This is a genomic window from Pseudomonas sp. zbq_18 (assembly GCF_043102245.1).
In the GTDB taxonomy this organism is placed as follows: Bacteria; Pseudomonadota; Gammaproteobacteria; order Pseudomonadales; family Pseudomonadaceae; genus Aquipseudomonas.
On sequence record NZ_JBICIT010000018.1, the window covers coordinates 57672 to 113772 of the forward strand.

A 56101-nucleotide genomic window follows, 5' to 3' on the forward strand; every position below is an offset into this window, starting at 1 on the left:
GGGCGTGCCGCGCCTGGTGCTACTGAACAGCTACCGCGTTGAGAAAAGCTTCTGGCAAACCCCCTTCCTCAGCTCTGAGGCCATCCGCGAGCAGCTGATCCTGGGCCTGGAGCAGGCCCGCGACACGGTGCTGCCCGAAGTCCTGATCGAGAAGCGCTTCAAACCCTTCGTCGAGGATCATCTGCCAGCCATGGTCGGCGACACGCTCGGCCTGGTCGGCCACCCCGGCGACTTCCCCACCTGCCCGCGCAATGTCGCGCAGCCGGTGACCCTGGCCATCGGCCCGGAAGGCGGCTGGATACCCTATGAGGTCGAGAAGCTGCAGGAGGCCGGTCTGCAGCCAGTGCAACTCGGCGAGCGCATCCTGCGGGTGGAAACCGCGGTACCCGCACTGCTGGCGCGCTTGTTCTGAAACACGGCTCGGCATAGCCTGAGGACTCGCCAGCCGCTGCGGAGTTTGTCATGCGTCCCCTGACCATCGATCTCGATCACCTGGCCAGTGCCCTGACCAAGCAGCAGGGCGACTTTCGCCTCGACCTGCTCAGCGGCCGTCTGCTGGATATCCCTCCGGCCGGCGAAGACCCGGAGATCGAACGCCTGCTGGCGGAGGAGCCCGAGCGTCTGCTGGCGCTGGAGCCGTTGAGCAACGTCGAGCACCTTGCGTTGATGGAGGACTTCCTCTGCGAAGTGGTCGACCCCGACGCCTATGCCGCGCTGACCGCTGCCATGGCCGAGCGCCGCCAGCAGCGCGCCTTTCTCAATGCCCTGCACCGGTTCCCCAGGGTACGTGCAGCCTGGCAGCTGTATGAGCATGAGCGCCTGCGCGACCTGGCGCTGGACTGGCTGGCGGACAACCAGCTGGAACCGAAGTAGCCCGGATGCAACCCGGGAAGTGCCGCCCCGGATTGCATCCGGGCTACGGACTCAGACTTCAAGCAGAAAGGTCACCGGCCCATCGTTGACCAGATGCACCTGCATATCGGCGCCAAACCGCCCAGTGGCAACCTGCGGGTGCTGCTCGCGGGCCAGTTTCACCAGGTGCTCGAACAGCTCGGCGCCCTGGGCCGGCGGCGCCGCCGTGGAGAAACTTGGGCGCAGGCCACTGCGAGTATCGGCGGCCAGGGTGAACTGCGAGACCAGCAGCAAACCACCGTTCACGTCGCTGAGCGACAGGTTCATCTTGCCCTCGGCATCGCTGAATACCCGATAGGCCAGCATGCGTTTCAGGCCCTTGGCGATGCTCGCCGGCGTGTCCTGCGGCTCGATACCGACCAGCGCCAGCAAGCCCTGGTCGATGGCCCCAACAACTTCGCCAGCCACCTCTACGCGCGCGCGGCGCACCCGCTGGATCAGCAGCTTCATGCGTCTTCCGGCGGCAGTTCGAGCAGGCGTCGGGCCATCTGATCGGCGGCACGGACCAAGGCATCGGTGATACCCGGCTCGGCCGCGGCGTGACCGGCATCGCGAATGATCTGCAGCTCGCTATTGGGCCAGGCCCGGTGCAGTGCCCAGGCGTTGTCCAGCGGGCAGATCACGTCATAGCGACCGTGCACGATGACACCCGGCAGATGGGCGATCTTCGCCATGTCACGCAGCAACTGATCCTCTGCGAGGAAGGCGTTGTTGACGAAGTAATGGCACTCGATACGGGCAATCGACAGCGCCCGGTGCGGCTCGCTGAAACGGTCGACCACCTGGGGATTGGGACGCAGTGTGGCGGTGCGCCCCTCCCAGGTCGACCAGGCTTTGGCCGCGTGCATCTGGGCAATCTGGTCCGGCCCGGTGAGGCGCTTGTAGAAGGCCTGCACCAGGTCGCCACGCTCTTCGGCGGGAATCGGCGCGAGGTAGTCTTCCCAGTAGTCGGGAAACAGTCGACTGGCTCCTTCCTGGTAGAACCAACTGATCTCCTGCGGCCGGCAGAGGAAGATGCCGCGCAGGATCAGGCCAAGCACGCGCTCAGGGTGGGCCTGGGCATAGGCCAGGCTCAGGGTCGAGCCCCAGGAGCCGCCGAACAGTACCCACTTGTCGATGCCCAGATGCTCGCGAATGCGCTCCATGTCGGCGATCAGCGCCTGGGTCGTGTTGTTCTCCAAGCTGGCATGCGGCGTGGAGCGGCCACAACCCCGCTGGTCGAAGGTGACGATGCGATACAGATTGGGGTCGAAGTAGCGACGGCTCGCCGCATCACAGCCGGCACCGGGACCGCCATGCACGAAGACCACCGGCAGGCCATCCGCAGAGCCACTTTCATCCACATACAGGACATGCGGCTCCTGCACCGCCAGTTCGTGGCGGGCATAGGGTTTGATCTCCGGATACAAAGTCAGCATGGCGCACTCCCGAGTCTGTGCGTAAGTTCCTTTTGGGCGGCCGGGCCTCCGACCGTGCCCGGCATCATAACCATGAATGGAAGCTTGAGCATGCTTCGAATCGCCCTGACCGCCCTGCTCTGTATTGCACTGCTGGGTGGCTGCAGCAAAAGTGACCCGCAAGCCGAACTGGAGGCCGCCGTACAACGCCTGCAGGACAATCTCGAAGCCAAGCGCATCAGCGACGTGATGGAGCAGCTACACCCGCAGTTCAGCGCCAACGGCCAGTTCGACCGCGACTGGGCCAAACGCACCATGACCCTGATGTACCTGCGCCACAAACAGGTACGAATCTTGGCTATCAGCAAGAGCAGTGAGGTCGACTCGACCTACAGCAGCAAGGGCCACACCCGTGCCGAAGTCGCGCTGACCGGGGCCGAAGGGTTGATACCGGACAGCGCACGGCACTACAGCATCTCCCTGGAGTGGTGGCGTGAGGATGGCGAGTGGCAACTCGCCCGCCTCGACTGGGAGTGAGACTACTGGCCGATCGCTCGGTCAGGCTGACGCCAGATCAGGGCACTGGTGTCGTAGCCCCGGGCTTCGGCCTCCTGCAGCAGATGCAGGCGCCGCGTCTCGCTGACATCCGGCGTACGCGCCAGCAGCCACAGGTATTCGCGATTCGGGTTGCCGACCAGCGCCATACGGTAGTCATCGTCCAGGTACAGCACCCAGTAGTCGCCCTTGGCTACATCCGGAAAGAGATTGCTGAACCAGTTATCGAAGCGCACCCACAGCTTGTCCGTACGCCCGGCCACTTGAGCCTCGGCAACCCCGGAGGCCTCAATCCATTCGCCCTCCGCAGTGCGGCAGCGATTGAGCACGCCAACCCGGCCGTCTTCGCGCAACTGGTAGTGCGCCTCGGACTGGGCGCACTTGCGCTGGAAGAACATCGGCAGGCGGGCCAATTCGTACCAAGTGCCCTGGTAGCGCTGCAGATCGACGCTCCCCGCCGTCTTCGGCGGCGCCGCATCCGGCGTACTGGTACAACCGGCAAGCACCGCCAGCAACGCCACTGAAAGCCCGCGCCAGAACATCACTTCAGCCCCTGGCCGGAGAACATCATCACCTTGTCACCGGCGTACTGAACGCTAATGACAGTCTTGTCATCACCCCAGGTACAGCTGGTGAGGCCCACGGCGCCTGAGCATTCGGCGGGGCTGCCGAGCAGCTTCTCGACTTCAGCCTTGGTCATCCCGGCCTTGAGCTTGGAGTAGTTTTCCTGATTGATCTTGCTGCAGGCAGCAAGCAGGACACAGGCAGTGAGCACAACACATTTGCGCAGCATAAGACGACTCCGTAGATACGTGAAAAACCCTGAGAGCTTGGCACAGAGCGCAGATGAATGCGCCTCGCAGCGTTCAGAAGCGTGAGCCCGGTTGCTGCAGAAAAGCCTGCTCCTGGGCATTGGAGCTTCTGCCAAGCATTTCGTTGCGATGCGGAAAGCGACCGAAGCGCAGGATCACTTGGCGGTGCCGCTCAGCGTAGTCCAGATAACCGGCGAACAGCTGCCGCTCGCCCTCGGCACACCCTTGCAGCAACTGTTCGAAACGCTCTACGGCAAGATCCTGAGCAGCCAGTTCCTCGGCATGCTCCAGCACCAGATAGACAAACACCTGGCGAATGGCTGGCAGCTGTCGCTCCCGTCCCCGTTCGAGGCCTTGGGCGACCAGCGCCTGCGCACGTGCATCGCCGGCAAAGGCCCGCGCCGTGCCGCGATGGATCATGCGCGGCAACTGGTCCAGCAACAGGATCAGCGCCAGCCAGCCGTCCGCTTCCGCGCACCAGTCCTGCAGCCCACCGGCCAAGGCCTGCTCACATAGCTCGCCGAAGCGTTCGCGCGCCTCGCTATCCTGCTCGGCGCGGTAGCCGAACCACAAGCCACTGCGCTGGTCGGCCACTTCGCTAGCACTCCTGGCAGAGCCAAACCACCAGTCCAGCAGCGGTTGCCAGGCGCTCATCACTCAGCCCTGGTGGTAGCCGGTGACACGCTCGACTTCTTCCTTCGAGCCGAGGAACACCGCCACGCGCTGGTGCAGGGATTCCGGCTGAATGTCGAGAATGCGCTGGGTGCCGTTGGTGGCGGCGCCACCGGCCTGCTCGATCAGCATCGACATCGGGTTGGCCTCGTACATCAGGCGCAGCTTGCCCGGCTTTTCCGGCTCGCGCGCATCGCGCGGGTACATGAACAGGCCGCCGCGGGTGAGGATACGGTGCACATCGGCCACCATCGAGGCGATCCAGCGCATGTTGTAGTTCTTGCCCAGCGAGCCTTCCTTGCCGGCCAGCAACTCTTCCACGTAACGCTTGACCGGGGCTTCCCAGTGGCGCTGGTTGGACATGTTGATGGCGAACTCGGCGGTGCTTTCCGGTACACGAATATTGTCGTGAGTGAGCACGAAACTACCCATCTCGCGATCCAGGGTGAAGCCCATGACGCCATCGCCCAGGGTCAGCATCAGCATGGTCTGCGGCCCGTAGATGGCGTAGCCAGCGGCGACCTGCTGGGTACCCGGCTGCAGGAAGGCCTGCTCGTTGAGGCTGTCGTTCTGGCTCAGATACGCATCCGGGCAGCGCAATACGGAGAAGATGGTGCCGACCGAGACGTTGACGTCGATGTTGCTGGAGCCGTCCAGCGGGTCGAACACCAGTAGATACGCGCCTTTCGGGTACTTGCCGGGAATCTGGTAGGCGTTGTCCATTTCCTCGGAGGCCATGCCGGCCAGGTGGCCGCCCCACTCGTTGGCCTCGAGCAGGATCTCGTTGGAGATCACATCGAGCTTTTTCTGCACCTCGCCCTGCACGTTCTCGGTGCCCATGCTGCCGAGCACGCCGCCGAGGGCGCCCTTGGAGACTGCATGGCTGATTTCCTTGCAGGCCCGCGCGACCACTTCGATGAGAAAGCGCAGGTCGGCCGGGGTGTTATGACTGCGGGTCTGTTCGATCAGGTAGCGGCTGAGGGTTACGCGGGACATGGAGAGGCTCCGGGGAGGAAAGTAAAATCGCGCGCAGTTTAACCGCTCAGTGACTGCCGCGTCTCATCCCCTTGTCCCAAGAGCATTAGAGCCACAAACGACAAGGCCCCCGAAGGGGCCTTGTGCGACTCAAAGATCCCAGCTTAAGGCCAGGTTGATCCCTTGCTGGTCACTGTCATCGGCGTTGCGGTAGGTATAGCTGCCGCGCAGCGCCATACCCGGTGCCAGTTGGTGACTGACACCAACGCTGGCGCGCCAGGTCTTGTCATCCGGCGTGTAGCCATCCAGGGTATAGCCGAGGGTCGGCAGGCTGCGTTGCGACATGTCGATCTCGGCAGCGTCATCCTCGTACTCGCGCTCCATGGCCACTTCACCGAACAGGCGAGTCTGCTGGCTGAGGTCGAACAGGCCCTGCATACCAATGCCGAGGCGCCGCGACGTACGCTCCTGATCGTCGTAATTCAGCGCGCTGGAACTGTCGCCGTCTTCCGCGTAGCCATCCACGTTGACCCGCGCGTAGTCGGCGCTGAGGAAGGGGCTCAAGTGCCACTGGCTGTCCGGGCTCTGGGCGATGTCGTAGCCGATACGGCCACTCAGGCTCCACAGGTCGCCATCGGTATCCGCCTTCTCGCTACGCGTTGCAGGCCCCAGGTCGAACTTGCGCTTGAGATCGTGATAGTCCAGATAGCCGACGCTGGCCGCCAACTCGCCCCACCAGCGGTTCTGCTGATACTGGGCGAAGGCGGTACCCAGATAGCTGCGCAGATCGTAGTCGGAATCCGCCTCGCCGGCCTCCAGGCTCTGCTCGTAGAAGCCTGCCGCCAGGCCGATACGCCAGGCGTCGTCGAGACGATAGCTACCACCGAAGTTGAGACTGTAGCCGTTGCCATCAGCATCGGTCTCATACAGGTCATAGCTCTGGCGCTGGCCGCCGCCATTGACGAAGGCCCGCCACTGGCCAACCGTTTGCCAGGCTTCCCAGTCCGCCTGCCACTGGGCGCGCAGTTGATCCTGGTGGGCGCGCAGGGTGCCATGCGCCATCTCAGGCAACAGACTAGCCTCCCAGGGCGCGGCCAGCAGCGAATAGGCATAGTCGGCGATCAGGGTTTGACCGGCGATAGTCGGGTGCACGCCGTCGTTGAACAGCAGCTTAGTCGGGTCAGGATTGGTGCCGTTGATGCCGTAGACGGCATTCGGGCTGGAGCAGCCATCAAAACAGGTGCCGATCAGGTCCTGATCAGCCGACAGGCCGTACTGAGCGGGGTTGGCCAGTACTTCGGAGAGCATCAGCGGCACGTTGAGCGGAATGATCTCGGCATTGACGGTGGCCAATTGGCGAACCAGCTCATCATTGAATTCGCTGCCCAGCTGAGAGGCAGCGGTGCCCAACCCAGTGCCGGACAGTGCCGGCGTCTGGCCCACGTCGGGCAGCAACCAGACCATGATGTAGCGGGCGCCGGCAGCACGCAGCGTTTCAACGCTGTCGACCAGACGTCCGGCCGCCTGCTGGGCGGTGGTCACGCTGGTGATGCGCCCCTGCAGAAAGTCATTGCCGCCACCGGTGATGTAGTACAGCGCATTAGGGTCGGCGCGAAAGCCTGCCCCCGGCAGGTAATCGTTGTTTACCGAATCGAGGATCTGATCGGTGCGGTAACCGCCCACTGCCCAGTTGCTGCCACCAGCATTGGCTGCGGCAAGCCCTTCGGCGCTTAGCCCCAGTTGAGCGCCCAGCAGCATCGGCGCAACCGGCCCATAGGCTTCGCCGGCCTGATAGGTCGGCCCGACACGGTTGGTAAATCGGCGCGCGCCGTCGGCATCTGTGGTCCAGCCGGCATCGCTCAGGCTGTCGCCGAAAACGATAAGGGAAGAATAGGGCTCCGCATGCGACGCGAGGGTAGTGCCTGACAGCAGACAGGCCGCTGCAAGGGGGGTCAGAAAACGCTTCATCGAAATGTCCTTATCATTGTTATTGGACGGGTAACGCCGACCGACTTTAGCGTGATTCTCGCCGCAATTCACCAAGCGCTTGCTTCGGGAGAACTAGTGTTCACTGACCTGAGGTTTGCGCAGCAAGCTGAAGGCCATTGCGCCGAGCAGAACGACGCCGACCAGCAATACAGTCCACAGACCGACACGTTTCCAGTCAGCGCTCGACTGGCCAGCTGCGACCGTCTGCCGCGCATCCTCGGCAGGCATTGGTGGCGCGCTGGCACGCCCCAGCCGAGCCAGACGCTTGGGCTCGTAGCCAGGAATCAGAGTACCCAGCGGCAGCGCCGCGGAGCGTGCCGAGTTGTTGCCTACCGCCAGGCTATAAGGCTCGGCGCCGCGCGTAAGGAATACCACCTGGGTTGCGCGCACCGCTACCTGTAGCGTTGGCGCGGCGTCACCCAGGCCGCCGCCGCGCGCATCCACACGCAAGCGCAGTTGCTGTACCGGCGCGCCGTACAGTTCGATCTCGTCCTGCAGCACTTCCTTGCCATCCTGCGGCAGGCGATAAAGCAGGCCGCTGGCCAGGGCGCGCCACTCCAGCTTGCCGGCACCGCGCGAAGCAAGGCTGACCGGCGCCAGCACATTGCCCGCTGGCAGGGCAACGCGCACGCGCTGCAGCGGCAACGACAGCGGCAATTCCCAGTGGTACTCGCCGGCCCTGGTCGCAGTCGGTGCCAATGGCGCAGACCAGGCCAGCGGTGGCGCCAGCGGCAGTTGCTCGATGCTGACCAGGCGCGCGGCGAGCAGCGCCGGGGCCTGCTGCGGAGCCTGCCAGAGCAGGCGCAGGTAACGGGCCTTGGCACCGGGGAGCGCGACCTCGTTCTGCTCGATGCGCTCGGCGGCGAAGCTCAGGCGCGCGATCTGCCCGTCCTCCCAGCGCCGCCAATGCTGCAGGTCGTCGCTGGCCTCGATGGTGAAACGCTGGAAACCTTCCGCGTCGGCGCTCCAGTCCAATTGCAGGCGGTGCAAGGGTTGATCGAACGCGCTGGCGTCGAGTAGCCAGCCACGCAGGATCTGCTCGCCCTGCCCCGCCTGCTCCGGCGTCACCTCCACCAGGGTGCCGCTGGTGCTGCGCTGCACGCGGATGGCAGGGGCAGCTTCGACGTCAGCCGCGCCGCGCAGCGGGAACCACTTCACCGCGGCCTCCTGGCGTCGCTCGGCGGGCTGGGCACTGCCCAGGGTCATGGCATAGGCCAGCTCCTCACCTTCGGCGTTGAGCACCCGCAGGTCGCGTAGATCGGCGTGACTGGCGGCCAGCTGCAGGGCGAGCGGCACCTCCAGGCGATACCAGGGACCCTCGCCCTCCAGCGTCAGCGGCACCTGGGTCGAATAGTCCGCCTGCGCCCAGGGCGCAGCCAGCAGAGCAAACAGGCAGAGAAAGGACTTCATGTTCACGGGCTCACCTCGGCAGATTCGGCTTTGCGGGGCGGCAGGGGTGCGAAGTAGCCGACCACCAGCAGCAACACGCCGACACCGATAAAGGAAATGATGCGTTCCAGGCCACCACGGTTGCCCAGTTCGACGAAGAACAGCTTGGCCACCACCACGGCGATCAGCGCCGCGCCCAGCAGCCACAGCTCGCGGCGGCCGCGCAGGTAGCCGAGGATCATCAGCGGCAGGGCGATCAGGGTCCAGACGATGGACAGCCCGGCCTGCACCAGCATGGAGTCGAGCAGCACATCCAGCTCGTAGGGCACCCCACCCCAGTGATGGGCGGCGCGGAACACCGCTGCCGTGAGCACGGCGAACAGCGAGGCGCCGGCGATGATCTGCGCGATGCGCTCGCCGTGCGCCGCCAGCCCCAGCTGCGGCAGGCCGCTACGCAGCCAGGCATAGATCGCCAGCAGCACCAGCAGCATGCCCAGCTCCAGCGGATTGAGCAGCGGCAGGTACGGCAGCGGGTCGGCGCTGCCATCGCTGGCGATATTGGCCAGCCACAGCCAGCCGAGCATCAGCAGCACCAGTGGCGCAGCGGCCAGCACCCGGTACTCGCGCGGGTAGGCCGCCACCGGCCAGGGCCAGGCACGCGGCGCGGCCATGGCCAGGAGGAAGGCACTCGGCAGCACGGCCCAGCCCAGCCAGCGCCAGGCGTTGTAGTGCTCGGCCAGCAGCATCAGCCCGTAACGCAGCTCCAGCGCCAACACGCCAAGGATCAGCCAGCAGCCGAGCACATGGGCGGCGCTGCGCGCACCGGCCGGCAACAGCGCGGCCAGGCGCTTGAGCGACCACAGGTGCACGGCGAACAGCAGGCCCCAGCCCAGCCAGCCGAAAGCGGCCGCCGGGTGGTAATCGCGCGCGCCCAGGCGCAGCAGGATCACCATGCCCGCCGGCACCAGCAGCGTGCAGAGCAAGGCCAGAGAACGCCAGCGCAGACGTCCGGCCAGCCAGCTCCACAGCGCCACGCTGAGTGCCGCCAGCGCCAGCAGCGCAGCGCCCTGCAGCATGACCTCGACGAAACGCAGCACCTCGCTGGCCAGGGCCAGCACCCACCAGCCGGCGCCCCAGGCCAGTAACACCTGAGATAGACGCTGCAGGCTCAGGCTGCCCAGCTCGCCGGCCTGCTGATGCACCACGACGTGGCGCAGGCGCCAGGCACCGACCTGGGCGGCCAGCGCCAGCACCAGTGGCGCCCAGAATCCGGCATGGGCCAGCGGGCGCACCCCCTCGCTCGGCAAATGCCCAAGCAGCAGCGGGCTGGCGGCGAGGAAGGCGATACCGCCAACCACCTGCAGCACAAGGCCAAATAGAAAGCTGGCGCGCAGCTGCAGACGCAGACTGAGCCAGATGATCAGCAGGCCCGTACCAGCCCACACCGCCGCCGCGCTGTGCCAGGGCAGCACGAACAGCACCGCCAGGTTGACGAACAGCAGCCCCACCAGCAGCACCAACGACAGGCCGCGCATGAGCCGGCGATCCTCGCTGACCCGTTTGTCGCGTGCGGCAATCAGCATGCCGGCCACCAGCGCCAGACCGATCAGCGAGCAGACCAGCAGACCGCGCCAACCGGAACCGAGCACGCCCCCCTCGTCCAGCCCGCTACCGCGCAACTGGGTGAGGAACACCACGCCGCCCAGCAGCTGCACGGCAAAAGCGCTGAACAGGAAGCTGCGCGCCTGCAAACGCAGCCCGGCGAACAACGTGGCCAGACCAGCCAACGCCCAAGCGATGGCCGTACCCTCGGCACCCAGGCACAGCGGCGCGATCAGATAGAGGAACAGCAAGCCCGCCACCGCCAGCACCGGCAGCGCGCGCCGTTCCCAGGCACGCGTTGCCTCGATCGGTGCCTGGCGTAGGCGCCAGAAGCTGAACAGCAGCGCCGCACCGAGCATCAGTGCACCCAGCGGGGCGCCATCCAGCAAGTTGTCGTAGCCAAGGTCGAGCTGACCAAGGAAGGCCAGCGCCGCGCCAGCCTGCAGCAACAGGGCGAAAACCCTGGCCAGCGGCCGCCCCTGGCGCAGGCCCAGCCAGTAGATACCGGCGCCCTCCACCGCCCAAGCGGCCGAGGTCCAACGCGCATCCAGGCCCAGCGGAATGGCCAGGGTGCCGAACACCACGCCCAGCGCCAGGCAGGTTTCCATCAACAACAGCACATTGCGCCCACGTAGCAGGCGGGCCAGCCCCAGGTAGAACAGGCCGAGGGCCAGGGCGCTGAAGGCGGCCGCCAGTTCGAGGTGCTGGACGATGGCGTACTGCAGGCCGAAACCCACCAGCGGCGGGCCGAACAGTACGGTGCCGTCGACATAGTCGGCGCGCCCGCGAGCCCAGCGCAGCAGCTCGTCACGCTGCTCAGGGGCGCCCTCGGCCTCGCGCAGCTTGCGCCGGGCGAACAGCAGGCCGATGGCCACGTACATCAGGAAAAACACAATCAGGAACGGCTCGGTGCTCCACAGCAGCTCCGGTGTGTAGGCGCGCAGCCCCCAGGCCAGGCCGATGCCGAAGGTGCCGACGAAACCGACCAGGTTGAGCAGGCGCCAGGCCTTGAACCAGGCGATGGCGAGGATGCCGGCGTTGAGCAGGATGAAGTAGCTGAACAGCGCCACATGATTGCCGCTGCCGGTGGAGGTGAGGATCGGCGCGACGAAGCCGCCGAGCGCGGCCGCCACCGCCAGGCCCAGGGCGTTCTGCGCCACCGCGAGAATGGCCGAGAAGGCGGTGACCAGAACCAGCAAGCCAAGGGCCATTTGCGGATCGAGCAGCGGATGCAGGCGCATCGCGGCGAACACCGTCAGGTACAGCACGGCGATACCGGTGCCCTGCAGCATCAGGCCATAGTTCTCGTTACGCCTGCGTAGCCACCAGCCCAGCCCCAGCAACGCAATGGCACTGGCCGCCACCCCGGCGTAGCGCAACTCCACCGGCACCACCATGCCTTCGGTGGCGTAGCGCAGAAGGAAGGCCAGGCCGAGGAACAGCAGCACCACACCAACGCGCAGCACCGTATTGCCGCCCAGCAGCCAGGCCCTGGCCAGGGCGATGCCGCGCTCGATGAGCGAGGGTTCACGGGGTGGTGCCGGGCGCAGCGGCTCGCTTGCGTGCGGCTGGCTGACCGGTATTTCGCGGGCAGCGGCGGGGATTGGTCGCTGGGGTTCGGCCGAGGGTTCCGCGGCCTGCACAGGCAACTCCGGCAGCTCCCAGAGCAGTTCGTCGGCCACATCTGCGACCGGTGTCGACACGGGCTCAGGCTCTGTTGCGGCCACTTCCTCGACGGGCGCTGCAGATGGCGCTCTCGGCTGGCCGCTTTCCAGCTTGACCAGGCGCTCGACCACCGCGGTGGTACCACGCTCGAAGCGCTCGGCGAAGTCCTGCAGTTCCTTGCGCAGGCGCGTGTTGTCGGCTCCGAGTTGCTGCAGGCGCAGCGCCTGGCCAAAGCCCAGGCCGATCAGGCCACCCAGCAGGGCGGAAGTCACCGATTCCCCGGCCAGCGCACCGAGCACCAGGCCGACCAGCATGAAGATCCATTGCATGCGTTGTTATCCCTGAGCCATAACGGCGAAGCCCGCGAACGGTGCGGGGCGCGACGAGTATATCGACGCGCCCTGCTCACCACACAGAGACGTAGGCCAACTGGCGCACAGACACAATACATAGCCGGCTAGGCATTGGCGCATATCGCCGTTGCGTAGGAGGGGCCTTGGCCGCGACACAGACAGGGCAAGGGCTCCCGTCGCGGCCAAGGCCCCTCCTACAGTGAGCGCGTGCCGGCGAATAGGGATCATGCTGCTTCGAGTGGCTGGACTATCGCGGCTGAAGCCGCTCCCACAAAAGCCTTCAGCAGGAACGAAAAAGCCCCGCCGAGGCGGGGCTTTTTCACTTGCGGCTCAGGCTCAGAACTGAGCGGCGTCCAGCAGATACAGCGACTCGCTACCGGCCTTGACCGAAGCGGTCAGCGACTGGGTACGCGGCAGCAGGCGGGCGAAGAAGAAACGCGCGGTGCCCAGCTTGCTCACGTAGAACTCGTCGTCGCCCTGCTTGGCCAGTGCGGTGCGGGCCATCAGTGCCCACATGTAGGCATAGGCGGTGTAACCAAATACCTGCAGGTACTCGACCGAAGCGGCGCCGATTTCGTTCGGATTGGCCTTGGCCTGCTCGATGACCCAGGCAGTCAGCTCGTCGAGGTTGGCGATGGCGGCTTTCAGCGGCTGAGTGAACTCGGCCAGGCTGGCATCGGCGCTGCCGATGAAGGCCTTCACTTCGTCACTGAAGTGCTTGTAGAAGCTGCCACCGCTGCCGACGATCTTGCGACCCATCAGGTCCAGCGACTGGATGCCGTTGGTGCCTTCGTAGATCTGGGTGATGCGGCAGTCGCGGATCAGCTGCTCCTGGCCCCACTCACGGACGAAACCGTGGCCGCCGAAGATCTGCTGGCCATGCACGGTGGTTTCCAGGCCCATGTCGGTGAGGAAGGCCTTGGCTACCGGGGTCAGCAGGGCAACCAGCTCTTCCGCACGCTTGCGGGTGTCCTTGTCTTCACTGTACTTGGCGGTGTCCAGCTGCATGGCGACATAGCTGGAGAAGGCGCGACCGCCCTCGTTCAGCGCCTTCATGGTCAGCAGCATGCGACGCACGTCCGGATGCACGATGATCGGGTCGGCAGCCTTGTCCTTGTTCACCGGGCCGGTCGGCGCGCGGCTCTGGATACGGTCACGGGCGTACTCGATGGCGCTCTGGTAGGAACGCTCGCCCAGGGCCAGGCCCTGGATGCCCACGCCCAGGCGCTCGTAGTTCATCATGGTGAACATGGCGTTGAGGCCCTTGTTCGGCTCGTCGACGATCCAGCCGGTGGCGCCGTCGAAGTTCATTACGCAGGTGGCGGAAGCCTTGATGCCCATCTTGTGCTCGATCGAGCCACAGGACAGCGAGTTCTTCTCGCCCAGCGAACCGTCGGCATTGACCATGACCTTAGGCACCAGGAACAGCGAAATGCCTTTCGGGCCGGCCGGGGCGTCCGGCAGCTTGGCCAGCACCAGGTGGACGATGTTTTCGGTCAGGTCGTGCTCGCCGCCGGTGATGAAGATCTTGGTGCCGGTGATCTTGTAGCTGCCGTCGGCCTGCGGTTCGGCCTTGGTGCGGATGATGCCCAGGTCGGTACCGGCATGCGGCTCGGTCAGGCACATGGAGCCGGCCCAGACGCCGGAATACATGTTCGGCAGGTACTGCGCCTTCAGCTCTTCGCTGGCGTGGTTGAGGATCGACAGGCAGGCGCCGGCGGTCAGCATCGGGTACAGGCCGAAGGACAGGTTGGCCGAGTTGACCATTTCCTCGACCTGGGCGCCGATCACCTTGGGCATGCCCATGCCGCCGAACTCCGGCGCGCCGCCCACGCCGACCCAGCCGCCTTCGGCGTAGGTCTGGTAGGCCTCGGGGAAGCCGGCCGGGGTTTTCACCACACCGTCGGTCCAGGAGCAGCCTTCTTCGTCGCCGCTGCGGTTCAGCGGGGCGATCACGCCACCGGTGACCTTGCCGGCTTCCTCGAGAATCGCGGCAGCGGTGTCTTCATCCACCACTTCGGCCAGGCCGGGCAGCTCGGCCCACAGCTTGGAAACCTCGAATACTTCATTGAGTACGAAGCGCATATCGCGCAGGGGAGCTTTGTAATCGGCCATCTGACTATCCTCAAGCGAAGCTACGACGCGGCCGAAATGCGGCCGAATGATGCAGGAAATCGAGTCTAACCGAACACCTTTTCAGACACATAGGTTCACGTTATGACCGATAATTCACGCCCCAAGAGCCACCTTGACTAACGCAAAAGGCCCGCACGAGGCGGGCCTTTTGCGGCTATCGACCGACTGTCAGAAGAACTGTTCGGCGCTCAGGCGCATCAGGCAATCGCTACCGGCATCGGCCGCGGCCAGGTGTGCAGCAGCGCGCGGCAGCAGGCGACGGAAGTAGAACTCGCCGGTGGCCAGCTTGGCCTGGTAGAAGTCGGCATCGGCGCTGCCGGCCTCCAGTTGTGCCTGGGCGACCACGCCCATGCGCGCCCAGAAGTAGGCCAGCACCACGTAGCCCGAGTACATCAGGTAGTCGACCGAGGCGGCGCCGACTTCGTCCGGGTTCTTCATTGCCGCCATGCCGATTCGTTGGGTCAGCTCGCCCCACTGGCGGTTGAGCTTGGCCAGTTCGGCAATCTGCGCCTTGAGTTGCGGATGCTCGGCCTGAGCCTCGCAGAACTTGTGCACGATCTTGGTGAAACCGGCGAGCAGCTTGCCCTGGCTGCCGAGGACTTTGCGCCCGAGCAGGTCGAGGGCCTGGATGCCGTTGGTGCCCTCATAGATCGGCGCGATGCGGCAGTCGCGCATCAGCTGCTCCATGCCCCACTCGCGGATGTAGCCATGGCCGCCGAACACCTGCATGCCCAGGCTGGTGACCTCCAGGCCGGTGTCAGTCATGAAGGCCTTGCAGATTGGGGTCAGAAAGCCCAGCAGGTTTTCTGCCGCGGCCGCCTCGTCGGCGTCCGGACTGTGGCTCAGGTCGAGCAGCTGCGCGGTGAAGTAGGCCAGGGCGCGGTTGCCCTCGTTGAACGCCTTCATGGTCAGCAGCATGCGCCGCACATCCGGGTGCACGATGATCGGGTCGGCCGGCTTGTCCGGCGCCTTCGGACCGGTCAGCGCGCGCATCTGCAGGCGGTCGTGGGCATAGCGCACGGCGCCCTGGTAGCTGGCCTCGCCGTTGCACAGACCCTGCATGCCGGTACCCAGGCGGGCGTGGTTCATCATGGTGAACATGCAGTTGAGACCCTTGTTGGCCTCGCCAATCAGGAAGCCCTTGGCCTCGTCGAAGTTCATCACGCAGGTGGCCGAGGCCTTGATGCCCATCTTGTGCTCGATCGAGCCGCAACTCACGCCGTTGCGCTCGCCCAGCGAACCATCGGCGTTGACGTTGAACTTGGGCACGATGAACAGCGAGATGCCCTTGGTGCCGGCCGGCGCATCGGGCAGCTTGGCCAGCACCAGGTGGATGATGTTCTGGCTCATGTCGTGCTCACCGGCGGAGATGAAGATCTTGGTGCCGGAGATCGCATAGCTGCCGTCGGCCTGGGGTACGGCGCGGGTCTTGATGATGCCCAGGTCGGTGCCGCAATGCGGCTCGGTAAGGCACATGGTGCCGGTCCAGGTGCCCTCGGTGAGTCGGGTCAGGTAGGTCTGCTTCTGCTCTTCACTGCCGTGGGCATGAATGGCCGACATAGCGCCCTGGGTCAGACCCGGGTACATGCCCCAGGAAGTGTTGGCCGAGCCGACCATCTCCGAGATGATCAGGCCAAGCGAATGCGGCAGGCCCTGGCCGCCATAGTTGGTATCGGCCGACAAGCCGTTCCAGCCGCCCTCGACATACTGGGCAAAGGCTTCCTTGAAGCCCTTGGGCGTGGTCACCACGCCTTCGTTCCAGACCGCGCCTTCTTCGTCACCACTGCGGTTGAGCGGCGCCAATACCTGCTCGCAGAACTTCGCCCCCTCTTCGAGGATGGCACTGACCATATCCGGAGTGGCATCGCTGGCGCCGATCTGGCTGTAGGTCGAGGCGTAGTCGAACACTTCGTCGACAAGAAAGCGCATGTCGCGCAGCGGGGCTTTGTACTCGGGCATTGCAGACTCTCCACGGAGGCGCGCGCCGGGACGGCCGCGCTGATCCTGCCACGCTACTGCGCGGCCGGCGGCCCCGACAACGACGCTGCAAGCGCTGAATGCACGACCATAACTCGACTGTCTAGCCGGTCTGCGGCTTGACTCGTACCGCACCGCGCCGGCGCTGACCGTGGACAGAAACCCGATTGCGACCCGCGCTCTTGGCGGCATACAGCGCCTGGTCAGCGGCCTTGATCACCTCCGCCGGCGTGCGCTGCTCGACATCGCGCTCCGCCACACCGATGCTGATGGTCACCGAAACGCTCTGCGCCGCCTGACCAGCGCGTCGGTTACGGCCCCGCTGATCATCCTTCGGCCGGCTCTGCTTGTCGCGCAGTTGCAACTGGTAAGCCTCGATGGCCTGGCGCACCGCCTCCAGGTAGGGCAGGCAGTCCTCGATGCTCTTGCCGGGAAACACCAGGGTGAACTCCTCGCCGCCATAACGGTAGGCTCGCCCGCCGCCGCCGACCTTGCGCAGTTGGCTGGCCACCAGGCGCAGCACCTGATCGCCGACATCATGGCCGTGGGTGTCGTTGAATTTCTTGAAGTGGTCGACGTCAGTCATCGCCAGCACATAGTTGCGCCCCAGGCGCTCCAGCCGATCGTTCAGCGCACGACGGCCGGGCAACCCGGTGAGTTCGTCGCGAAAGGCCATCTGATAGGCCTCGTGCACCACGGCGGCCACCAGCATCAGCATCACCAGGCTGCTCATCACCTGCAGCGCATTGGGCAGGATGAAGGTGTTGGGCAGCATCCACAGCAAGCCAAACAGGCCGAGCAGCAGCGCCATGTGCAGAGGGCGGGGCTGCCGCAGGTACTGCACCGCGAGCAGCACTCCGGCGATCAGGAACAGCGGGTAGGCGAGCTGAATCAGGTTCATCCACTGGCCATGCCAGAGCGGCCAGTGGATGTGCACCAACCAGGCCTGCACAGCTTCCGGAAAACGCCGAGCCAGGGCCCAGGCCGTGCCGGTGATAGCCAGCAGCACGGCAGCACGTGCCAGCAGGTCCTGCAGCAGGTGACTGCGCTCGCGCCACGCACCGAACAAGCCATAAAGCAGCGGCAGCAGCAGGCAGCTCAGGTGAAAAACCAGCGCCGCATCTGCCCGCACCCGCCCCTGCTCGCGGAAGTGATCGACCTGGATATCCAGCAGAAAATAGGCCAGGTAGATAGTCGCCAGCACCGCCAGCTCACGCTGTCGACCATAGGCCGCGCAGAAAGCCCCACCGAGCAGCATCAGCAGCGTAGGTAGCACATTGAACAGCGACAGGAAGAACTCGCTGAGCTGATCCACGCGCGCCACCAGCACCCCGGCCAGCAACAGCGGCAGGGAAGTCAGCAAATGACTGGGGCGGTAGGCGGTAAAGCGCGGCACAGCGGATTCTCCAGCCGGCAAGAAAGGCGGCATTTTGCCTGCACGGGCCGCCGCAGGCATCTACCTTGCCGCCGGTTTCTGCCAGGCAGGCGACGAAACGTTTCCCCAAGGCAAAAAAAACCGCAGCGCGAGGGCTGCGGTTTTCTGACCTGAGGTCGGACCGGACTTAGTAGCCCAGAGCGAAGTGCTCTTCGTCCATTTCCATCAGGTTGTTGGCGCCGGACAGCATGGCTTCGACGTGGGCACGGGTACGCGGCAGGATGCGCTGGAAGTAGAAGCGCGCGGTCTGCAGCTTGGCCTTGTAGAACGCCTCGTCGTCGGTACCGGCAGCCAGTTTCTCGGCAGCCAGGCGCGCCATGTCGGCCCAGAAGTAGGCCAGGCAGGCGTAACCGGAGTACATCAGGTAGTCCACGGAAGCGGCGCCGACTTCTTCGCGATCTTTCATCGCAGCCATGCCGATCTTCATGGTGATGTCGCCCCACTCCTTGTTCAGCTGCGCCAGCGGTGCAACGAGGCCCTTGATGGCTTCGTTGCCTTCGTTGGCCTGGCAGAACTTGTGCACGATCTTGGTGAAGTTCTTCAGCGCGCCACCCTGGGTCATCAGGACCTTACGACCCAGCAGGTCGAGGGCCTGAACGCCGGTGGTGCCTTCGTACATCATCGAGATACGGCAGTCGCGCATGTTCTGCTCCATGCCCCACTCGGCGATGAAGCCGTGGCCGCCGTAGATCTGCATGCCGTGGGAGGAAGCTTCGAAACCGACTTCGGTCATGAAGGCCTTGGCGATCGGAGTCAGGAAAGCCAGCAGCTCGTCAGCGGCCTTCTTCTGCTCTTCGTCCTGGCTGTACTTGACCAGGTCAACCTGCTTGGCGGCGAAGTAGACCATGGCGCGGTTGCCTTCGGCGAAGGCCTTCATGGTCAGCAGCATACGACGCACATCCGGGTGGACGATGATCGGGTCGGCGGCCTTGTCCGGCGCTTTCGGGCCAGTCAGGGAACGCATCTGCAGACGCTCGCGAGCGTACTTCAGGCCGCCCTGGAAACCGATTTCGGCGTGGGCCAGGCCCTGCAGAGCGGTACCCAGACGCGCAGTGTTCATGAAGGTGAACATGCAGTTCAGGCCCTTGTTGGCCGGGCCGATCAGGTAGCCAGTGGCGCCGTCGAAGTTCATCACGCAGGTGGCGTTGCCGTGGATGCCCATCTTGTGCTCGATCGAGCCGCAGGAAACGCTGTTGCGCTCACCGGCGGAACCATCGGCGTTCGGCAGGAACTTCGGCACGATGAACAGGGAGATACCCTTGGTGCCCTGCGGGGCGTCGGGCAGGCGGGCCAGCACGATGTGGACAATGTTGCCCGACATGTCGTGCTCACCAGCGGAGATGAAGATCTTGGTGCCGGACACTTTGTACGAGCCGTCAGCCTGCGGCTCGGCCTTGGTGCGCAGCATGCCCAGGTCGGTACCGCAATGCGGCTCGGTCAGGCACATGGTGCCGGTCCACTCGCCGGATACCAGCTTGGTCAGGTAGGTGTGCTTCTGCTCGTCGGTGCCGTGCTCGGAGATGGTGTTCATGGCGCCGTGGGACAGGCCCGGGTACATACCCCAGGACCAGTTGGCTTCGCCAACCATTTCGCTGATGGCCAGACCGAGGGATTCCGGCAGACCCTGACCGCCGTGCTCGACGTCATGGGCCAGGCTCGGCCAGCCGCCTTCGACGAACTGCTGGTAGGCTTCCTTGAAGCCGGTCGGAGTCTTCACGCCTTCCGGAGTCCAGGTACAGCCCTCGGTGTCACCCACACGGTTCAGCGGAGCGATGACTTGCTCACAGAACTTGGCGCCTTCTTCGAGGATGGCGTTGACCATGTCCGGGGTAGCATCTTGGCAAGCCGGCAGGCTCTGATAGTGCGCTTCGTAGCCGAGCAGTTCGTCGCGAACGAAGCGGATATCACGCAAGGGGGCCTTGTACTCAGGCATAGCGGTAAACCTCTACGGTGGATTCCTTAGTGTTTAGGGTGACCGTCTGGAGCGGTCGTTCGCGGGATTTCTCCCGGCGCCCGGCAGGCACTTACCGGCCCGGCACTCAAACAGGCGTTTGAAACATACGTTTACGCCCTACCCTTGTCAAGCATCCGCCCGTCACTCTTTAGACGGACAGATCGACCACAGGCTCGGGGTTCTGCAACTGGGCAAGACGCAGATACAAATCCAGTCTAGGTGGCTCAGGCAGCCCTTGCTGCGAGGCGGCCGAATCGGTGGCGGTCTTGTCCGCTTTCTCCTCCTCCGCCTCGCGTTCAGCACGTTGGGCGGCGCGCTCCTCGGCGGCAGCGACCTGCTCTTCGCGCTGCAGCTGGGCAAGCTCGACCCTCGCCTCTGCCGCCTGCACACTGGCCTGCGCGGCGACCCGCCGATCCTGCGCCGACGGCTCGGCCGGAGCCAAGGCGGCACGGATCACTACCTCCATCTTGCGCAGGGTCGCTTCCGGGTCGTTGGGGATCGGGCTGGTATCGATGCTCACCTCGCCGCCGACGGCATAGCGCCGACCATCGGGGCCCGTCTTGAAACTGTAGGTCGGCGCACCAGCGTAGCTGCCGCCTACGGCGGCGTGAGCCTGTTCGTGGGCACGGACTTCGCGGTCGCGGCTGACGAGTTCAGCGATTTCCAGCTGTTCCTGACGCTGCTGCTGGGCTTCACGGGGGGGCGGCTTCTCTCCATCCGGCTGCGCGGATGAGGCGCGGGCTGGCTCCTCGCGCAGTGCAGTCGACTCGTCGGACTCGGCCGGCTGACTGATCGAAAGCGGCTGTTCACCAGAAGAGGGCAACGAAAGGCTGGACGAAACGGGGCGGGCCGCCTGGGGCAACGGCAAAGGCGCAACATAGGACGTGGCGCTGCCGATCAGCATGAAACTCCTCCTCGCCCGGCAGGGCGAGCCCTCGGGTTACTCCGCTCAGGCGCGAGTATCGATCAGGGTACCCAGCACTTCGTCGGCAGTCTCCACCACACGTGCGCTGGCCTGTACTTCATTACGCCCCTGGGTGAGCCCGACCAGGCTTTCGGCCAGGTCGGCCGAGCCATTGGCCTGGCTTTCGCGACCAGGATTGACCTGTTCTGGTCCCTGGGTCTGATTGGCGGGCGGCGCGGTAACGGCACTGCTGGCGATTTCGCCGGCGGCCTGTTCGACGCGACGCTGCCCGGCCTGAATGCCGCTGAGACCTGCGCTGAAGGCGTTACCGGAGATTTCCATACTGATGACTCCCTGACGGGGACAGACTCTTGCCAGCAATTGAAGCAGAAAACGCTCAAAAAACGTACAGCAAAAGCGCAATGAACGACTGCTGGCTTATAACTCAGGCAGTCGAAGGTGAGTGGCGATGGCCGCCGGGGCCGGCACCTCCAGGTGTGGCACCTGGCCCAGGCATGGGGCGTTCAGCCGTTCGGCCAAAGTCACCAGATTGTCCTGCAGGCGTGAGGTCTGCGGATCAACGATATTGGCCACCCAACCTGCCAGGTGTAACCCGTCACGGCGAATCGCCTCAGCCGTCAGCACGGCGTGGTTGATGCAGCCCAGCCGCACGCCGACTACCAGGATCACCGGCAGGCCGAGGGCGCGGGCCAGGTCGGAGAGGCTTTCTTGCCCCGCCAAAGGTACGCGCCAGCCACCGGCGCCCTCGACCAGGGTGAAGTCCGCACCTTTTGCCACGATGTGCCGCACGGCCGGCAGCAGGCCGGCCACATCCAGTTGCACACCCGCTTCACGCGCCGCCAGGTGCGGAGCGATGGCCGGCTCGAAGGCAAACGGATTGACCTCAGCATAGGTCAGCGGCAGCGAGCACTCGCCGAGCAGCGCCAGGGCGTCATCATTGCGCAGCCCTTCCGCTGTCTGCATACAGCCAGAGGCCACCGGCTTGGCCGCCGCCGTGCTCAGGCCGGCCTGCCGCGCCGCATGCAGCAACCCGGCGGCGATGGTGGTCTTGCCGATTTCCGTGTCGGTACCGGTAACGAAATATGCCTGACTCACGTACGAACTCCTCCTCGCGGCGCCCGGCGCGTCGCGGCAACCACCCGCAGGGGGCCGGTGCCAATGACGAAACAGGCCGGGGCCATATCAATGTTCCTTGCGCAGGACGCCGTACACCACCTGGTAGGTCGCGGGCAGCCCTGCCGGCTGACGGAAGCGCTCATAGGCATCGACCAATGCGCGGATGCGGGCGCGACCGGTTAGCCCACCGGGGCGCCCCGGATTGAGGTTGTGCGCTCCGAGCGCCTTCAATTCGTGGGTCAGCACGCGCAGATCGGGGAAGTGCAGCACCTTGGCCCTGCGCTCCAGGCTCACCCCCTGCAGGCTGCTCTCGGCACACAGTTGCTGATAGTCAGCGAAGCGGCGGAAGCGGTTGACGTGGACGAAGCCGTCCACCGCCTGCCAACTGTCGCGCAACTCCTGCAGGGTGCCGACACAGAGACTGCTGAAGGCCAGCACGCCACCGGGGCGCAGCACGCGGTGCGCCTCGTCGAGGACGGCCGTGAAGTCGGCGCACCATTGCACGGCCAGGCTGGTGTAGATCAGGTCCAGGCAACCGTCGCGCAGCGGCAGGCTCTCCGCATCACCGGCGACGAAGCGCTGTGCCCCACCCAGCGGGCGCGCGTGCTGCAGCATGCCTTCGGCCAGATCCAGGGCAATGCCCTCGGCCTGCGGGAAGCGCGTCGCCAGCACACGACTGAAGTGGCCGGTGCCGCAGCCCAGATCGAGCCAGCGCTGCGGCTGCAACTGCACCGGCAGTCGCGCCAGCAACTCGATGCCGACATCGCGCTGCAGGGCTGCCACGCTGTCGTAGCTGGCGGCAGCGCGGGAGAAGGAGGCCGCCACCCGGCGCTTGTCCGGCAGACCGCTCTGTTCGTGCCACTCAGTCATCGCGCGCCTCGCTGATGAAGGCCTCGATGGCCGCCGCCACTTCGTGCGGGCGCTCCAACGGGAAGGCATGGCTGACGCCCTCGATCAGGCCGACTTCGATGTCCGGCTGCAACAGCAGCAGCTCGCCGGCGACCTCGGCCGGCACCAGCGCATCGGCGCCGGCCAGCAGATGCAGTTGCGGCCCGGCGAAGCGCTGGATGGCGCTGCGGCCATCAAAACTGCCCAGCACTTCCAGCCCGGCCAGCAGCACCTCGGGTGACTGCTGCGGCGCCGCCACCTGCAGCTGCCGCGCCAGGCTGCGCGCCTCATCGGCGCCCTGGGTACAGAGCAGGGCGAAACGCTTGAGCGTGGCGTCCGGCTGCAACCGACAGCCGTCGACGAAAGCATCAAAGGTGGCTTCGGCCATGCCGAACGGCCAATCGGCGGCGGCAACAAAGCAAGGATTGCTGGCCAGGGTCAGCAGGCCGCGACAGCGCTCGCCACGCAGCGCGGCCAGCTCACTGGCGAGCATGCCGCCCAGCGACCAGCCACCGAGCCAGGTGTCGGCCGGCAGGCGTTCATCCAGCTCCAGCAGCCAGTCACGGGGCTCGCCACGGCTGAGCTCGGGCAGCGCCTCGATCTCGACCTTGAGCCCCGGATCGAGGCCGCGCAGGGCTTCGGCCAGCACTTCCAGCGGCAGGCTACCGAGGCCCCAGCCGGGCAACAGAATCAGTCGGTCACGCATCGCCATTCACCTGCGGCCAGCATTCGGCCAATGCTTCGAGCAGCTGTTCGAGCTGTGCCTCGGTATGGCTGGCGGAGAACGTCACGCGCAGGCGCGCACTGCCCGCCGGGACGGTCGGCGGGCGGATGGCGCCGACCAGCAGGCCGCGGTCTTTCAGCAGCGCCGAGAGTTTCAGCGCGCGCTCACTGTCGCCGACCAGGATCGGCTGGATCGGCGTCGGGCTGTCCATCAGGCGCAGGCCGATCTCGGCGGCACCGGCGCGGAAACGGGCGATCAGCCGGTTCAGGTGTTCGCGACGCCAGCTCTCGGTACGCAGCAGCTGCAGGCTCTTCAGCGTGGCGCAGGCCACCGCCGGCGGCTGACTGGTGGTGTAGATGTAGGGGCGGGCGAACTGGATCAGGGTTTCGATCAGCTCTTCGCTGCCGGCGACGAAGGCACCGGCAGTGCCAAACGCCTTGCCCAGGGTGCCGACCAGCACCTGCACATCGTCCCGGCCCAGGCCGAAGTGTTCGACGATGCCACCGCCCGTGGCGCCCAGCGGGCCGAAGCCATGGGCGTCATCGACCATCACCCAGGCGTCTTTGCTGCGCGCCTCGGCACAGAGTGCGGGCAGGTCGGCCAGGTCGCCGTCCATGCTGAACACGCCGTCGGTGACCACCAGAGTGTTGCCGCTGGCACCCTCCAGTCGCTTACCCAGGCTCTCGGCATCGTTATGCAGGTACCGCGAGAAACGCGCGCCGGACAGCAGCCCGGCATCCAGCAGCGAGGCGTGGTTGAGGCGATCCTCCAGCACCGTGTCCCCCTGCCCGACCAGCGCGGTGACGGCAGCGAGGTTGGCCATGTAGCCGGTGGAGAACAACAGCGCGCGCGGGCGGCCGGTGAACTCGGCCAGCGCCTCCTCCAGTTCGTGGTGCGGCGTGCTGTGGCCAATCACCAGGTGCGAGGCGCCGCCGCCGACCCCCCATTGCTCCGCGCCCTGCTGCAGGGCACGGATCACCTCGGGGTGATTGGCCAGGCCGAGGTAGTCGTTGGAGCAGAAGGCCAGCAGTTCGCGGCCGTCGACCCGCACCCGTGGCGCTTGCGGGCCTTCCAGCGACGGGCGCTGGCGATACAGGTGGGCGGCGCGGCGTTCAGCCAGGCGAGCGGAAAGATCGAATGTCATGGGCAACCTTGATGGCCGTGGGAGCGGCTTCAGCCGCGACTGTCCGTGCAATCAATCGCGGCTGAAGCCGCTCCCACGGAAAGAACTGGCCTCAGACCGCAGCGTCGTAGAACAGCTTGGAGTCGCGCTGCTCGACCAGCGCCTGTTCGATGGCGGCCTGGTGCACTTCGTCGGCGTGTTCCTCGCGCTCTTCCGGCTTGATGCCGAGGCGCTTGAACAGGGCCATGTCCTTGTCCGCCTGCGGGTTGGCGGTGGTCAGCAGCTTTTCGCCGTAGAAGATCGAATTGGCGCCGGCCATAAAGGCCAGGGCCTGCATCTGCTCGTTCATCTGCTCGCGGCCGGCGGACAGGCGTACGTGGGATTTCGGCATCATGATCCGCGCCACCGCCAGGGTGCGGATGAAGTCGAACGGATCGACGTCCTTCTCCTCGGCTAGCGGCGTGCCTTTGACCTTCACCAGCATGTTGATCGGCACGCTCTCCGGATGCTCCGGCAGGTTGGCCAGCTGAATCAGCAGGCCGGCGCGGTCGTCCACCGACTCGCCCATGCCGAGGATGCCGCCGGAACAGATCTTCATCCCCGCCTCGCGCACGTAGGCCAGGGTCTGCAGGCGCTCGCTGTAGGTACGGGTGGTGATGATGTTGCCGTAGAACTCCGGCGAGGTGTCGAGGTTGTGGTTGTAGTAGTCCAGGCCCGCTTCGGCGAGCGCCTTGGTCTGCTCCTGGTCGAGCTTGCCCAGGGTCATGCAGGTTTCCAGGCCGAGTTTCTTCACGCCTTTGACCATTTCCAGCACGTAGGGCATGTCCTTGGCTGACGGGTGCTTCCACGCCGCGCCCATGCAGAAGCGGGTGGAGCCGATGGCCTTGGCCTCTTCGGCGGCCTTGAGCACCTTCTGCACTTCCATCAGCTTTTCTTTGTCCAGGCCCGTGTTGTAGTGGCCGGACTGCGGGCAGTACTTGCAATCCTCGGGACAGGCACCGGTCTTGATCGACAGCAGCGTCGAGACCTGCACGCGATTGGGGTCGAAATGCGCGCGGTGCACGGTCTGCGCCTGGAACAGCAGGTCGTTGAAGGGTTGCTCGAACAGCGCCCTGACCTCGGCGAGAGACCAATCGTGACGGGTAACGGAAGCGGTATTGGCGCTCATGGGGTAATCCTTGTTCTAGGCTGTGCAACACGGCTGAGGCATCGTCAAGGGAAGGACCATGCGCTGTCAACCACGCGAAGACAAAGCGGTTTACATCTGGACAAAAAACAAACAGAAGTGCCTGATCTGCGACGAGCAGACCGACACCACCGAGCCGCTGTGCAGCGCCTGCGAGGCCGAGTTGCCCTGGCTTGGCGGACAGTGCAGCGTCTGCGCCCTGCCTTTGCCTGGTGAAGGCCTGATCTGTGGCCAGTGCCAGAAGCGCCCGCCCAGCTTTGCCCGGGTCGAAGCGCCATGGCGCTATACCTTCCCGGTGGACAGCCTGATCACCCGCTTCAAGCATCAGCAGCAGTGGCCGATGGGACGTCTGCTGGCGGCCTTGCTGTCACATCATCTGCAGCATGCCTTCGCCGAAGGCCTGCCCCGCCCCGACCTGCTGCTGCCGGTGCCCCTGGGGCGCAAGCGCCTGCGCCAGCGCGGCTTTAACCAGGCCGGCATGCTGGCCGACTGGCTCGGCCAAAGCCTACAGCTGCCGATACAAGCGCACTGGCTGCAACGCCATCAGGAGGGCGCTCACCAGCAGGAACTGGGGGCCGCCGCGCGCCAGCGCAACCTGCGCCGGGCTTTCGCCCTGCACCCGCAGGCCCAGGTCGCCGGGCGGCACCTCGCCCTGGTGGATGACGTACTGACCACCGGCGCCACCGCCGAAACCCTGGCTCGCCTGCTGATCAAGGCCGGCGCCCTGCGGGTGGACATCTACTGCCTGGCACGCACCCCTAAACCCGGCGATTGAGGGCTACACTGGGCGCCCCGACTGGAGCCGCCCATGAACCATCCCTTCGCCACCCTCACCCCAGACCTGGTCCTCGACGCCGTGGAGAGCCTCGGCTACCTCAGCGACGCCCGCGTGCTGGCGCTGAACAGCTACGAGAACCGCGTCTATCAGGTGGGCATCGAGGGCGAGCAGCCGCTGATCGCCAAGTTCTATCGCCCCGCGCGCTGGAGCGATGCGGCGATTCGCGAGGAACATGCCTTCAGCCAGGAGCTGGCCGACTGCGATGTGCCGGTGGTGGCGCCGCTGCAACGCGATGGTGAGAGCCTGTTCGAGCACGCCGGCTTCCGCTTTGCCTTGTTCCCCCGCCGCGGCGGCCGCGCGCCTGAGCCCGGCAACCTCGACCAGCTGTACCGCCTCGGCCAGCTGCTCGGCCGCCTGCATGGAGTCGGCGCCAGCCGCCCCTTCGTGCATCGCGAGACACTGGCGGTGGACAACTTCGGCCATGCCGCACTGGCGACGCTGCTGGAGGGCGACTACGTCCCACGCAGCCTGCTGCCGGCCTACGAGTCGGTGGCGCGAGACCTGCTCAAGCGCCTGGACGAACTGTTCGCCCGTGTGCGCTACACGCCGATCCGCCTGCACGGCGACTGCCACCCCGGCAACCTGCTGCACCGCGACGACGCCTTCCATATTGTCGACCTCGACGACTGCCGCATGGGCCCGGCCGTGCAGGACCTGTGGATGATGCTGGCCGGCGACCGCCAGGAGCGCCTTGGCCAGCTGTCCGAGCTGATGGACGGCTACCAGGAGTTCCACGACTTCGACAGCCGCGAACTGGCTCTGATCGAAGGCCTGCGCGCCCTGCGCCTGATGCACCACAGCGCCTGGATCGCCCGCCGCTGGGACGACCCAGCCTTCCCGCTGGCCTTCCCCTGGTTTGCCAACGAACGCTACTGGGGCGATCAGATTTTGATGCTGCGCGAGCAGCTGGCGGCGCTGGACGAGGAGCCGCTGCGACTGTTCTGATCCGCTGCATGCACAGCGCCCCCGATGCGACCGCATCGTGCCGCTGTCTGGGCCTCGCTGCCCGACATGGCCACCTGCAGGCCAGGCGGCAGGCCGCCTTATGCGGCCATCAAGGGCCAGAACCCGTGACATTGGCAGCTCCCGCCGGGCCCGCGACAGTCAACCCATGCCCATCCCCACGGCCCCGCTGACGGCAAATGTGTGCCACCGGCACGCCGAGTCGCTGGGCCGCGACACTTCTCCCGGGCAAGGTCTGACGGTACCTCGGCGAGACGCCGCTTAATTTCACCCAGCGAAATAGTCAAATCCAAGATGCGGGCATTCTTAATTCCAAGGGGGCTTGAGAGACTTTTCTCACCGCCGCAAACGGCTCCCAACCCCGAGGAACTCAGCATGCTTCACCTTCCACGCAAACACCGTCTCTACACCCTCGCCGTCCTCCTTGGCAGCTTCATCAGCCTCGGCAGCGGTCCGGTCAGCGCTGCCGATGGCAGCGACCGCCTCCAAGTCGGCGTCCATCCTGTCAAGGTCAGCAACCTCGAGCCACTGGCCGAAGGTGGCAGCGAACGCACTCGCCAGCACCGGCTCAAGCGGCAGGTGGATGTGGTCAGCGACGGTGCCGAGCGAGTACCGCAAGCCGGCAGAGCCTGAGTCCTGCCGATGCCAAGCAGCCCCTGCCCCGATACGGGTCAGGGGCTGCTTGGCATCGCCATCTCCGGCGCAGGAGACGATGGCAGCCGATTAATCCCGACAGATCATCCATCACAGGCGTGCCCCCGGCTGGGCCTCAGCGCCCAGCGCGCCAGGCGGGCAGAGCCTCGGCCGCTGCTCGTCCGGCAAGCCTGCGCCACGTCTGAGGCCCAGACGCCCGGCAGGTCAGGCGCGTCGATCGACAAACTGTCGGCCAAACACTCAGGCACACGCACACTCAAGCGGCGAACACCTGCCAATGCAGCAACTGAAGCAGGCGACCAAGCCATTGCGGCGACTGCCCGAGCGCAACCGAGAGCTTGGGCGGCTCCACAGCCAGGCGCAGCAGGTGGCCACTGACTTCATCTACCCGCTCCGCCCGCAGCACCAGCCCCTGACGCCAGATCAGCACGGTCTCCGCCGACCAACACTGGGCCGACGGTGCCGATGCCGTGCCCTGCTGACTGGCCCATAGTCGGTACAGCGGATGGGCCGACTCCAGCAGGGTCACCGAGGGATGCCACTGCAGTGGCTGCTCGAGTCGTTTTGAGAGACTCGCCAGGTCCATCTCGGCAATGCGCAGCACCGGGGTGTCGTCCGCGTGAAAAGCCCGCAGTCGCGCCCATTCGAGTCGTGCGATGTCGCCCAGATAGCCAAACGAACTCAGGGGCTGGAACTGATCGATAAAGTCGGCCAGCTCTGCACCGTATTCATGCAGCACGGCCGAACGTGGCGGGTGCTGCTGGATGAAGACCGCCGCCAAGGCCGTGAAGTAGTCCCGACCAAGCAGCCGATCCAGCGTCGGGAAACCCTGGCGCAGGGCCTCGGTACGGGAGGCGCGCACATTGTTGCGGTACGTGGCGAAACGCTGCGCGAACGAACCCTCCCCAGACTGCCCCAGGTGCTGCGGCAAGGTATCGGGCTGCAGCAGCGCCCGGGCAAACGCCTCGTAAGCGGAAGGTGTCATGCGACGCTCCCCTGGTGAGTAAAGGGCGGCATGTAGGGGCTGTGCTGCAGCGCCCGGGCGCAGTCGACCTCGGCAGCCAACACCCCCCAGGCGGGTAGTTCACGGTCCCACTCGATCAGGCAGGGACGCGGACCGGCCAGCACAAGCCACTGCACATACAGGTCCCAGGTGGCATCGCTGACCGCGCTGGCGTGATCATCGACCAGCAGCTCAAGCCCGCCCCCCTGTACGCGGCTGTGACCGGCCAGATGCAGCTCCCCGACCCGCTCGACCGGTAACGCCGCCAGGTAGCTGCCCGGGCTTGCGCCGCAGTTGTGGCAGCTGACCAGAAGATTATTGAGATCCAGCAACAGGCCACATCCGGTGATCCGACACAGCTGGCGGAGAAACTCCACCTCGCTCATCTCGGACCCTTCCAGGCGCAGATAGACGGCCGGATTCTCGACCAGAATCGGGCGCCCCAGCACCTCCTGCACCTGTTGAACACGACTGGCCACCCTGTTCAGAGTGGTCTCGGTGTAGGCCAGTGGCAATAGATCGCCCAGGTACTGGCCTGCGTGCCCCGACCAGGCCAGGTGCTCGGAGACCAGCGTCGGCGCATACCGCTCGCACAACCGCTGCAGGCGGCGCAGATGCCCGACATCCAGAGGATCGACGCCACCGAGCGACAGCCCTACGCCGTGGATGGACAACGGCAGGTGACGACGCAATTCGCCGAGTTGGGCATGCAACAGCCCGCCCTCGCCGAAATAGTTCTCCGCGTGAATCTCGATGAAGTCGAAGCGTCCGGGGTTGGCTAGCAGGGCCTCGAAATGCACCGGCTTGAACCCCACACCGGCACCGCCCCGGAGCGCGCGACTGCTCATGGCTCAGGGCCGCTGCACAGGCTCGAGCGAGCCCTTGCCGAACGGAGTCTCGATCTGCAGGCAGGTGCCTGCCGGGACCAGCGTCCAGGCGTTGCCCTGATAGTCGATCTTGGAGGTACCGGCGCAGGAGGTACCGGGCCCGGCAGCACAGTCGTTCTGCCCGGCCAGCGAAATGCCGTAGCACTTTTCCTTGCCGGCGTTGACCGGGGCATCGGCGGCACTGGCCGTGTGGGCGACCGCCAGCAGGGTACCGGCCAGAGACAGGGCAAGACAGGTGGTGTGTGTGTGCATGTGAAGCTCCTCAGATGAGTCAGTGTTGCAGCCGGGCCAGCGCCCGCTGCACGGGGGGTCGGGTACTGATGCGCGCTATCCAGGCTCCGACATGGGGAAACGTGTCCAGGTTGACGCCGGCGTAGTCGGCCATGCGCAACCAGCAGAAATGCATGATGTCGGCGATCGAGTAGGTCTCGCCGGCCAGCCAGGGCGACTGCGCCAGGCGCGCATCCAGCAGCCCGGTCAGACGCAACGACTCGTTGCGGTAGCGCTCAATGGCCAGCGGCACCGGTTCCGGCGCCGCGCGCAGGAACCACCCCGCCTGGCCGAACATCGGCCCGACGCTGGCTGCCTGCAGGAACAGGTACTCCATGGCGCGCTGGTACTCCCGCGGGTCCTGCGGCAGCAGGGCACCGTGCTTCTGCGCCAGGTACAGCAGGATGGCTCCGGACTCGGCGAGATTGAGCGGTAGTGCACCGGGACCGTCGAGGTCGACCAGCAGCGGGATCCGCCCGTTGGCATTGAGCGCCAGAAACGCCGGGCGCCTCTGCTCGCCCTTGCTCAGGTCGACCTTGATCAGCCGGTAGTCGACGCCCAACTCCTCGAGGGCGATCGGAACTTTCAGACCGTTGGGGGTATTGGCGCTATAGAGCTCTATCATTGCCCAGCCCTCAGGCATTGCTCCGGATCGGCATGTCCGGCACAGGGGTTCAGGCTGGCACCGCGACGGCGCTGCCACAGCTGTTGCAATCCGTGATCGAGAGACAGCCGCCCAGCACCCTGCCCGATCAGCAGCAGCAACGCCACGGCCCAGGTGCCGTGGGTAGGCCAGGCATCGGGATAGACCAGCAACTGGATCACCAGGGTCATGCCCAGCAGGCCGATGGCCGCCAGACGCGTGCCCAGCCCCAGGAACAGCAGCAGGGGCAGCAGGTGCTCGGCAAAGGCGGCCAGCCCCGCGGCCAATGCCGGATCGATCAACGGCAGGCGGTACTCTTCCTGAAACAGCCAGAGTGCCGAGTCCTTCAACTGCCAGCCATCGACCTTGGTCTGCCCGGATTGCCAGAACAACGCGCCGGGGGCCACGCGGGCCAGCAGCAGCAGGGCATCGCGACCAATGGCCTGCGCGCGCGCGGGAATCTTGAGTATGGACATGAGCCTTCCCTCTTGAGATGCACGGAGGAACCCTGCCGGTGGGGGCCACCGGCAGGTGGACGCGTTACAGGCTGCTGGGCGCCTTATCCTTGATGACCGGCCAGTTGGCGTTGGCCTTGGCAATGTTGCCCGGCACGTCCTCGGACCACTTCTTGAAGACGTCTGCGTTGACGTTCAGATAGAGCTTGCCGTCGACCACCTTGTACTGGTGCGGATCAACATCCAGCTTCTTGCCCAGCGCCGCGCCCATGGCGCAGAAACCGCCATACTGCGGCGCGTACTGAGCCGGATTGCTCTGGAAGGTCTTCATGTTCTCGGCCGAGGCGAAGTAGTAGGTGGCACCGTCGTGCTTCACGGCGAAACGCTTGTCACCCTCGGCCGGTTTGCCCTGAAAGTAGGCCACGGCATCGTAACCCTTGAGGATCACCTGGCCGGCTTCGACGTTGATCGCGGAGGTGGAGGCTTCGTCGTAGGCGAAGCTGCTGGTGGCGGTCAACATCGCGGCACCGCCGACAGCCAGGGTGACGGCCAGGGAGGACGCCATGAAGGATTTTTTCAGGTTCATGATGGTTTTCCTTGCTCGGTGAGTGAACGTCAGAACCCGTTAAGTTCGACGTGGACTCACTGTAGGAACGCAAGAAGCAAACAAGAACAGCCTCAACCGACAAAGCTCTATTGCAGGATTTGCAATTAAGCACGCAGACTGTGCCGTCACTTCAGGAGACGGGCATGGACCGCTTTCAGGAAATGCAGGTGTTTCTGGCCGTGGCGGAGGAACAGGGTTTTGCCGCTGCCGCCCGCCGCCTGAGCATGTCCCCGCCCAGCGTGACCCGCGCCGTGGCGGCACTCGAGGAACGCATCGGCACGCTGCTGCTGACACGCACCACCCGCAGTGTGCACATCACCGAGGCCGGCCTGCGCTATGCGGAGGACTGCCGGCGCATTCTCGCCGAGCTCGAAGAGGCCGAAGAGTCTGCCGCCGGCAGCCATGCCATGCCCCGTGGCCAACTGACGCTTACGGCGCCCGTGTTGTTTGGCGAGCTGTTCGTCACGCCTCTGATGGTCGACTTTCTCGACCGGCATCCGGCCGTGCAGATCCGTGCGCTGCTGGTAGACCGGGTGGTGAGCATGGTCGACGAAGGCATCGACGTGGCCGTGCGCATCGGCAACCTGCCCGACAGCGGCCTGAATGCCGTGCGGGTCGGTGAAGTGCGCCGCGTGATCTGCGCTGCCCCGGCCTTCCTCGATGCCCATGGTCGGCCGACGCATCCTGAACAATTGCAGCAGTTGCAGGTGGTGGCCTCGGCCAGCAGCCCGCTGCTCAGCGACTGGCAGTTCGAGGACAACGGCAGCCCGCTCAGCGTGCGCCTGCAGCCGCGGCTGGTGGTCACCGCCAACCAGGCGGCCATCAATGCCGCCGCGCTGGGCTGGGGACTGACCCGGGTACTCAGCTACCAGGTGGCGGCCAAAGTGGCCAGTGGCGAGCTGGAAATCGTCCTGCAGGACTTCGAGCAGCCACCGCTGCCCGTACACGTGGTGTATCAGGGCGGGCGCAAGGTGGCGGCCAAGGTACGTGCCTTCGTCGACTTCTGCGAACAGCGCCTGGGCCAGGACCCGGCGCTCAATCCACGCAGGCCGGGCTGAGCCATGGACCGCCAGCAGCAGATGCAGGTGTTCCTGGCCGTCAGCCAGACCCTGAGCCTTGCCGCTGCCGCGCGCCAGCTGGAACTGTCGGCACCGACCGTCACCCGCGCCATCGATGCCCTGGAGGCCCGACTGAATCTGCAGCTGCTGCAGCGCAGCACCCGTGGCGTGCTATTGACCGAAGCCGGTGAACGCTTTGCAGCCGACTGCCAGCGCATTCTGACCCAGGTCCAGGAGGCCGAAGCCTCGGCCAGCGGCCTGCACAGCCAAGCGCGCGGGCAGCTGACACTCAGCGTACCGCTGTTGTTCGGCCAGGAACTGATGCCGACCATCCTGCTCGATTACCTGCAGCGCTATCCCGAGGTGCAGCTGTATGTCCGCCATCTGGACCGGCAGCCGAACCTGCACGAGGAGGGCGTGGATGTGGCCATCCTCGCCGGCGCCCTGCCCGATTCCTCGCTCTTTGCCCTCCGGGCCGGGCAGATCCGCCGTGTGGTCTGTGCCAGCCCGCGTTACCTGACCAGGCATGGCGCGCCAGCGCACCCCGACCAGCTGAAGCAGCACCAGATTATTCATTCCAGTGCCGATGCGCGCCTGGCTGAATGGCGCTTTGAGGTAGAAGGCGCGGTCCGCCATTACCCGCTGCGCCCCCGGTTCAGCTGCACCACCAACCAGGGGGCGATCAGGGCCGCCTGCCAGGATGGGGGGCTGACCCGCTGCATGAGCTATCAGGTGCATGAACAGCTGCTGCGCGGCGAGCTGGTCGAGGTGCTGCAGGATTTCGGCTTGCCTGAGCTGCCGGTGCATGTGGTCTATCGCGAAGGCCGGCGCGCTGCAGCGCGGGTGCGCAGCTTCGTCGACTTTGCCGTCAGCCGTTTGCGCGAGCACCCGGCGCTGGCCTGACCCGCGCGCTCATTTCATTTAGCGCAACAATGGATTGCCAATTCTGGCAATTCTGCGACTACAAGCGATGACTCAGTATGGCGCCCACAGTACGGCACACCCGGTGCCGCTGTTTCACCCAGCCAACTGCGGAGTCCACCATGTCCAAGCCGATCAAACTCTTCCATCATCCCCTCTCCGGCCATGCTCATCGCGTGGAGCTGTTCCTCTCGCTGCTCAAGGTGCCCACCGATCTGGTGTTCGTCGACCTGGCCAAGGGCGCGCACAAATCGGCCGAATTCCTGGCCCTGAACCCCTTCGGGCAGGTGCCGGTGATCGATGACAACGGTGTGGTGCTGAGCGACTCCAACGCCATCCTGGTGTACCTGGCCAAGCTCTACGACACCCGCGGCCAGTGGCTCCCCGAGGACGCCCTGATGGCGGCCCAAGTGCAGCGCTGGCTGTCGGTTGCCGCCGGGCCGCTTGCCTCGGGCCCGGCCACCGCCCGCCTGATCACGGTGTTCGGCGCGCCCTACGACGCCGAGTCGACCATCGCCCGCTCCCACGCCCTGCTCAAGGTGGTCGAACAGGAACTGGCCAGCCGTCCTTACCTGACCGGTAACCTGCCGACCCTGGCCGATGTCGCCAGCTACACCTATATCGCCCACGCCCCCGAGGGCAATGTGTCGCTGGCCGACTACCCGCAGGTGCGCGCCTGGCTGGCGCGCGTCGAAGCACTGCCGGGCTTCGTGCCGATGCAGCGCACCGCCGTCGGCCTGCAAAGCGCCTGAGCCGGCCGGCGCCTTCTCGCTGCTCTGGTAGATCGCCGCTCATGGCCACGCCGACCCGAAGCGCTCCGTCCCTCTGGCATCCTGGCGAGAAGCAACTGCAGGAACGCGCGGGCGTGGCCGAACGCATGGAGACACTTGGCCAGCGGATGATCCGCGACCACATGCCCGACCAGCATCGCGACTTCTACCGGCAACTGCCGTTCGTGCTGCTGGGCTCGGTGGACGCCGAGGGGCGCCCCTGGGCCAGCATCCTCGAGGGCCCGCCGGGCTTTGCCCATTCGCCTGAGCCACGCCTGTTGCGGCTGGAGCGCGCGCTCGGCGCGGGCGACCCGGCGACGCAGGCGCTGCAGGAGGGCGCGGCCGTGGGCCTGCTCGGCATCGAGCTGCATACCCGCCGGCGCAATCGCCTGAACGGCCAGGTGGTCGGACGTGACGCGCAGGGCCTGGGCATCGCCGTGGATCAGGCCTTCGGCAACTGCCCGCAATACATCCAGCTGCGCCAGCACCTGCTGCCTGTCAGCCAGTCGCAGCCGGCGGTGGTGGCCGAGCGGCTGGACCATCTGGATGAGCCGGCACGGCAGATGATTGCCGGCGCCGACACCTTCTTCGTCGCCAGCTACGTCACCCTGGAGGATGGCCGGCCGGCGGTGGACGTTTCCCACCGCGGCGGTCAGACCGGTTTCGTGCGGGTGCAGGGCAACCGCCTGAGCATCCCGGACTTTGCCGGCAACCTGCACTTCAACACCCTCGGCAACCTGCTGCTCAACCCGCAGGCCGGCCTGCTGTTCATCGACTTCGCCACCGGCGATCTGCTGCAGCTCAGCGGGCGCACCGAGCTGACCCTGGAAGGTGAGGAAATCCGTGCCTTCCAGGGCGCCGAGCGGCTCTGGCACCTGGAGGTCGAGCAGGTGGTCCGCCGACGCGGCGCGCTGGCGCTGCGCTGGGATTTCCAGAGTTACTCGCCCAACAGCCTGATGACCGGTAGCTGGGCGCAGGCCGAGGCCCGACTGCAGGCGAAGGCCCAGCGCGATCAGTGGCGGCCCCTGCGGGTGACCCGTGTGGTCGAGGAAAGCGCCAGCATCCGCTCGTTCTATCTGGAGCCGGCCGATGCCGGCGGCTGGCCGACGTTCTCGGCGGGTCAGCATCTGCCCCTGCGCCTGACGATTCCCGGGCAGGCGCACCCGGTCATCCGCACCTACAGCCTGTCCAGCGCACCGTCCGATGGCTTTCTGCGCATCAGCGTGAAGCGTGACGGGCTGGCGTCCGGCTACCTGCATGAGCAGGTCAGGGTCGGCAGTCTGCTGGAGGCCAAGGCTGCGCAGGGCCAGTTCGTGCTCGACCCCGAGCAGCGCCGGCCGCTGGTGCTGCTGGCCGCCGGCGTCGGCATCACCCCGCTGCTGAGCATGCTGCGCGAGGTGGCCTACCAGAATCGTCGGCTGCGTCGGCACCGCATGGTCTGGCTGATCCAGAGCGCCCGCCAGCGGGCAGAGCTGGCCTTTGCCCGCGAACTGCAGGCGCTTGAGCAAGAGAACGGCGACACCTTGCACTGGCTGCGGGTCATCAGCCAGCCCGAGGCCGGGCTGCAGGAGGGCCTGGACTTCGACCTGCATGGGCGCATCGATGTCGAACTGCTCAAGGCCGTGCTGCCCTTCGACGACTATGACTTCGTTCTGTGCGGGCCTGCCGCGTTCACCCAGGCGCTGTACGACGGCCTGCGCGAGCTGAACATCAGCGACAGCCGCCTGCATGCCGAAACCTTCGGCCCCTCCAGCCTCAGGCGGCGGCCCGACCAGGCCGGGCCGGCGCAGGACTGGCCGCCGGCGGCCAGCACCCCGGTGCCCGTGCTGTTCGAGCACTCGGCCAAGGAAGCCCGCTGGCTGCCCGGCAGCGGCAGCCTGCTGGAGCTCGCCGAGAGCCGCGGCCTGAACCCGGCGTTCAGCTGCCGAGGCGGCACCTGCGGCACCTGCCGCACGCGCATCGTCAGCGGCCAGGTGACCTACCCGCAACCGCCGGCCAACCGACCGGCCGAGGGCGAGGCGCTGATCTGCTGCGCCGTGCCCGCCGCAGGACAGGGCGGTATGCAGCCGCTGGTCCTCGATCTCTAGGGCCCGCCGCGATGACCATGATCCCCCGCGAAGCACGCAACGCCACGCGCTCGCCAGCGCCGCTTTTCTGCCTGTCACGAGACCGCGACATCGCCCATCCCGTCGGGGTGGCGAATCACCGCCAGCACCATAACCTCTACTCTCACAAGGAGCCTTCCATGACCCCTGAAACACGCCCCCCACTGCCACCCTTTACCCATGAAACTGCCGTGCAGAAGGTACGCATGGCCGAGGATGGCTGGAACAGCCGCGACCCCGGGCGGGTGGCGCAGGCCTACAGCGTCGACAGCCAATGGCGCAACCGCAGCGCGTTTCCGCATGGCCGCGAGCAGATCCGCGACTTCCTGGCCGGCAAGTGGCAACGCGAGCAGCAGTACCGCCTGATCAAGGAACTCTGGGCGTACACGGGTGACCGCATCGCTGTGCGCTTCGCATACGAGTGGCATGATCAACACGGCCAGTGGTATCGCTCCTACGGCAACGAGAACTGGGAGTTCGATGAGCACGGCCTGATGCGGGCACGCCATGCCAGCATCAATGACCTGCCGATCCGCGAGGACCAGCGGCTGTTTCACTGGCCGCTGGGACGCCGTCCGGATGATCACCCTGGCTTGAGTGCGCTGGGCCTTTGAGTCCGCACCGGGCATTCTGCCGTGTCCTGCGAGCCCTTGCCGGCCGGCACCTGGTGGTTGTTTGCCAGCGAATATTCCGATTACTGAAACTAACAGCTGCGCTCTCTGGCCATTCTTGCCTGAAAGTTCCTCTGGAAGACTGTCTCCGTCGGCTTTCTGCCCTAACTGCATGACGGAGACTTCCCATGAAACAGATTCTGCTCATCCTCGCCCTTCTCAGTCCCCTGGCCCAGGCCGCGGAGATCGTAGGGACCACCGAAGAAAACCGCGTCGGCCAGGTGTTCGGCAGCGGTGTAGGCGTCCTGCTGGGTGGAGCTGCGGGCGGCCCGATCGGCGCGCTGGCCGGGACCGGGATCGGCTACTGGAGTGGCGAAAAGGTCCAGCAGGGGCTGGGCCAGAGCGGCACAGCCTACCTGATTGAAGATGCGTCGGGGCAGGTCCGCGAAGTACGTCGCCACCGCCTGGATGTCGAACTGCGCACGCGAGGTGCCCAGCACTGATGGCCTGCGTGCTCACGCAAGGCCTCCAGAGCGGGGCCTTGTGGCGAGGCAGGCACATGCCCGCTGACCGAGTTCGACTGATTGTCCGGAGGCCCTGTACAGTCCTGTAAAGCCGGGCTGATAAGGCGCATAAACTCCGCCTCGCCACCAAAGCTGATCACACAGACAACCTCATGCGCCCGCACTAGAATCATCAGTCTTTTGTTAGCCGCCTATCCATCAAGGACTGCCATGCCCTCTGCCCACCCCAGCCGCGGCTACGCCCTCGGCATCGCCGCCTATCTGATCTGGGGCCTGTTCCCGCTCTACTTCAAGGCCATCGAGGCCGTGCCTGCGCTGGAGATCATCGCCCACCGGGCGATCTGGTCGGCGCTGTTCGGCGCCCTGCTGCTGGCGCTGTGGAAACACCCCGGTTGGTGGCGCGAGCTGCGCGACAACCCCAAACGCCTGGCCGTGCTCACCGGCAGCGGCCTGCTGATCGCCAGCAACTGGCTGGTCTACGTCTGGGCGGTGAATAACGGGCGCATGCTGGAGGCCAGCCTGGGCTACTACATCAACCCGCTGATCAACGTGCTGCTCGGCATGCTCCTGCTTGGCGAACGCCTGCGCCGCCTGCAGTGGGTCGCGGTCGGTCTGGCCGCCGTTGGCGTGCTGCAGCAGCTGTGGCAGGTCGGCAGCCTGCCCTGGGTATCGCTGGTGCTGGCGCTGACCTTCGGCTTCTACGGCCTGATCCGCAAGCAGGCGCCGGTCGCCGCGTTGCCGGGGCTGGTGGTGGAAACCTGGCTGCTGCTGCCGGTGGCGATCGGCTGGCTGCTCCTGCATCCGGCAGCGGTCAGCGCCCAGCCCGACTTCTGGAGCAGCAGCGAGGCGCTCTGGCTGATCGCCGCCGGACCGATCACCCTGGTGCCGCTGCTGTGCTTCAACGCCGCCGCGCGCCACCTGCCCTACACCACGCTGGGTTTCCTGCAGTACCTCGCCCCGACCCTGGTGCTGTTGCAGGCGGTGCTGCTGTTCGGCGAGACGCTGGAGTCGAGCAAGCTGCTGTCCTTCGTCTGCATCTGGGCGGCGCTGTTTATCTACAGCCTGGATATCTGGCTGGGCATGCGCCGCCGCGGGCAGACCGCCTAGAAAACGAACAGTTCCGACAAAACCGCGCCGCTCCTGGGCTGGCGCGGTTGTTCCCAAGCTTTTCCACAGGCCGATCCCCAGGCTCTGTGCACAAGCCAGGCGGCGCTGGCCAGTTTCTGCTCAGATGGCTCCAGGCACCGCCTTCCGCGGCCTGCAGCCAGACGCCCCCACCTTGTGCACAGGGCTATCCCGAGAAACCGGGGATAGCCGGCAGCGGCAAGGGGGGGCTGGCGTTATCCACCGCGCAGTCGCCAACGCTGAGCAAAAACTGCGCAAAACCGGCGAAGCCTAGGCGCATCAGGCTCTCAACGGTGCATACCGGCCTTATCCACAGAGTCATCCACGCCCTCTGTGCACAAGCTCGGCGACCTGGCGATTTTTTGCACGAAAGCGCGCAGCCCACGCTGCCGCTGGGCTGGCGCCGCTGTCCCCCAGCTCGCCCACAGCTTCATCCACAGCTTTCGGGGATATCCCGCTCCCGCCCAACGCTGGACGAAATTCGCGCAACGGCCGGCGAGCCCCACCATGCCTGGCCCGGCGCCATCCATCCCCGCACTATCCACAGCGCCATCCCCGGCGTTTGTGCACAAGCCACTGACGATGCGGCTTTTTTGATCAGGCAATAGAAAGCCCCGGGGCACTAGGCAGTGCGCCGGGGCTCCCCAGACTATCCACAGCTTCACCCCCACAAAACGGGGATAGTTGTAGTCAATCCTCGCTGCGCAGGTTCAGCTCCACCATCAGGTCGTCGGCCAGGGTCTCCAAACGCTCGCGCAGTTGATCCAGCGACAGGGTCAGCGGCACCGCCAGCAGCGCCTCGGCATGGAACAGCAGTTCACTGCTCATCGGCGCCGGCGCGACTTCGGTATTCAGGCGCTCCAGGTTGACGCCATTCTCGGCCAGCAGCCGGGTGATATCGCGCACGATGCCGGGGCGGTCATTGCCCACCAGGTCGAGCAGGATCGGCTTCCACTCGCTGGCCGGCTCCACACCACTTTCGGCCACCAGCACGCGAATGCCCTGGCTGTTCAGGCCCTGCAGACCGGCCGTCAGTTCATCGCGGCTCTCGCTTGGCACGGCCACCCGCAGGATGCCGGCGAACTGTCCGGCCATGCGCGACATGCGGCTTTCCAGCCAGTTGCCGCCATGCGCGGCGATGCATTGGGCGATGCGTTCGACCAAGCCCGGCTGATCCGGGGCGATAACGGTGAGAACCAGATGATCCACGGGTAACTCCTTGCGGCAGTTCGGAAGAAGGCGCGCTCGCAGCGAATCAGAGCGCGAGCCAGTAGGTATAGAACACCTCATCGCGCACATAGCCAAGCTTTTCGTAGAGCGTCTGGCCGGCGAAATTGTCCTTGGCCGTCTCCAGTTGCAGACCGCAGGCACCCGTGGCCTCGGCATGGGCGCGGGCGCTGTCCATCAGTGCTTCGGCCAGCCCCTGGCGACGCGCCGTCGGCGCGACGAACAGGTCGCTGAGCAACCAGGCCGGCGCCAGCTGCAGCGAAGCGAAGAACGGATAGAGCTGGACGAAGCCCTGCGCGTCACCCTGGTCATCGCGGGCCAGGTACAGCACCGACTCGCCCCGCTCCAGACGCTGCGCGAGGAAGCGACGCACCTCGGCCTCGTCATGCTCGCGCTGATAGAACGCCAGATAGCCACAGAACAGCGGGACGAGGGCGTCAAGATCGGCAACTGAAGCACGGGTTATCGACATGGCGAATCTCCGGAAAACCACAGCATAGCCGGTGCGACGCGGCGCCACAGCAACGCCGCCAGATAAATTGTGTACTGTTTATAGATTTACCTAGAACAATTATTGAAATATTTGAGAACATATATGGCGCTACGTGACTAATATGCGCCTTTCGGTCTATCCGCGACGCAACTCCACTGATTTTTCCAGAAGCTTCATGTAGTATTCCGCGGCTCGAACTACATGGCGTCCCGCCTGGTTTTTGAGCTGGTCCTGAGCAGAGTGAGGCAAGCAATGACTGAACGCGTTCAAGTTGGTGGTCTGCAGGTCGCCAAAGCCCTTTACGACTTCATTAACAATGAAGCCATTCCCGGTACCGGCATTGCTGCCGACACGTTCTGGGCCGGCGCCGAAGCCGTGATCAACGATCTGGCCCCGAAGAACCGTGCCCTGCTGGCCAAGCGTGACGAGCTGCAAGCCCAGATCGACGCCTGGCACCAGGCGCGCAAAGGCCAGGCCCATGACGCCGCAGCCTACAAGGCCTTCCTCCAGGAAATCGGCTACCTGCTGCCGGAGCCGGCCGACTTCCAGGCCACCACGCAGAACGTCGACGAAGAGATCGCCCGCCTGGCCGGCCCGCAGCTGGTGGTGCCGGTGATGAACGCGCGCTTCGCCCTGAACGCCTCCAACGCCCGCTGGGGCTCGCTGTACGACGCCCTCTACGGCACCGACGTGATCAGCGAAGAAGGCGGCGCCGAGAAGGGCAAGGGCTACAACAAGGTCCGTGGCGACAAGGTCATCGCCTTCGCCCGTGCCTTCCTCGACGAAGCCGCGCCGCTGGCCGCCGGCTCCCACGTCGACTCCACCGCCTACAAGATCGTCGACGGCCGCCTGGTCGTCAGCCTCAAGGGCGGCAGCAACACCGGACTGCGCGACGATGCGCAGCTGATCGGCTTCCAGGGTGAAGCGAGTGCGCCGGTCGCCGTGCTGCTCAAGCACAACGGTCTGCACTTCGAAATCCAGATCGACGCCAGCAGCCCGATCGGCCAGACCGACGCCGCCGGCGTGAAGGACGTGCTGATGGAAGCCGCCCTGACCACCATCATGGACTGCGAAGACTCCGTGGCCGCCGTCGATGCCGACGACAAGGTCGTGGTCTACCGCAACTGGCTGGGCCTGATGAAAGGCGACCTGGCTGAAGAAGTCAGCAAGGGCGGCCAGACCTTCACCCGCACCATGAACCCGGACCGCGTCTACACCAAGGTCGACGGCTCCGAGCTGACCCTGCACGGCCGCAGCCTGCTGTTCGTGCGTAACGTCGGCCACCTGATGACCAACCCCGCCATCCTCGATGCCGCCGGCAACGAAGTTCCGGAAGGCATCCAGGACGGCCTGTTCACCAGCCTGATCGCCATCCACAACCTGAATGGCAACACCAGCCGCAAGAACACCCGTACCGGCTCCGTGTATATCGTGAAGCCGAAGATGCACGGCCCGGAAGAAGTCGCCTTCGCCGGCGAAATCTTCAGCCGCGTCGAAGACGTGCTGGGCCTGCCGCGCAACACCCTGAAAGTCGGCATCATGGACGAAGAGCGCCGCACCACCGTCAACCTCAAGGCGTGCATCAAGGCCGCCAGCGAGCGCGTGGTGTTCATCAACACCGGCTTCCTCGACCGCACCGGTGACGAGATCCACACCTCCATGGAAGCCGGCGCCGTGGTGCGCAAGGCCGCCATGAAGTCCGAGAAGTGGATCGGTGCCTACGAGAACAACAACGTCGACATCGGCCTGGCCACCGGCCTGCAGGGCCGCGCGCAGATCGGCAAGGGCATGTGGGCCATGCCTGACCTGATGGCGGCGATGGTCGAGCAGAAAGTCGCTCACCCGCTGTCCGGCGCCAACACCGCCTGGGTTCCGTCGCCGACCGCCGCCACCCTGCACGCCCTGCACTACCACAAGGTCGACGTGTTCGCCCGTCAGGCCGAACTGGCCAAGCGCACCCCGGCCTCGGTGGACGACATCCTGACCATCCCGCTGGCACCGAACACCAACTGGACGCCCGAGGAAATCCAGAACGAACTGGACAACAACTCGCAGGGCATCCTCGGCTACGTGGTGCGCTGGATCGACCAGGGCGTCGGCTGCTCCAAGGTGCCGGACATCAACGATGTCGGCCTGATGGAAGACCGCGCCACCCTGCGTATTTCCAGCCAATTGCTGGCCAACTGGCTGCGCCACGGCATCGTCAGCGAAGCGCAGATCGTCGAGAGCCTCAAGCGCATGGCCCCGGTCGTGGATCGCCAGAACGCCAACGACCCGCTGTACCGCCCGCTGGCGCCGAACTTCGACAGCAACATCGCCTTCCAGGCCGCCCTGGAACTGGTGGTCGAAGGCACCAAGCAGCCGAACGGCTACACCGAGCCGGTGCTGCACCGCCGCCGCCGCGAGTTCAAGGCCGCCAACGGCCTGTAACGCGCCGCTGCAGTGAAAAAACCGCCCTTGAGGGCGGTTTTTTATTGCCCGGCGGATGCCGACGGGCTTGGTAGTGCAGCGAAGCCCAACAGGCGCCGCCAGCCCCACCTGCAGGCGAGGACTGCCGGCGACCTACTCTGCCGGCTGCTCCGGAGGGCTGACCAACTCGACCACCTTGCTGCGCGACAGCCAGCCGACGAACTCGCCGTCATCGCCGGTCACCGCCAGCGGCTGGCGCGCCTGGAGCATCTGCGCCAGTACGCTGTCCAGGCCGGTGTCGGCGGGCACCGAGGCGACATCGTCGAGGTAACCGCCAATCGAGCGTGCGTTCTCGGCCAGGGCCCGCTGCGCCGCACTCAGGGTGAGCACCCCGCGCAAAGCCTTGCCATCCAGCACCGGCGCGTAATCCAGCCCCTGCTGCTGCAGACGCTGCAAGGCCGCAGCCGGCTCGGTACGGGTGGTCAGGGTCAGCTTGCCCGCGCGCGTGGCATGGGACACGGTGAGCACCTTGCCGCGGTTGACGTCCTGCAGGAAGGCCTGCACGTAGTCGTTGGCCGGGTGCAGCAGGATGTCCTCGGGCGTCCCTTCCTGCACCAACTCGCCGTCCTTGAGGATGGCGATGCGATTGCCCAGGCGCAGGGCTTCGTCGAGGTCGTGGGTAATGAACACGATGGTCTTGTTCAGCTTGGCCTGCAGCTCCAGCAGCTGGTCCTGCATCTCGCGGCGGATCAGCGGGTCGAGCGCGGAAAAGGCCTCGTCCATCAGCAGGATTTCGGCGTCGGTGGCCAGCGCACGGGCCAGGCCGACACGTTGCTGCATGCCGCCGGACAGCTGGTGCGGGAACTGCTGTTCGAAGCCGGCCAGGCCGACCTGCTCCAGCCAGTGACGCGCCTTGGCTTCGCGCTCGGCGCGGGCCACGCCTTGGATCTTCAGGCCGTAGGCGGCGTTGTCCAGCACGCTGTGATGCGGCAGCAGGCCGAAACGCTGGAACACCATGCTCATGGTGCGCTGGCGGAAGCGCTCCAGCTCGCGCGGCGCCAGCTGCATGACGTCCTGGCCATCGACCAGGATCTCGCCGGCGGTCGGCTCGATCAGGCGGTTGAAGTGGCGGATCAGGGTCGACTTGCCGGAACCGGACAGGCCCATGATCACGTAGATGCTGCCGGCCTCGATGCTCAGGCTGATATCGCGCAGGCCCAGCACATGCTTGCCCTCGGCCAGCATCTGCTCCTTACTCATGCCGGCGCGGGCCTTGTCCAGCCAGGCCTCGGGCTGCTTGCCGAACAGTTTGTAGATGCCACGGACTTCGATCTTGCTCATGGGCGCTCTCCACTCTGACGCTTGCCGTAGGCCTGGGTAATGCGGTCGAAGATGATCGCCAGCGCGACGATGGCAATACCGGCCAGCAGGCCACGGCCGACTTCCAGACGGTTGATGCCCAAGAGCACTTCCTGACCGAGGCCACGGGCGCCGATCATCGAGGCGATGACCACCATCGACAGGGCCATCATGGTGGTCTGGTTGATGCCGGCCATGATGTTCGGCAGGGCCAGTGGCAGCTGCACGCCGAACAGTTGCTGACGGGCATTGGCACCGAAGGCGCGCGAGGCCTCCAGCACTTCGGCATCGACCAGGCGGATGCCCAGGTCGGTGAGGCGGATCAGCGGCGGCACGGCGTAGATCACCGTGGCGATGATCGCCGGGATCTTGCCCAGGCCGAACAGCATCACCACCGGAATCAGGTAGACGAAGCCGGGCATGGTCTGCATGACGTCGAGTACCGGCAGCATCAGCTTGCGCAGCCAGTCCGAGCGCGACATCAGGATGCCGGTGGGAATGCCGATCACCACCGACAGACCGGTGGCCATGATCATCAGGGCCAGGGTCTGCATGCCGCGGTCCCACAGGCCGAGCAGCCCGACCACGCAGAGCAGCGCGGCCATCGCCACAGCCAGACCGATACGGCGACTGGCCAGCCAGGCCAGACCGGCGACGGCCAGCACCACCAGCCACCAGGGGGCGCCACGCAACAGCTGCTCAAGCCATACCAGCAGGTGCAGAAAAGGGGCAGACAGGCGTTCCAGGCTGTCCGCGTACTGGGTCACCAGCTGCTCGACGAACTGGTCGATAGCCTGGCGCATGTCCCGCGCGGGGAGCAATTCAGGGAAGGAATTCGACATAGGATTTCTCTAGCAGGAAGGGCAACAGACGCCAGCCTTAGGCTGGCGTCTGTCCAGCAGCTCAGAGAGCCTGTTTGACGCGCTCGGCCACATCCTCTGGCAGCCACTGGCTCCAGGACTGCGGGTACTCGCGCAGGTACTGGCGTGCGGTTTCGTCGCTCTCGGCACCTTCGGCATTGGCCCAGGCCAGCACCTTGTTCAGCTCGTCCGGCGCCACATTGACCTTGGCGAAGAACGCGGCAAGCTTCGGTGCCTGCTGGCTGAACTCGCTGTTAAGCGCGGTCAGCACAGGGTTCTGCGGGTAGGCGCTGGGCTTGGGATCGGCGCAGTCGGCCGAAGTGTTGCACTGGTGCGCGGCCTCGTCGTAGGGCGGCATGTCCAGCTTGACCAGGTCCAGCTCGCCCACCAGCGGGGTCGGCACCCAGTAGTAGAAGACGATGTCGCGCTTGCGCTTGTAGGCCGAGGTAATGGCCGCACGCTGAGCGGCGGCAGTGCCCGGCGAATAGTAGGTGAAGCTCTCGCCCAGCTCGAAGGCCTTGAACAGGTTGCGCGCGGTGGCATCGCAGCCCCAGCCGGCCGGGCAACCATAGAAGCGGCCTTTGCCCGGCTCTTCCGGGTCGGCGAACTTGTCCTTGAACTTGGGCAGATCACTGGCCGCCTTCAACTCGGGAAAACGCTCGGCGGTGTAGCGCGGCACGTACCAGGCCTCCTCACCCTGATAGGCCTCGCCGGCCGTTTTTACCTTGCCGGTCTTCAGGGCTTTTTCCCATGGCTCGCGCAGGCTGTTGCTCCAGACTTCGGACATCACGTCGACATCGCCACGCTGCAGGCCGGCGAGGATGGCAACCGACTCACCGGCCTGGACCTGGGTCTTGCAGCCGTAGCCGTTCTCCAGAATGAAGCGCTCGATATCGACCATGACCAGGTTCGAATCCCAGCTCATGCCGCCGAAATTGATGGTGCGATCGACCTCACACGCATCGGCGGCAAAGGCGCCGAAAGAGGAAGTGCCGAGGGCCAGGGCCAGACAGCCGGCCAGCTTGGAAGAGAGTTTCATATTGTTCTCCAGTTGCAGTGCTCAAGACGAGGCAGAGGAACCGCCGAAGCGGAAGTGGACAGTGCGGACAAGGCCGCACAGAAAGCAGGACGCCAAAGCGGGAGCGTCCGAAAACGAGATATGAGGAGGCTTTTGGAAAAGCTGAACATGCATACAGGATAACGAAAAATAGTTTCAACAGAAACCTTTTGATAAAAGCCGCGCCCCTGCAGAGCCCAGGATATGAGCTAAAAATACGTGAATAAGCGGTGAATACCGTTCAAATGAAAGCTGTATACCCCTCCCGACAGCCGCAGGCCTGCGGCCTGAGCGGCACAGCGCAATGCTTCGGGTACAAGCGCGACAGCAGGTAATTTCGCGGTATTGCGACTATAGAAAGAAGGGCATCGGCCGAAGCACTTAGAACAACCACGAAAACACCATTAGTCACAGAGTGACCGACTGACGGCATTTAGCCATCGCGGCTATTCCTGTAAACTTCGCGCCCCTCCTTGGGTACCTGCCATGCTGAAAAATCTGTCCCTGACCCTGAAGTTGTCGCTGCTGCCTGCTGTTGCCCTGCTCGGCCTGCTGCTGTTCGTGGTCTATACCTCGCTGCAACTGTCGGCCAACGACACTCGTCTGGTCGCCCTTGAAACCAACAGCTTTCCGACCCTGGAAAAAGCCGATGCCGTGAACTTCCAGTTCTCGCGCCTGCCCGGCCTGCTCAACAGCGCGGTCGCCGCCGGCGAGCTGGAAACCCTCGATGAGGCGCGCAAGGTGCTCGGCGAGATCGCGGGTCTGCAGCAGCAACTGCAGCCACTGGTGCGCACCAACCAGGAGCGCGCCGATGAGCTGGAAGGCTGGCGCCAGTCGATTGGGCGCTATGCCGACAACGCACTGTCTGCCTCCGAGCAGCTGATCAAAGGCAGCGCCGGCTTCGACGACCTGCGCCCCAGCCTGGATCGCATGGCCAGCGACCTGAGTAGCGCCCAGCAGCTTGGTGCGACCTTCCGTGCACATGCCTATGAGGACTTCCAGACCACGCTGGCCGAGGCCCGCACCGGCAATGCCGCCACGACCCGAACCGGCTATGTGCTCAGCGCGCTGCTGGTCATTCTCGTCGGGCTGGGGGCCTGGATGATCATTCGCGGGATCATGGCCAACGTGCATGGCGTGATCGATTCGCTGCAGGCGATCGCGCGGGGCGACGGCGACCTGACACGCCGGGTCAACGTCGACTCGCGCGATGAGATCGGCGAAATGATCCAGCTGTTCAACAGCTTCCTCGACAAACTGCAGGGCACCATCCGCCAGACCATCGACGCCGCCAGCCCGTTGGGCGGCATGTCCAAGGAGCTGTACCGGCTGACCCAGGACGCCACGCAGAATGCCCGCTCGCAGCAGGGGCATACCGACTCGATCAGCCGTGACATCCAGACCATGACCAGCAGCATCCAGGAAGTGGCGCAGCGTTCGCAGCAGGCTTCCGAGGGTGCCGGCGACGCCTCGCGCCAGGCCGACACGGCGCGCGCCAGCATCGGCAGCCTGTCCAGCAGCATCAGCGATCTGGGCAGCAGCGTGATGGGCGCCGTGCAGGCCATGGAGCAGCTGGAGGAAGAGACCCAGCAGGTCGGCTCGGTGCTCACCGTGATCCGCAGCATTGCCGAGCAGACCAACCTGCTGGCGCTGAATGCCGCCATCGAAGCGGCCCGTGCCGGTGAACAGGGCCGCGGCTTTGCCGTGGTCGCCGACGAAGTGCGCAACCTGGCGCAGAAAACGGCCGCCTCCACCGCCGAGATCCAGCAGATCATTCAGCGCCTGCAGAACAGCGCCAATGGCGTGCTCAACGTGATGACCGCCAACGGCGACAAGGCCCAGCACAGCATCGAGCGCTCGGTCGAGGCGACCCGCATGCTCGAATCCATCGCCGTGGCGGTGGGCCAGATCGACGAACTGAACGCCAGCATCGCCCAGCTCACCCAGGAGCAGATCGGCCTGTCCAGTTCCATCCAACAAGAAACCCAAGTGTTGCAGCAGGACGCACAAGCAACCGCCCATGGCGCCGACGCCACCGCACGCCTCGGCGAGCAGCTGGTCAGCACAGGAGATCACCTGCGCGCGGCTACGGCCCAATTCCGCGTTTAACCTATTCACTGGAGCATCACCGCATGACTACTGCCCGCGTCCTCGGCCTGGCGATCTGCCTGGCCAGCACCTCGGCATTCGCGCTGGAACAAGGCGAAGCTCGCATCAACGGCTTCGGCACTGTCGGCGTCACCCACCTGGGTGGCGAGGACGACGGCCGCAGCTATGGCCTGTCCGGCCAGACCAACGATTCCTGGCGCGGTGACCAGCTGAGCAAGTTCGGCGCCCAGCTGAGCTACGGCGTCACCGACACGGTGGGCCTGACCCTGCAGACCACCGCCAAGGCCTATGCCGACGAGTGGAAGGCCAACCTGGAGTGGGCCTACCTGTCCTGGCAGAGCACCGACAACCTGATGCTGCGCTTCGGCCGCCTGCGCACCCCGGTGTACATGTACTCCGAGAGCATCGACGTGGGCTTCGCCTACCCCTGGCTGCGCCTGCCCGACGAGGTCTACAGCCAGGTTCAGCTGTCCAACTATGAAGGCGCCGACCTGGTCTACAACCTGCCGCTGTCCTTCGCCACCGTCTCCTTCCAGCTGGCTGGCGGCGTGGCCAAGAACCGCGACTACTACCTGTACGACGAAGAGTTCGACATCGACTACGACAATGTCTTCGGTGCCAGCGTGAGCCTGGCCACCAATGACTACGGCACCCTGCGCATTGGCTATGCCGAGGCCGATATCGACACCGACATTTCCGGCAGCTTCATCGACCTCTCCGGCAATCCAAGCTCGGCCAGCCTGCTGGCCCTGGACAAGGACACTGGCAAATTCACCTCCATCGGCTACCAGTACGACAACGGTACCTGGCTGACCGCCAACGAGTGGACCAGCCGCGTGATCGAGAACGACGGTAGCGGCAGCACCGATTCGTTCTACCTGATGGGCGGGCGCCGCTTTGGTGACTTCCTCGCTCACGTCACCTACGCCCAGCTGGATGAAGACGATGGCCGCCAGAACTCCTGGACCCTTGGCCTGAACTACAACATCCTGCCGACCGTTGTACTCAAGGGCGAGTACAAGCGCGTGGATACCCAAGGCGGTTATGACGGCGTGTTCGTCCGTGGCGCCCAGGAGCTCTACGACAACACCGTGAACGACATCTTCGGCGGCGCAATCGGCGTGCCGTCGCGCAACTACGACGGCGACATCATCAGCGCCGGCGTCGACTTCGTCTTCTGAGGAGCATGCACATGAAGCAGTCCATCCGCATTCTCCTCGCTGCCACGGGCCTGGGCTTCGCAGCCCTGGCCCAGGCCGAGGTCGCCGTCATCGTTAACGCAGGCTCCGCCGCTGCGCCGTCGCAGGCCGACGTGGCCAACATCTTTCTGGGCAAGAACAAGTCGCTGAAAGGCGTCGACCAGAAAGACTGGAATCCGACCAAGGAGAAGTTCTACAGCGCGGTCACCAACAAGAACGAGTCGCAGCTGAAGTCCTACTGGTCCGGCCTGGTCTTCACCGGCAAGGGCCAGCCACTGCCAAGCGTGGCCGGTGATGCCGACGTGGTAGCCAAGGTCGCCGCCGAAGCCGACGCCATCGGCTATGTGGATAGCGCAGCCGTGACCGACCAGGTCAAGGTGCTGTTCACCCTGCCCTGATTCCGGGCGGAGGTAGATAAAGGCCAGCGGGGCAGCCCGCTGGCCTTTTTTCATGCCCGCTGCATTTCCTCGACCAGCAGCGCCAGCAGCTCGGCCGCGGGCAGCTCGCGCGCCAGCGGCGCACCCTGGCCAGCCCACTGCGCGGCGAAATCGTGGCAGCCCTGGGCACTGGCCACGGCATGCAGCGCCTTGGCCGCATCGTAGGCGATGGGATAGTCCGGCAGCCGCGCGCCAGCATCACCATACAGGCGGTTGACCAGTCCACGTGCCGGGCGGCCGGAGATATTGGCGGTGATCGCCGTGTCGTGGGCTCGCTCGCTCTTCAGTGCCTCGCGGTAGGCGGCATTGGCCGAGGACTCCGGACACAGCACGAAGGCCGTGCCCATCTGCACCCCGGCCGCGCCCAGGGTCAGCACGGCCTTGATGCCGGCGCCATCCATGATGCCGCCGGCGGCGATGATCGGCAGACGGCATTGGCGCGTCAGCACCCGCACCAGGGCCAGGGTGCCGATGGCCGCGTCGCCAGCGGCCGGCTCGAACACGCCCCGATGGCCACCAGCTTCGACGCCCTGCGCCACCAGCGCATCGACGCCCACTGCTTCGGCCAGGCGCGCCTCGGCCGAACAGGTGACACAGGCCAGCAGGCGAATACCGGCCGCCTTGAGCGCATCGACCCAGTCCTGCGGTGGCAGGCCGAAATGGAAGCTGACCACCGCCGGGCGCTGCTCCAGCAGCAGGTCGAGCATCGCCGGATCGGCGAGAAAGCTCCGGTAGGCCTCACGCAGTTGCTGCGGCGGCTCGGCGCCGAACTCGGCAAACAGCGGGCGCAGGCACTCCAGCCAATGCGACTCGCGCTGCGCATCGGCGCACGCCGGACGGTGGCAGAACAGGTTGATATTGAATGGCTTGTCAGTCAGCGCGCGGGTCTGTTCAATCAGTTCACGAGCTTGCGCCGGGCTGCTGGCACCGACGCCCAGCGACCCCAGGCCACCGGCATTGGAGACCGCCGCGGCCAGCTGCGGGGTAGACACACCGACCATGGGTGCCTGGACGATGGGGTGGCGAATGCCGAGCAGCTCGGCGATGGCGTGGGACATGGAAACCTCCGTGCATGACCTGAGCCGGCATTATCCGCCCATAACCTGCTGCGACCTAGGTCCTATGGCGCAGATCGCCAGCCCGACTAACATGGGGCAGAACTGATCAGCGGAAAGCGCCCATGGCGATCCAAGACGCAGGCAAGACGGCAGTGATGCAGAACATCCACGGCACCATGGAGTTCCTGCGCAAATACCCGCCGTTCAATCAGATGGAAAGTGCCCAGCTGGCGTTTCTGGTAGAGAACTGCCAGCTGCGTTTCTATGCCGCTGGCGAGACCATCATCGCCCCGCAAGACGGCGTGGTGCAGCACTTCTATATCGTTAAGCAGGGCCTGGTGGTCGGCGAGCGCCCGCACAGCGCCAAGGGCGGCAACGAGACCACCTTCGAGATCGCCAGCGGCGAGTGCTTCCCGCTGGCCGCGCTGCTCGGTGAACGGGCCACCCGCACCGCGCACCTCGCGGGCGAAGACACCTTCTGCCTGCTGCTGGGCAAGGCCGCTTTCGTCCGCCTGTTCGCCCAGTGCACGGTGTTCCGCGACTTCGCCCTGCGCGGCGTGTCCAGCCTGCTCGACCAGGTCAACCAGCAGGTGCAACTGCGCGCGGCCGAGAACCTCGGTGCCCAGTACTCACTGGACACCAGCCTGCGCGAACTGGCCATGCAGCAGCCGGTCGCCTGCCCACCGGACACCTCGCTGCGCGACGCCGTACGGCAGATGCACGAGCAGCATGTCGGTAGCATCGTCATCGTCGATGAGGCGCAGCACCCGCTGGGCATCTTTACCCTGCGCGACCTGCGCCGGGTGGTGGCCGCCGGGGACTCACTGGAGCAACCGATCAGCGCGCTGATGACCCAGCATCCGTTCCACCTGCTCCCCCAGGCCACGGCCTTCGACGCGGCGCTGGCGATGACCGAGCGACATATCGCCCACATCTGCCTGGTGGAGGACGAGCGCCTGGTCGGCGTGGTCTCCGAACGCGACCTGTTCTCCCTGCAACGCGTCGACCTGGTGCACCTGGCGCGAACCATCCGCCAGGCGCCGCGTATCGATACCCTGGTGGCGCTGCGCGGCGACATCCGCCTGCTGGTGCAACGCATGCTCGCCCACGGCGCCAGCTCGACACAGATCACCCAGCTGATCACCCTGCTCAACGACCACACCGTGAGCCGAGTGATCGAGCTGGTACTGGAGGAGCTCGGCGACCCCGGCGTGCCCTTTACCTGGCTGGTGTTCGGCAGCGAAGGCCGCCGCGAGCAGACCCTGCACACCGACCAGGACAACGGCATCCTGTTCGAAGCCGAAGGCGCCGCCGAGGCCGAGCGCATCCGCCAGCTGCTGCTGCCACGCGCACGGCGCATCAACCAGTTGCTGGCCGACTGCGGCTTCACCCTGTGCCAGGGCAACATCATGGCCGGCAACCCCGAGCTGTGCCTGTCGCGCCAGGAGTGGGCACGGCGCTTCGCCAGCTTCGTACGCGAGGCCACGCCGGAAAACCTGCTGGGCTCGAGCATCTACTTCGACCTGCGCGTGGTCTGGGGCCCCGAGGAGGGTTGCACCCAGCTGCGCCGGCAACTGTTCGCCGACATCGCCGGTAACAGCATCTTCCAGCGCATGCTGGCCGCCAACGCCCTGAGCCATCGCCCGCCCCTGGGGCGCTTCCGCGATTTCGTGGTGGCGCGCAAGGGTGTCGAGAAGGACACCCTGGACCTGAAGAAGGAAGGCCTGACGCCCTTTGTCGACGGCGCCCGCCTGCTGGCCCTGGCCCACGGTGTGGACGAGTGCAACACCCAGCGTCGCTTCGCCGAACTGGTGCGCCGCGAGGTGATCGAACCCCAGGACGGCGCGGCCTACGAAGAGGCCTACCACTTCATCCAGCAGACCCGCCTGCAACTGCACCAGCATCAGGCGGAGCATGGCCTGGAGCTCTCCAACCGTCTCGATCCGGACAGCCTCAACCACCTGGACCGGCGCATCCTGCGCGAGTCGTTCCGCCAGGCCCAGCGCCTGCAGGCCAGCCTGGCGCTGAGGTATCCGCTATGAAACGTGACACCGCGCAACGGAGGAGTGGCCTTGGCCGCGACGCCTCTGCACTGCCTCGGTCGCGGCCAAGGCCCCTCCTACAAGAGCATCAATCCATAAATAACGGAGCGGCTGGGGTACAGTCTGATGAAGCACGTCCTTAACTGGCTACGCCCCAGCAACGACCCACGCTGCAACGAGCTGATAAAGCCACGCCCGCTGGACGACCGCCCGCTGAGCGCGCAGCGCCTGGTGGTGGTGGACCTGGAAACCAGCGGCCTCAACCTGCAGCGCGACCACCTGCTGGCCATCGGTGCAGTGGTGATCGAGCATGGCGCCATCGACTTCTCCCAGCAGTTCGAATGCACCCTGTGCCAGCCCAATCACAAGGCCAGCGCCAGCACCCTGATCCACGGCATCGCGCCCAGCACCATTGCCGCCGGCCGCGAGCCGACCGAAGCCCTACTCGAATTCATGGACTTCGTCGGCGACAGTCCGCTGCTGGCCTTCCATGCCCCCTTCGACCAGCACATGCTGCAGCGGGCATTGAAACGCCTGCTCGGCTATCGCCTGCAACACCCCTTCATCGATGTCGCCGACCTGGCGCCTCTGCTCTGCCCCAGAGGGCCGCAGCGCCGTGTCGGGCTGGATGACTGGCTGGACTACTTCAAACTGCAGGCCGCCGAACGCCACAACGCCAGCGCCGATGCCCTGGCCACCGCCGAGCTGACACTGATCCTGTTCAGCCAGGCGCGCCGTCAGGGCCTCGATAGCCTGGCCGAACTGCAGCGCCGGGCGCAGTCATGGCGCAGACGACAGACCGTGCCCTCGCTGTAATAGAAGTTGCCGATGACTGCGGTAGATTTTTCCTGGTTCCAGCACCGTCAGCGGCTGATTAAACTGCGCGGCCCTGTAGTCCGGCCGCCAGCACCATGCGCTCAACCACCCTTCGTCGCTGGTCCTTCATCCACACCTGGACCAGCCTGATCTGCACCCTGTTCCTCTTCCTGCTTGCCCTGACCGGCCTGCCGCTGATCTTCCACCATGAGTTGGAACACCTGCTCGGCGAAGTCCCCGAGCTGCGCGAGATGGCCGCGGAGACGCCACGCCTGGAGCTGCAGCAACTGGTCGAGGCTGCCGAGCGCCATCGCCCCGGCGAAGTGCTGCAGTACTTCGGCTGGGAGGCCGACGAGCCCAACGGCGTGGTCGCCATCACCGCCGCCACGGCCGGCACCGAACCCAATGCCTCGCACACCTTCATGCTCGACGCGCGCACGGGCGAAGCCGTCGAGATGCCGGCGGCCAATGGCGGCTTCATGATGCTGATGTTGCGCCTGCATGTGGACCTGCTCGCCGGCCTGCCCGGCAAGTGGTTGCTGGCGTTCATGGGCGTGCTGTTCGTGCTCGCCATCATTTCCGGCGTGGTGCTCTACGCGCCGTTCATGCGCAAGCTGAAGTTCGCCGAGGTGCGCCGCGACAAATCCACCCGCCTGCGCTGGCTAGACCTGCACAACCTGCTCGGCATCGTCACCCTGGCCTGGGCGCTGACCGTGGGCGTCACCGGAGTGATCAGCGCCTGCGCCGACCTGCTGATCGAGGCCTGGCGCAATGACACCCTAGCGGCCATGGTCGAGCCTTATCGCGACGCCCCGCCACTGACCTCGCGCGCACCGGCCAATGAGCTGCTGCGTATCGCCGGCGAAGCAGCACCCGAGATGCGCCCGGATTTCATCGCCTTCCCCGGCACGCGCTTTTCCAGTGAACACCACTACGCCGTGTTCATGGTCGGCGACAGCCACCTGACCTCGCACCTGTGGACACCGGTACTGATCGACGCGCAGACCCTGGCCGTCACCGCCGTCGGTGAACGCCCCTGGTACATGGACGCACTGGCCATGTCGCAGCCGCTGCACTTCGGCGACTACGGCGGGCGGCCGATGCAGATCCTCTGGGCGGTACTCGACGTGCTGACCATCATCGTCCTCGGCAGTGGTCTGTACCTCTGGTGGGTACGCCGCCGCGCGCCGCGCGCGGCCCTGCGCGACGAGGTGGTGGCGTGAGGCAGTCGACCTTCCTGCTACCGGGTCTGCTGGCCCTGCTGGGCGCCGCAGGGCTGGTCATCGCCCTGCTCGGTGACGGCGCCTGGGACGCTCTGGCCTGGTTCGGCCTCGGCCTGCCGGCGCTGATCGGCTGCTGGGCGCTGCTGCCACGGCGCCGCTAGCAGGCACTGGCCATGGCCGCCCAGGGCACCTAAAGTCCTGACAGCCACACGCCAAGGACCGCCATGCCCAGCTCGCTTCCGCTTCCTCCCACCACGGCCCGCCTGCTGCCCTGGGTGGTGGCCATCGCCTTTTTCATGCAGACCCTGGACGGCACCATCCTCAACACCGCGCTGCCGGCCATGGCCGGCGACCTGCATGAAGACCCGCTGCGCATGCAGTCGGTGGTGATCGCCTACATGCTCACCGTGGCCATCCTGATTCCAGCGTCCGGCTGGCTGGCCGACCGCTTCGGCACTCAGCGCATTTTCTTCAGTGCGATTGTGCTGTTCAGCCTCGGTTCACTGTTCTGCGCGCTGTCGGCCAACCTTACCCAGTTGGTACTGGCGCGCATCGTCCAGGGGTTAGGCGGCGCGCTGATGCTGCCGGTAGGG

The 56101-nt window shown here is 65.7% G+C and carries 54 protein-coding genes (2 of these 54 only partly in view); 22 read left to right on the forward strand and 32 right to left on the reverse strand.

From position 1 onward, the window contains the following. Both ACF8C6_RS14845 and ACF8C6_RS14850 read left to right on the forward strand, forming a co-directional pair. Positions 1 to 412: the 3' portion of a 16S rRNA (uracil(1498)-N(3))-methyltransferase gene (locus tag ACF8C6_RS14845; protein ID WP_392499987.1), read on the forward strand. The gene continues 296 nt to the left of window position 1, outside the view; 412 of the gene's 708 nt are visible here — the last part of the coding sequence; the start codon falls outside the window, past its left edge; its stop codon occupies positions 410 to 412. A 50-nt stretch (positions 413 to 462) separates the two neighbouring features. Then, positions 463 to 873 carry a UPF0158 family protein gene (locus tag ACF8C6_RS14850; RefSeq protein WP_392499988.1) on the forward strand — a complete coding sequence of 137 codons (411 nt, stop codon included), beginning with the start codon at positions 463 to 465 and terminating at the stop codon, positions 871 to 873. A 51-nt stretch (positions 874 to 924) separates the two neighbouring features. Here ACF8C6_RS14850 and dtd read toward each other — a convergent pair whose 3' ends face one another. Next, on the reverse strand, positions 925 to 1362 hold the full coding sequence (dtd, locus tag ACF8C6_RS14855) for a D-aminoacyl-tRNA deacylase (RefSeq protein ID WP_392499989.1): 438 nt from the start codon (positions 1360 to 1362) through the stop codon (positions 925 to 927). After that, positions 1359 to 2330: a prolyl aminopeptidase gene (gene pip, locus ACF8C6_RS14860; RefSeq protein WP_392499990.1), complete on the reverse strand. Its 972-nt coding sequence runs from the start codon at positions 2328 to 2330 to the stop codon at positions 1359 to 1361. Before pip ends, dtd begins: the two co-directional genes overlap by 4 nt. A 90-nt stretch (positions 2331 to 2420) precedes the next feature. Here pip and ACF8C6_RS14865 point away from each other — a divergent pair, with 90 nt between their 5' ends. Next, positions 2421 to 2846, forward strand: coding sequence for a hypothetical protein (locus ACF8C6_RS14865; RefSeq protein ID WP_392499991.1), 426 nt, complete (start codon positions 2421 to 2423; stop codon positions 2844 to 2846). A 2-nt stretch (positions 2847 to 2848) separates the two neighbouring features. On the opposite strand, the gene ACF8C6_RS14870 is transcribed toward ACF8C6_RS14865, so the two are convergent. The 18 genes from ACF8C6_RS14870 to bioB all read right to left on the reverse strand — a co-directional run bounded on the left by ACF8C6_RS14870 (position 2849) and on the right by bioB (position 25767). Next, positions 2849 to 3406: a lipocalin family protein gene (locus ACF8C6_RS14870; protein WP_392499992.1), complete on the reverse strand. Its 558-nt coding sequence runs from the start codon at positions 3404 to 3406 to the stop codon at positions 2849 to 2851. After that, entirely contained in the window at positions 3406 to 3657 is a 252-nt protein-coding gene (gene bamE, locus ACF8C6_RS14875; protein ID WP_392499993.1) for an outer membrane protein assembly factor BamE, read from the reverse strand. Before bamE ends, ACF8C6_RS14870 begins: the two co-directional genes overlap by 1 nt. Positions 3658 to 3730: 73 nt before the next feature. Next, a complete protein-coding gene (locus ACF8C6_RS14880) occupies positions 3731 to 4330 on the reverse strand; it encodes a DUF924 family protein (RefSeq protein WP_392499994.1) in 600 nt (199 codons plus the stop codon). Between the two features lie 3 nt (positions 4331 to 4333). Then, entirely contained in the window at positions 4334 to 5344 is a 1011-nt protein-coding gene (locus ACF8C6_RS14885) for a class 1 fructose-bisphosphatase (protein ID WP_392499995.1), read from the reverse strand. 129 nt (positions 5345 to 5473) lie between these two features. Continuing rightward, the gene (locus ACF8C6_RS14890) at positions 5474 to 7291 is read right to left on the reverse strand and encodes an autotransporter domain-containing protein (protein ID WP_392499996.1); all 1818 of its coding nucleotides are present in this window, start codon (positions 7289 to 7291) and stop codon (positions 5474 to 5476) included. Positions 7292 to 7384: 93 nt separating this feature from the next. Next, positions 7385 to 8722 carry a DUF3999 domain-containing protein gene (locus tag ACF8C6_RS14895; RefSeq protein WP_392500081.1) on the reverse strand — a complete coding sequence of 446 codons (1338 nt, stop codon included), beginning with the start codon at positions 8720 to 8722 and terminating at the stop codon, positions 7385 to 7387. Positions 8723 to 8724: 2 nt separating this feature from the next. Beyond that, the gene (locus tag ACF8C6_RS14900; RefSeq protein WP_392499997.1) at positions 8725 to 12297 is read right to left on the reverse strand and encodes a DUF2339 domain-containing protein; all 3573 of its coding nucleotides are present in this window, start codon (positions 12295 to 12297) and stop codon (positions 8725 to 8727) included. Between the two features lie 360 nt (positions 12298 to 12657). Continuing rightward, positions 12658 to 14436: an acyl-CoA dehydrogenase C-terminal domain-containing protein gene (locus tag ACF8C6_RS14905; protein ID WP_392499998.1), complete on the reverse strand. Its 1779-nt coding sequence runs from the start codon at positions 14434 to 14436 to the stop codon at positions 12658 to 12660. Positions 14437 to 14625: 189 nt separating this feature from the next. Further along, positions 14626 to 16416: an acyl-CoA dehydrogenase C-terminal domain-containing protein gene (locus tag ACF8C6_RS14910; protein WP_392499999.1), complete on the reverse strand. Its 1791-nt coding sequence runs from the start codon at positions 16414 to 16416 to the stop codon at positions 14626 to 14628. Between the two features lie 121 nt (positions 16417 to 16537). Further along, a complete protein-coding gene (locus ACF8C6_RS14915) occupies positions 16538 to 17830 on the reverse strand; it encodes a diguanylate cyclase (RefSeq protein ID WP_392500000.1) in 1293 nt (430 codons plus the stop codon). A gap of 166 nt (positions 17831 to 17996) precedes the next feature. Further along, a complete protein-coding gene (locus ACF8C6_RS14920) occupies positions 17997 to 19802 on the reverse strand; it encodes a phenylacyl-CoA dehydrogenase (protein ID WP_392500001.1) in 1806 nt (601 codons plus the stop codon). Positions 19803 to 19971: 169 nt separating this feature from the next. Continuing rightward, entirely contained in the window at positions 19972 to 20727 is a 756-nt protein-coding gene (locus tag ACF8C6_RS14925) for a putative metalloprotease CJM1_0395 family protein (protein ID WP_392500002.1), read from the reverse strand. A 45-nt stretch (positions 20728 to 20772) separates the two neighbouring features. Further along, positions 20773 to 21069, reverse strand: coding sequence for a hypothetical protein (locus ACF8C6_RS14930; RefSeq protein WP_392500003.1), 297 nt, complete (start codon positions 21067 to 21069; stop codon positions 20773 to 20775). Between the two features lie 96 nt (positions 21070 to 21165). Next, complete coding sequence (gene bioD / locus ACF8C6_RS14935) at positions 21166 to 21843, reverse strand: dethiobiotin synthase (protein WP_392500004.1); 678 nt, start codon at positions 21841 to 21843, stop codon at positions 21166 to 21168. Positions 21844 to 21930: 87 nt separating this feature from the next. Beyond that, positions 21931 to 22734: a malonyl-ACP O-methyltransferase BioC gene (gene bioC / locus ACF8C6_RS14940; RefSeq protein ID WP_392500005.1), complete on the reverse strand. Its 804-nt coding sequence runs from the start codon at positions 22732 to 22734 to the stop codon at positions 21931 to 21933. Then, positions 22727 to 23458 carry an alpha/beta fold hydrolase gene (locus ACF8C6_RS14945; RefSeq protein WP_392500006.1) on the reverse strand — a complete coding sequence of 244 codons (732 nt, stop codon included), beginning with the start codon at positions 23456 to 23458 and terminating at the stop codon, positions 22727 to 22729. The genes bioC and ACF8C6_RS14945 overlap by 8 nt, the downstream gene beginning before the upstream one ends. Further along, positions 23451 to 24620, reverse strand: a complete 1170-nt coding sequence (bioF, locus tag ACF8C6_RS14950; protein ID WP_392500007.1) for an 8-amino-7-oxononanoate synthase — start codon at positions 24618 to 24620, stop codon at positions 23451 to 23453. Before bioF ends, ACF8C6_RS14945 begins: the two co-directional genes overlap by 8 nt. 91 nt (positions 24621 to 24711) lie before the next feature. Beyond that, complete coding sequence (gene bioB / locus ACF8C6_RS14955) at positions 24712 to 25767, reverse strand: biotin synthase BioB (protein WP_392500008.1); 1056 nt, start codon at positions 25765 to 25767, stop codon at positions 24712 to 24714. Positions 25768 to 25825: 58 nt separating this feature from the next. Here bioB and ACF8C6_RS14960 point away from each other — a divergent pair, with 58 nt between their 5' ends. The 3 genes from ACF8C6_RS14960 to ACF8C6_RS14970 all read left to right on the forward strand — a co-directional run bounded on the left by ACF8C6_RS14960 (position 25826) and on the right by ACF8C6_RS14970 (position 28219). Continuing rightward, a complete protein-coding gene (locus tag ACF8C6_RS14960) occupies positions 25826 to 26560 on the forward strand; it encodes a ComF family protein (RefSeq protein WP_392500009.1) in 735 nt (244 codons plus the stop codon). A gap of 33 nt (positions 26561 to 26593) precedes the next feature. Then, positions 26594 to 27568, forward strand: coding sequence for a serine/threonine protein kinase (locus ACF8C6_RS14965; RefSeq protein WP_392500010.1), 975 nt, complete (start codon positions 26594 to 26596; stop codon positions 27566 to 27568). A 393-nt stretch (positions 27569 to 27961) separates the two neighbouring features. Continuing rightward, positions 27962 to 28219, forward strand: a complete 258-nt coding sequence (locus ACF8C6_RS14970; protein WP_392500011.1) for a hypothetical protein — start codon at positions 27962 to 27964, stop codon at positions 28217 to 28219. A gap of 277 nt (positions 28220 to 28496) precedes the next feature. Here ACF8C6_RS14970 and ACF8C6_RS14975 read toward each other — a convergent pair whose 3' ends face one another. From ACF8C6_RS14975 to ACF8C6_RS15000, 6 genes are all read right to left on the reverse strand, one after another. After that, positions 28497 to 29225, reverse strand: coding sequence for a putative DNA-binding domain-containing protein (locus ACF8C6_RS14975; protein WP_392500012.1), 729 nt, complete (start codon positions 29223 to 29225; stop codon positions 28497 to 28499). Continuing rightward, positions 29222 to 30091 carry a DUF692 family multinuclear iron-containing protein gene (locus ACF8C6_RS14980; protein ID WP_392500013.1) on the reverse strand — a complete coding sequence of 290 codons (870 nt, stop codon included), beginning with the start codon at positions 30089 to 30091 and terminating at the stop codon, positions 29222 to 29224. The genes ACF8C6_RS14975 and ACF8C6_RS14980 overlap by 4 nt, the downstream gene beginning before the upstream one ends. A gap of 3 nt (positions 30092 to 30094) precedes the next feature. After that, positions 30095 to 30382 carry a DUF2282 domain-containing protein gene (locus ACF8C6_RS14985; protein WP_392500014.1) on the reverse strand — a complete coding sequence of 96 codons (288 nt, stop codon included), beginning with the start codon at positions 30380 to 30382 and terminating at the stop codon, positions 30095 to 30097. 19 nt (positions 30383 to 30401) lie between these two features. Beyond that, positions 30402 to 31025, reverse strand: coding sequence for a glutathione S-transferase family protein (locus tag ACF8C6_RS14990; RefSeq protein WP_392500015.1), 624 nt, complete (start codon positions 31023 to 31025; stop codon positions 30402 to 30404). Next, on the reverse strand, positions 31022 to 31519 hold the full coding sequence (locus tag ACF8C6_RS14995; RefSeq protein WP_392500016.1) for a DoxX family protein: 498 nt from the start codon (positions 31517 to 31519) through the stop codon (positions 31022 to 31024). Before ACF8C6_RS14995 ends, ACF8C6_RS14990 begins: the two co-directional genes overlap by 4 nt. A gap of 64 nt (positions 31520 to 31583) precedes the next feature. Next, positions 31584 to 32084, reverse strand: a complete 501-nt coding sequence (locus ACF8C6_RS15000; protein WP_392500017.1) for a YHS domain-containing (seleno)protein — start codon at positions 32082 to 32084, stop codon at positions 31584 to 31586. A gap of 164 nt (positions 32085 to 32248) precedes the next feature. Between ACF8C6_RS15000 and ACF8C6_RS15005 the strand changes: the two genes are divergently transcribed. The 7 genes from ACF8C6_RS15005 (at position 32249) to rarD (ending at position 39201) form a co-directional block, all read left to right on the forward strand. Further along, complete coding sequence (locus tag ACF8C6_RS15005) at positions 32249 to 33163, forward strand: LysR family transcriptional regulator (protein ID WP_392500018.1); 915 nt, start codon at positions 32249 to 32251, stop codon at positions 33161 to 33163. Between the two features lie 3 nt (positions 33164 to 33166). Further along, positions 33167 to 34066 (forward strand): LysR substrate-binding domain-containing protein, encoded by a 900-nt coding sequence (locus ACF8C6_RS15010; protein WP_392500019.1) that lies wholly within the window; start codon positions 33167 to 33169, stop codon positions 34064 to 34066. Positions 34067 to 34206: 140 nt separating this feature from the next. Beyond that, on the forward strand, positions 34207 to 34836 hold the full coding sequence (locus ACF8C6_RS15015; protein ID WP_392500020.1) for a glutathione S-transferase family protein: 630 nt from the start codon (positions 34207 to 34209) through the stop codon (positions 34834 to 34836). Positions 34837 to 34877: 41 nt separating this feature from the next. Continuing rightward, a complete protein-coding gene (locus ACF8C6_RS15020; protein ID WP_392500021.1) occupies positions 34878 to 36941 on the forward strand; it encodes a pyridoxamine 5'-phosphate oxidase family protein in 2064 nt (687 codons plus the stop codon). A 158-nt stretch (positions 36942 to 37099) separates the two neighbouring features. Further along, positions 37100 to 37573 carry a DUF1348 family protein gene (locus tag ACF8C6_RS15025; protein ID WP_392500022.1) on the forward strand — a complete coding sequence of 158 codons (474 nt, stop codon included), beginning with the start codon at positions 37100 to 37102 and terminating at the stop codon, positions 37571 to 37573. 185 nt (positions 37574 to 37758) lie between these two features. Next, positions 37759 to 38073: a hypothetical protein gene (locus ACF8C6_RS15030; RefSeq protein ID WP_392500023.1), complete on the forward strand. Its 315-nt coding sequence runs from the start codon at positions 37759 to 37761 to the stop codon at positions 38071 to 38073. A 231-nt stretch (positions 38074 to 38304) separates the two neighbouring features. Further along, positions 38305 to 39201 (forward strand): EamA family transporter RarD, encoded by an 897-nt coding sequence (rarD, locus tag ACF8C6_RS15035; protein WP_392500024.1) that lies wholly within the window; start codon positions 38305 to 38307, stop codon positions 39199 to 39201. Positions 39202 to 39909: 708 nt separating this feature from the next. Here the strand turns inward: rarD and ACF8C6_RS15040 are convergent. Next, a complete protein-coding gene (locus ACF8C6_RS15040; protein WP_277688287.1) occupies positions 39910 to 40428 on the reverse strand; it encodes a glycine cleavage system protein R in 519 nt (172 codons plus the stop codon). 46 nt (positions 40429 to 40474) lie between these two features. After that, entirely contained in the window at positions 40475 to 40918 is a 444-nt protein-coding gene (locus tag ACF8C6_RS15045; protein WP_392500025.1) for a GNAT family N-acetyltransferase, read from the reverse strand. Positions 40919 to 41191: 273 nt separating this feature from the next. Between ACF8C6_RS15045 and ACF8C6_RS15050 the strand changes: the two genes are divergently transcribed. After that, positions 41192 to 43369 carry a malate synthase G gene (locus tag ACF8C6_RS15050; RefSeq protein ID WP_392500026.1) on the forward strand — a complete coding sequence of 726 codons (2178 nt, stop codon included), beginning with the start codon at positions 41192 to 41194 and terminating at the stop codon, positions 43367 to 43369. Positions 43370 to 43501: 132 nt separating this feature from the next. On the opposite strand, the gene ACF8C6_RS15055 is transcribed toward ACF8C6_RS15050, so the two are convergent. The 3 genes from ACF8C6_RS15055 to ACF8C6_RS15065 all read right to left on the reverse strand — a co-directional run bounded on the left by ACF8C6_RS15055 (position 43502) and on the right by ACF8C6_RS15065 (position 46606). Further along, a complete protein-coding gene (locus ACF8C6_RS15055) occupies positions 43502 to 44689 on the reverse strand; it encodes a glycine betaine/L-proline ABC transporter ATP-binding protein (protein WP_392500027.1) in 1188 nt (395 codons plus the stop codon). Continuing rightward, positions 44686 to 45549, reverse strand: coding sequence for a proline/glycine betaine ABC transporter permease (locus ACF8C6_RS15060; protein ID WP_277688283.1), 864 nt, complete (start codon positions 45547 to 45549; stop codon positions 44686 to 44688). Before ACF8C6_RS15060 ends, ACF8C6_RS15055 begins: the two co-directional genes overlap by 4 nt. Before the next feature lie 61 nt (positions 45550 to 45610). Beyond that, positions 45611 to 46606 (reverse strand): ABC transporter substrate-binding protein, encoded by a 996-nt coding sequence (locus ACF8C6_RS15065; RefSeq protein WP_392500028.1) that lies wholly within the window; start codon positions 46604 to 46606, stop codon positions 45611 to 45613. A gap of 504 nt (positions 46607 to 47110) precedes the next feature. Here ACF8C6_RS15065 and ACF8C6_RS15070 point away from each other — a divergent pair. Genes ACF8C6_RS15070 through ACF8C6_RS15080 form a run of 3 tightly spaced genes read left to right on the forward strand, consistent with a single transcriptional unit; the run spans position 47111 to position 50330 of the window. Then, positions 47111 to 48733: a methyl-accepting chemotaxis protein gene (locus tag ACF8C6_RS15070; protein ID WP_392500029.1), complete on the forward strand. Its 1623-nt coding sequence runs from the start codon at positions 47111 to 47113 to the stop codon at positions 48731 to 48733. A 23-nt stretch (positions 48734 to 48756) separates the two neighbouring features. Further along, positions 48757 to 49914 (forward strand): hypothetical protein, encoded by a 1158-nt coding sequence (locus ACF8C6_RS15075; protein ID WP_392500030.1) that lies wholly within the window; start codon positions 48757 to 48759, stop codon positions 49912 to 49914. Positions 49915 to 49925: 11 nt separating this feature from the next. Beyond that, a complete protein-coding gene (locus ACF8C6_RS15080) occupies positions 49926 to 50330 on the forward strand; it encodes a phosphate ABC transporter substrate-binding protein (RefSeq protein ID WP_392500031.1) in 405 nt (134 codons plus the stop codon). Between the two features lie 50 nt (positions 50331 to 50380). On the opposite strand, the gene ACF8C6_RS15085 is transcribed toward ACF8C6_RS15080, so the two are convergent. After that, positions 50381 to 51427, reverse strand: a complete 1047-nt coding sequence (locus ACF8C6_RS15085) for an NAD(P)H-dependent flavin oxidoreductase (protein WP_392500032.1) — start codon at positions 51425 to 51427, stop codon at positions 50381 to 50383. A 122-nt stretch (positions 51428 to 51549) separates the two neighbouring features. Between ACF8C6_RS15085 and ACF8C6_RS15090 the strand changes: the two genes are divergently transcribed. From ACF8C6_RS15090 to mdtD, 5 genes are all read left to right on the forward strand, one after another. Then, positions 51550 to 53469 (forward strand): putative nucleotidyltransferase substrate binding domain-containing protein, encoded by a 1920-nt coding sequence (locus ACF8C6_RS15090; protein ID WP_392500033.1) that lies wholly within the window; start codon positions 51550 to 51552, stop codon positions 53467 to 53469. A 126-nt stretch (positions 53470 to 53595) separates the two neighbouring features. After that, the gene (locus tag ACF8C6_RS15095) at positions 53596 to 54285 is read left to right on the forward strand and encodes a PolC-type DNA polymerase III (protein ID WP_392500034.1); all 690 of its coding nucleotides are present in this window, start codon (positions 53596 to 53598) and stop codon (positions 54283 to 54285) included. Between the two features lie 95 nt (positions 54286 to 54380). Next, a complete protein-coding gene (locus tag ACF8C6_RS15100; RefSeq protein ID WP_392500035.1) occupies positions 54381 to 55508 on the forward strand; it encodes a PepSY-associated TM helix domain-containing protein in 1128 nt (375 codons plus the stop codon). Then, positions 55505 to 55669, forward strand: coding sequence for a hypothetical protein (locus tag ACF8C6_RS15105; protein ID WP_392500036.1), 165 nt, complete (start codon positions 55505 to 55507; stop codon positions 55667 to 55669). Before ACF8C6_RS15100 ends, ACF8C6_RS15105 begins: the two co-directional genes overlap by 4 nt. Positions 55670 to 55732: 63 nt before the next feature. Next, on the forward strand, positions 55733 to 56101 hold the 5' end (the start) of the coding sequence (gene mdtD / locus ACF8C6_RS15110) for a multidrug transporter subunit MdtD (protein ID WP_392500037.1). The gene runs 1056 nt beyond the window's last position; 369 of the gene's 1425 nt are visible here — the first part of the coding sequence; its start codon is at positions 55733 to 55735; its stop codon lies off the right edge, out of view.

Bases quoted from the DNA above. Each gene is read 5' to 3' on its own strand.
- rarD (WP_392500024.1), top strand. From the start codon at position 38,305: ATGCCCTCTGCCCACCCCAGCCGCGGCTACGCCCTCGGCATCGCCGCC.
- ACF8C6_RS14885 (WP_392499995.1), bottom strand. From the start codon at position 5,344: ATGTCCCGCGTAACCCTCAGCCGCTACCTGATCGAACAGACCCGCAGT.
- ACF8C6_RS14960 (WP_392500009.1), top strand. From the start codon at position 25,826: ATGCGCTGTCAACCACGCGAAGACAAAGCGGTTTACATCTGGACAAAA.
- dtd (WP_392499989.1), bottom strand. From the start codon at position 1,362: ATGAAGCTGCTGATCCAGCGGGTGCGCCGCGCGCGCGTAGAGGTGGCT.
- ACF8C6_RS14850 (WP_392499988.1), top strand. From the start codon at position 463: ATGCGTCCCCTGACCATCGATCTCGATCACCTGGCCAGTGCCCTGACC.
- ACF8C6_RS15075 (WP_392500030.1), top strand. From the start codon at position 48,757: ATGACTACTGCCCGCGTCCTCGGCCTGGCGATCTGCCTGGCCAGCACC.
- bioF (WP_392500007.1), bottom strand. From the start codon at position 24,620: ATGACATTCGATCTTTCCGCTCGCCTGGCTGAACGCCGCGCCGCCCAC.
- ACF8C6_RS15060 (WP_277688283.1), bottom strand. From the start codon at position 45,549: ATGTCGAATTCCTTCCCTGAATTGCTCCCCGCGCGGGACATGCGCCAG.
- bioB (WP_392500008.1), bottom strand. From the start codon at position 25,767: ATGAGCGCCAATACCGCTTCCGTTACCCGTCACGATTGGTCTCTCGCC.
- ACF8C6_RS14880 (WP_392499994.1), bottom strand. From the start codon at position 4,330: ATGAGCGCCTGGCAACCGCTGCTGGACTGGTGGTTTGGCTCTGCCAGG.
- ACF8C6_RS15015 (WP_392500020.1), top strand. From the start codon at position 34,207: ATGTCCAAGCCGATCAAACTCTTCCATCATCCCCTCTCCGGCCATGCT.
- ACF8C6_RS14905 (WP_392499998.1), bottom strand. From the start codon at position 14,436: ATGGCCGATTACAAAGCTCCCCTGCGCGATATGCGCTTCGTACTCAAT.
- ACF8C6_RS14870 (WP_392499992.1), bottom strand. From the start codon at position 3,406: ATGTTCTGGCGCGGGCTTTCAGTGGCGTTGCTGGCGGTGCTTGCCGGT.
- ACF8C6_RS14990 (WP_392500015.1), bottom strand. From the start codon at position 31,025: ATGATAGAGCTCTATAGCGCCAATACCCCCAACGGTCTGAAAGTTCCG.
- ACF8C6_RS14865 (WP_392499991.1), top strand. From the start codon at position 2,421: ATGCTTCGAATCGCCCTGACCGCCCTGCTCTGTATTGCACTGCTGGGT.
- ACF8C6_RS15065 (WP_392500028.1), bottom strand. From the start codon at position 46,606: ATGAAACTCTCTTCCAAGCTGGCCGGCTGTCTGGCCCTGGCCCTCGGC.
- ACF8C6_RS14900 (WP_392499997.1), bottom strand. From the start codon at position 12,297: ATGCAATGGATCTTCATGCTGGTCGGCCTGGTGCTCGGTGCGCTGGCC.
- ACF8C6_RS14945 (WP_392500006.1), bottom strand. From the start codon at position 23,458: ATGCGTGACCGACTGATTCTGTTGCCCGGCTGGGGCCTCGGTAGCCTG.
- ACF8C6_RS15000 (WP_392500017.1), bottom strand. From the start codon at position 32,084: ATGAACCTGAAAAAATCCTTCATGGCGTCCTCCCTGGCCGTCACCCTG.
- bamE (WP_392499993.1), bottom strand. From the start codon at position 3,657: ATGCTGCGCAAATGTGTTGTGCTCACTGCCTGTGTCCTGCTTGCTGCC.
- ACF8C6_RS15085 (WP_392500032.1), bottom strand. From the start codon at position 51,427: ATGTCCCACGCCATCGCCGAGCTGCTCGGCATTCGCCACCCCATCGTC.
- ACF8C6_RS14970 (WP_392500011.1), top strand. From the start codon at position 27,962: ATGCTTCACCTTCCACGCAAACACCGTCTCTACACCCTCGCCGTCCTC.
- ACF8C6_RS15025 (WP_392500022.1), top strand. From the start codon at position 37,100: ATGACCCCTGAAACACGCCCCCCACTGCCACCCTTTACCCATGAAACT.
- ACF8C6_RS14890 (WP_392499996.1), bottom strand. From the start codon at position 7,291: ATGAAGCGTTTTCTGACCCCCCTTGCAGCGGCCTGTCTGCTGTCAGGC.
- ACF8C6_RS15055 (WP_392500027.1), bottom strand. From the start codon at position 44,689: ATGAGCAAGATCGAAGTCCGTGGCATCTACAAACTGTTCGGCAAGCAG.
- ACF8C6_RS15070 (WP_392500029.1), top strand. From the start codon at position 47,111: ATGCTGAAAAATCTGTCCCTGACCCTGAAGTTGTCGCTGCTGCCTGCT.
- ACF8C6_RS15050 (WP_392500026.1), top strand. From the start codon at position 41,192: ATGACTGAACGCGTTCAAGTTGGTGGTCTGCAGGTCGCCAAAGCCCTT.
- ACF8C6_RS15030 (WP_392500023.1), top strand. From the start codon at position 37,759: ATGAAACAGATTCTGCTCATCCTCGCCCTTCTCAGTCCCCTGGCCCAG.
- ACF8C6_RS15080 (WP_392500031.1), top strand. From the start codon at position 49,926: ATGAAGCAGTCCATCCGCATTCTCCTCGCTGCCACGGGCCTGGGCTTC.
- ACF8C6_RS14925 (WP_392500002.1), bottom strand. From the start codon at position 20,727: ATGCTGATCGGCAGCGCCACGTCCTATGTTGCGCCTTTGCCGTTGCCC.
- ACF8C6_RS14980 (WP_392500013.1), bottom strand. From the start codon at position 30,091: ATGAGCAGTCGCGCGCTCCGGGGCGGTGCCGGTGTGGGGTTCAAGCCG.
- ACF8C6_RS15095 (WP_392500034.1), top strand. From the start codon at position 53,596: ATGAAGCACGTCCTTAACTGGCTACGCCCCAGCAACGACCCACGCTGC.
- ACF8C6_RS14995 (WP_392500016.1), bottom strand. From the start codon at position 31,519: ATGTCCATACTCAAGATTCCCGCGCGCGCGCAGGCCATTGGTCGCGAT.
- ACF8C6_RS15090 (WP_392500033.1), top strand. From the start codon at position 51,550: ATGGCGATCCAAGACGCAGGCAAGACGGCAGTGATGCAGAACATCCAC.
- ACF8C6_RS14930 (WP_392500003.1), bottom strand. From the start codon at position 21,069: ATGGAAATCTCCGGTAACGCCTTCAGCGCAGGTCTCAGCGGCATTCAG.
- ACF8C6_RS14920 (WP_392500001.1), bottom strand. From the start codon at position 19,802: ATGCCTGAGTACAAGGCCCCCTTGCGTGATATCCGCTTCGTTCGCGAC.
- ACF8C6_RS15020 (WP_392500021.1), top strand. From the start codon at position 34,878: ATGGCCACGCCGACCCGAAGCGCTCCGTCCCTCTGGCATCCTGGCGAG.
- ACF8C6_RS15010 (WP_392500019.1), top strand. From the start codon at position 33,167: ATGGACCGCCAGCAGCAGATGCAGGTGTTCCTGGCCGTCAGCCAGACC.
- bioC (WP_392500005.1), bottom strand. From the start codon at position 22,734: ATGACTGAGTGGCACGAACAGAGCGGTCTGCCGGACAAGCGCCGGGTG.
- ACF8C6_RS14965 (WP_392500010.1), top strand. From the start codon at position 26,594: ATGAACCATCCCTTCGCCACCCTCACCCCAGACCTGGTCCTCGACGCC.
- pip (WP_392499990.1), bottom strand. From the start codon at position 2,330: ATGCTGACTTTGTATCCGGAGATCAAACCCTATGCCCGCCACGAACTG.
- ACF8C6_RS15100 (WP_392500035.1), top strand. From the start codon at position 54,381: ATGCGCTCAACCACCCTTCGTCGCTGGTCCTTCATCCACACCTGGACC.
- ACF8C6_RS14910 (WP_392499999.1), bottom strand. From the start codon at position 16,416: ATGCCCGAGTACAAAGCCCCGCTGCGCGACATGCGCTTTCTTGTCGAC.
- ACF8C6_RS15005 (WP_392500018.1), top strand. From the start codon at position 32,249: ATGGACCGCTTTCAGGAAATGCAGGTGTTTCTGGCCGTGGCGGAGGAA.
- ACF8C6_RS15045 (WP_392500025.1), bottom strand. From the start codon at position 40,918: ATGTCGATAACCCGTGCTTCAGTTGCCGATCTTGACGCCCTCGTCCCG.
- ACF8C6_RS14895 (WP_392500081.1), bottom strand. From the start codon at position 8,722: ATGAAGTCCTTTCTCTGCCTGTTTGCTCTGCTGGCTGCGCCCTGGGCG.
- ACF8C6_RS14975 (WP_392500012.1), bottom strand. From the start codon at position 29,225: ATGACACCTTCCGCTTACGAGGCGTTTGCCCGGGCGCTGCTGCAGCCC.
- ACF8C6_RS14985 (WP_392500014.1), bottom strand. From the start codon at position 30,382: ATGCACACACACACCACCTGTCTTGCCCTGTCTCTGGCCGGTACCCTG.